Source organism: Citrobacter sp. S-77 (genome assembly GCF_963864895.1).
GTDB lineage: Bacteria > Pseudomonadota > Gammaproteobacteria > Enterobacterales > Enterobacteriaceae > Citrobacter > Citrobacter murliniae.
Genome location: NZ_CAWLWU010000002.1, coordinates 1,714,335 through 1,771,642 on the forward strand (window position 1 = coordinate 1,714,335; position 57,308 = coordinate 1,771,642).

Consider the following 57,308-nt stretch of genomic DNA (forward strand, 5'->3'; position numbering starts at 1 on the left):
TCAATTGCAGTTGTCCATCCCGGTTGGCGATATCGATGATAAAATCATTGGTTACCATCCTCCCCGGCTGACCAGTATTAATATTGGTCAGCAAGCCGCCGAGTATTTGTGACTGGATAGCCTGGGTAAAGTTATCCAGTGCTGAAGGGGTTTCAAACCCAAAATCATCACCACTCGGATCTTTATAAGAGTTTTGTGCCTGGGCGCTATTCAATAAAAAAGCACCGTTGTTAGGGTTGCCACCAAAGTTCGGGTTGCGGAACTGGAAAGTCATGTTTCCGGCCCAACTTAATGGTGAAATCAGCATGAGCAAAACGACTGCATGTTTGACACGCATGAAAGCCTCCGGACAAAATCATGTTTTAGAATTCATCGCGCGCTAAATCGCTCGTGCTTAATAGGGTCTGATCTATTTGCCGGCGACTTAATGCTTCCTCAGTTTGTGCCAATGCGAAGACCACTGTTTTTTCGAAGTCTCTTTTCGTTGGGAATAAAAAAGTCTGGAAGATAACGTCTTGATTAACCGTTATTGTGATCCAACTTCCCCAACGTGCACTGGGCCTTTCATTGATGGTTAAATTTCCTGTGTACTCGCTTTCCCACTTGTCACTAAATGCACGATAAAAATCATGCCCAATTGAGGAGACAGTGTGGTCAGTTAACAGTCCGGGTACCTCCACTTCTACAGCCGCGTGTAGATTCCCGGCAGCCAGGAATAAATTTGCTGCCACAATCCAGGTCAAATAGCGTTTCATGGCTTTATCGCCTGAGGTTATCATTGGCCCATGAGACCGCCTGCGTACGATTTTTGACAGCTATCTTTTTGAAAAGATTATAAAGATGCGTTTTTACCGTATTCTCACTGATAAACAGTGAGCGTGCGATCTCAATATTTGAGGCGCCGATACGCAGTTTATTAAGGATCTCTTTTTCACGATGAGTGAGTAGTGCCGACTCCGTGCTGTTATAACGGTAGTTTCCAGAATGAGTGATTAAGTAACTGGCCAATTTCTGCGAAAAGTAGCATTCGCCTCGCAAGACACCTTGCAACCCGCTAACGACACGCTGTTCATCTTCTGCTGCGTAAAACACACCATTGATATGCGGCCAGTTTTCGATATCCCGGTAAGGATAATCATCGGGTGTATTCAACAATAACGTCTTTATATTGTTGTTTTTACGGCTTAAATTATCTTGCCAGTAATGGATCAGTTTTTTATCTGCCTCCATCATATCCAGTAAAACAATGCAGCTAGCGGATATATCATCCAGAGAACGTTGAATATTATGTAGTTTTCCAGATAACGCCAACGATTGTTTTAAATGCTGTAATAATGCAGTTGCCTGCAGAGAGGGTTTAGTGATCAACAATAATGTATGACCATGAATACTATGGACTTCATTAAACATGATGAAACTCCACTTTTTAGTCGCACACCCGACAGCTGTCTCTACTAAAATAGAGGCACCAGAAGTACTGACAGATGTTGCACTGCTGTGTAGAAATAAAATATCGACCCACAGGGGTGAAAATATTAAAACAAATGGACTTCAACTGATTTCAATCTAGCTATTACAAATCTTAAAGCAAGTGTTAAACTTGTTACAGAATGTAAAATTATATATTAAAATGTGATTTTATGGTTTTTATTGAGTTTAGATTTGATAGTAAAGTTGTACATTTCACTGTTATTGCACAGATTTAAAAAATCATACAAATTATATTAATTGATTGATTTATATAGTTTTAATTTATACTTAGTAAGTTTTATCATTCTAATGAATTTCGATTATTTTGCCTCGCTTTACGTTGAACAATTTTAGATAGAAAAAAATGATGTTTGTCACGACTTGTACCTGCAGCTATCGCGAGGCCGCGCTGCGAGGCCCTGAAATCGTTGAATGCAGCTTTTTTCTACCATTGCATAGAAATGCATAACCAGCGATTGTCCAAAAATAAAGTCGATACATATAACAGCGTTGTTGGCTCTTAATTAGTACTTTGGTGTGAATCTAAATATAAAAATACCACTCGCGGGTGAGTTATTTAAAATGTTTCAACGGACATACTCTTCATCGTAACGTGGCGTTAACAAAACAAAGTCATGTTAACAACAAAATTGAGTGGTAAATAATTTAACTTCATGTACGACCAGGTCCAGGGTGACAACATGAAAAACAAGTTGTTATTTATGATGTTTACAATGCTGGGTGTGCCTGGGATTGCATCCGCAACAAGTTATGATCTGGCTAATTCAGAATATAACTTTGCGGTAAATGAATTAAGCAAGTCTTCATTTAATCAGGCAGCCATTATTGGTCAAGTTGGCACTGCGAACAGTGCAAATACTCGACAGGGGGGCTCAAAGTTATTGTCGGTCATTTCTCAAGACGGTTCAGGTAACCGGGCTAAAATAGACCAGACAGGATCATATAATCTTTCTTATATTGATCAGGCGGGTAGTTCTAATGATGCGAGTATAAAACAAGGTTCTTACGGTAATACGGCTGTTATTATCCAGAAAGGTTCTGGTAATAAAGCAAATATTACCCAGTACGGTACACAAAAAACAGCAGTTGTGGTGCAGAGACAGTCGCAAATGGCCATTCGCGTGACTCAACGCTAATCCATTAACGACGTTTAAATCAATCCGATGGGGGTTTACCATGAAATTTTTAAAAGTGGCAGCATTCGCAGCAATCGTTGTTTCTGGTAGTGCTCTGGCTGGTGTTGTTCCGCAATGGGGCGGTAGTGGTCATCATAACGGTGGTAATAACAATGGTCCGGACTCATCAATGAGTATTTACCAGTATGGTTCTGGCAACATTGCGAATGCGCTGCAAAGTGATGCACGTAAGTCCGATGTGACCATCACCCAGCATGGTCGTGGTAACGGGGCAACCGTTGGACAAGGTGCTGATGACAGTACCATTAGTCTGAAACAAACAGGCTTCAGTAACAGCGCTGACATCAATCAGTGGAATGCTAAGCATGCTGATATCAGCGTGACCCAATACGGTGGCCGCAACGGTGCAGTGGTTAATCAGACAGCGTCTGACTCCAATGTTCTGGTTCGCCAGGTTGGTTACGGCAACAACGCCACCGCAAACCAACATTAATTCAGTCTTCTGACTGAGAATAAACAGGGCGAAAGCCCTGTTTTTTTTCGGGAGAATATTATGCATACGCTATTACTTATTGCCGCGCTCTCAAATCAAATTACGTTCAATACAACCCAGCAAGGCGAAATGTACACCGTCGTTCCTCAGGTAACGCTATCGCAGCCGTGTGTGTGCCAGGTACAAGTTCTCGCTTTACGGGAAGGGAAAAGTGGACAAAGTCAAACTCAGCAGAAAACAACCCTTTCTATACCCGCTAATCAACCGATCGATTTAACAAAACTTAGTTTAAATATATCAACTGAGGATTCGGTTAAAATCGTTGTTACCGTTTCGGACGGACAATCTCTGCATCTCTCGCAACAGTGGCCTGACTCAACCAGTCACTCATGATTTTTGATGTATTTGCATAATGGGTGTGGCTGGTAATGCGCTGCTGTTCTATGAATATAGAAACGTTAATACGTTTTTATTTGTCCGTTAACCGCAGCGGTGAAGGACCACACCGATACCTCAAGGATGGTTAATCATTGAGGAACCCATATGCATACATTAGCAAAAAGTATTTTAGGTACCAGCTTGTGTGTTTTTTCTCTTTATACGGTCTCCGCAATCGCCCAGCAAATCACATCTGGCGGGGTTATTCACTTCCGTGGTGAAATAGTTGAACCGCCTTGTGAGGTAAACACCCATCAACAGCAGATTGAATTGTCATGCATACGTGACGGCGAAATGTACAATAGTCGCTTTAGCGGACAGCAGGTGACGATGGCTCCTCAGAGTTTTAAGCAACTAGCCTCGGTGAAAATGCATTACCTCAATACGCAGAAAAGCCTGGCTATTCTTAGCATTGAATATAAATGAACCGTTCTGGCGTAGATATGCAGCCGTTTCGTTAAAAAGTAAGATTTCATGGAAAACCCTGCTGTACACTTAGTAGAGAGTGTTTTGTCAGGGGAATCTTATGCAATCGCGTGTTCATGTGTTACATGGCGACATTACGACTATAGCTGTTGATGTGATCGTCAATGCCGCCAACTCTTCTCTGCTGGGTGGTGGAGGCGTGGATGGGGCAATTCATCGCGCAGCCGGGCCTGCATTGTTGGAAGCCTGCAAACAAGTAATACAGCAACAGGGAGAATGTCCAACCGGACATGCAGTGATTACCCTGGCCGGATCTCTGCCCGCAAAGGCGGTGATCCATACTGTGGGACCTGTCTGGCAAGGGGGCGGTCATCACGAAGCCGAACGCCTTGAAGAGGCCTATTTAAATACCCTGCAACTGGCATTGGCCAATGGGTATCAGTCCATTGCTTTTCCGGCAATCAGCACGGGCGCGTATGGTTATCCGCGCGCAGCAGCGGCGGAGATAGCGGTGAATACGGTACTGAAATTTATCACTCGTCGGGCGTTACCTGAGCAAATTTACTTTGTTTGCTTTGACGATGAAAACACCCGGCTTTATAACAGATTACTCACCCAACAAGGCGATGATCACACGGCCTGATATGACGCGACTCGAGCGTGCCATTACCCCTCTTTGTGCAAGCCATCCTGAACGATGCGGTATTCTTACGCTGGATGATAGCCTGGATGCTTTCGCGGCTCGCTATCGGTTAACTGAAATGGCGGAACGCTCACTGGATGTACAGTATTACATCTGGGAAAACGACATGTCCGGGCTATTGCTGTTTTCGGTTCTGTTAGCTGCGGCGAAAAGAGGTGTGCGCGTTCGTTTGCTGCTGGATGACAACAACACGCCGGGTCTGGATGATACGCTGCGCCTGCTTGATAACCATCCTAATATTGAAGTTCGCCTGTTTAATCCCTTTTCGTTTCGGATACTGCGCGCTCTGGGGTATTTAACCGACTTTGCCCGACTTAATCGCCGCATGCACAATAAAAGCTATACCGCTGACGGTGTTGTGACTCTCGTCGGGGGGCGCAATATTGGTGATGCTTATTTTGGCGCAGGCGAACAACCGCTGTTTTCCGATCTCGACGTGATGGCCATCGGCCCCGTAGTTAAAGAGGTCGCGGATGATTTTGAGCGTTACTGGCAGTGCCGTTCTGTTTCAACGTTACAGAAAGTACTGGAGCTGTCTGAACCTGAGCCGACCCAGCGTATTGAATTGCCTGAATCCTGGTACAATGATGATATTACTCGTCGCTACCTGCATAAGCTGGAAACCAGCCAGTTTATGACCAGTCTGGACCAGGGGGCCTTGCCGCTGATTTGGGCAAAAACGCGCCTGCTCAGTGATGACCCGGTAAAAGGTGAAGGGAAGGCGCCGCGTCATTCGTTGTTGCCCCAGCGTTTATTTGATGTCATGGGATCGCCTACTGAGCGCATTGATATTATTTCCGCCTATTTTGTGCCGACCCGGGCTGGCGTGGCGCAGCTTCTGCGTCTGGTCAGGAAAGGGGTCAGGATTGCTATTTTAACGAATTCACTGGCGGCGAATGATGTTGCTGTCGTCCATGCTGGTTATGCGCGCTGGCGAAAGAAACTGTTGCGCTATGGTGTGGAGTTGTACGAACTTAAACCAACCCGCGATCGGGCCACTGTGTTACACGATCGCGGGTTAACTGGTAACTCAGGCTCAAGCCTGCATGCGAAAACCTTCAGTATTGATGGTCGAAAAGTCTTTATCGGCTCGCTAAATTTTGATCCACGTTCAACGTTACTCAATACCGAAATGGGGTTTGTCATTGAGAGCGAAGTGCTGGCCGCACTGATTCATAAGCGTTTTATGCAAAGCCAGCGTGATGTCGCCTGGCAATTGCGCCTTGATCGCTGGGGCCGGATTAACTGGGTCGATCGCCAGCACGACACGGAAGTGGTGCTAAAAAAAGAACCCGCCACAGGATTCTGGAAGCGGGTTCTGGTGAGACTTGCGTCACTGCTACCTATTGAGTGGTTACTTTGAACCACGCAATGTCAGCTAACCGGCAACGGCTTTGCTTTTATCCTGCTTAACAGGCGGTTTACCCGAGAAGAGAAATTTCAGAACCGGAATACGTAAATGGATTTCGTACAGTATCAGCGCAATTCCGACCACAAATAGCAGCCCACACAAAAAGCCCAGAATATTCGATGAGATATGCGGCGTGATATAGGCGCCGAAAAACAGCGTTAACGGATGGTGTACCAGGTAGATAAACAACGACGCGTTTACGAAATAGGTGACGCGGGCTGACTGGAAATTCAACAAGCGGTAGCCGAGTGAAAAGACAACGTTAACCATCCACAGGCCCATGACCATGGTTATCACATATTCGGTTTCGTACATCCAGGCATCGCCATTTCCGTAACGCTGATTAAGCAGATAGGCGACGAACGCGGATCCTGCGGCTAACGTGCAGCCACGCGATGGCGTAGTAAACAGCGCTTTTAACCTGGGATTGATAAACGCCAGGGCGCCAAGCATAAAGAAAGGCACATAAAACAGCGTTTGCATGAAGATGAAATTAAACATGCCGTCACTGAGAATAGAAGGATAGAGGATAAAAATTGTCCGTCTGATAACGGCATATCCCACGCCAAGCAACAAAAAAACTAGTGTTAGCTTAGTCATTGAAGCAGGTGCTGAGCTCGAGTCATCTGCGCTTGTCAGCCGTTTTTTCATTTGGCTGAATACCCACATGCTTACGGTCGTTAAAACGACAAGGACCAGTAAAAACCACAGATGTGAAATAAGCTCCCACGCAAGCGCGTTGTATTTATCGTACCCGCTGAGAGTATGCCAGCTGTCTGCTTTTCCCTTCACAAATTGCAGCATGATAAATTGCGGCAGCGTAAGCAACGGAATCGCGGTTAACATAGGGATCCCCACACGTTCAACACGTACTTTCCACCAGCGTTTTAATGGGTAACGCAAAAAAAGCATGTATGAAAAATAACCCGAAATAACGAAGAAAACCTGCATGCGAAACGCATGGATGAAGTCGTTAAAAAGGGTCAGCCACCACGATGGCTCTGCACTGTTCACATGCCAGGTATGTGTGGAGTAGATCAATGAGATATGAAAGGGGATACCCAACAACATCAGCCAGGCGCGGATGGAGTCAAGAAAGTATTCACGCGGTGGAGATACAGAGCTCATAGACAGTTACGTATTCTCAGACTTTTCGTCTTATCCCTAAGGCGAATAATGGTTACATTCGAGGCCAACCCTACACGAAGTCTTACAACCTGTCTCCAGGATAAGCACGCAAAGTGAAAACAGGCATACGAACCTGATTAAACCATGAGCCAGCGCGCGAACAATACAGGGATTCAGTTGTCGGATTACCCGATTATCCATTAAAATGGATCGGATCAATATAAGCACACAAAGGGGGAAGTGCTTACTAATTATGAAACATAAACTACAAATGATGAAAATGCGTTGGTTGGGTGCAGCAGTCATGTTAACGCTGTACACATCATCGAGCTGGGCATTCAGCATTGATGATGTTGCTAAACAAGCTCAATCCTTAGCCGATAAAGGCTATGAGGCGCCAAAAAGTAACTTGCCCTCCGTTTTCCGCGATATGAAATATGCGGATTATCAGCAGATCCAGTTTAATCGCGATAAAGCCTACTGGAGTAACCTTAAGACCCCATTTAAGCTCGAATTCTACCACCAGGGTATGTATTTCGACACGCCGGTCAGAATCAATGAAGTTACCGCCACAGCGGTAAAAAAAATCAAATACAGCCCGGATTATTTTAATTTTGGCGATGTCCAGCATGATAAAGACACGGTAAAAGATCTCGGTTTCGCCGGGTTCAAAGTGCTGTATCCGATCAACAGCAAAGATAAAAACGATGAAATCGTCAGCATGCTCGGTGCCAGCTATTTCCGCGTCCTGGGTGCAGGTCAGGTTTATGGCCTGTCTGCGCGAGGTCTCGCTATTGATACCGCTCTGCCTTCGGGCGAAGAGTTTCCCCGCTTTCGTGAGTTTTGGATCGAACGTCCAAAACCAACTGATAAACGTTTAACCATTTATGCCTTGCTGGACTCCCCGCGTGCGACCGGAGCGTATCGCTTTGTGATTATTCCTGGGCGTGACACGGTTGTGGATGTTCAGTCCAAAGTTTACCTGCGCGATAAAGTGGGCAAGCTGGGCGTAGCACCGCTAACCAGTATGTTCCTGTTCGGGCCGAACCAGCCGTCTCCGACGACTAACTATCGTCCGGAACTGCATGACTCTAACGGTTTGTCTATCCATGCTGGCAATGGCGAGTGGATTTGGCGTCCGCTGAATAACCCGAAACACCTCGCAGTGAGTAGCTTTGCGATGGAAAATCCGCAAGGATTCGGTCTGCTGCAGCGTGGTCGTCAGTTCTCCCGTTTTGAAGATATCGACGACCGCTACGACTTGCGTCCGAGCGCCTGGATCACACCAAAAGGCGACTGGGGTAAGGGTAAAATTGAGTTAGTTGAAATTCCAACCAACGATGAAACGAACGATAACATCGTTGCCTACTGGACGCCGGATCAACTGCCTGAAGCAGGCAAAGAGATGAACTTCAAGTACACCCTGACGTTCACTCGCGATGAAGATAAGCTTCATGCCCCGGAAAGTGCCTGGGTACAGCAGACTCGCCGCTCAACAGGTGATGTCAAACAGTCAAATCTTATTCGCCAGCCTGACGGCACCATTGCATTTGTGGTGGATTTCGCCGGTGCAGATATGAAAAAACTGCCGCAGGACACCCCTGTCACCGCGCAAACCAGCATTGGCGACAACGGTGAGATCGTTGAAAGCACAGTGCGTTATAACCCGGTCACTAAGGGTTGGCGTTTGATGCTGCGCGTGAAAGTGAAAGATGCGAAGAAACCCACTGAAATGCGTGCTGCGTTGGCCAATGCCGATCAGACGTTGAGTGAAACCTGGAGCTACCAGTTACCTGCCAATGAATAAGACAACTGAGTATATTGACGCAATGCCGCTTTCGGATACCGAGAAAGCGGCACTGCCGAAAACTGACATCCGCGCCGTTCATCAGGCGCTGGATGCCGAGCACCGTACTTACGCGCGCGAAGATGATTCACCGCAGGGGTCTGTTAAAGCTCGCCTTGAGCAAGCCTGGCCGGACTCTCTGGCCAAAGAGCAGTTGATTAAGGACGATGAAGGGCGTGACCAGTTGCAGGCCATGCCAAAGGCAACACGCACTTCGATGTTTCCCGACCCCTGGCGTACTAACCCGGTAGGCCGTTTTTGGGATCGTCTGCGTGGACGGGATGTGACACCGCGTTATCTTTCACGTCTGACGAAAGAAGAACAAGAGAATGAACAGAAATGGCGTACCGTTGGGACGATCCGCCGTTACATTCTGCTGATCTTAACATTGGCGCAAACGGTCGTTGCGACCTGGTATATGAAGACAATTCTTCCGTATCAGGGCTGGGCGTTCATTAATCCTGCAGACATGATGGGGCAGAATCTGTGGGTTTCCTTTATGCAGTTGCTACCCTATGTGCTCCAGAGCGGGATACTTATTCTGTTTGCCGTCCTTTTCTGCTGGGTATCTGCGGGGTTCTGGACTGCTTTGATGGGCTTCCTGCAACTGTTGATTGGGCGTGATAAGTACAGTATTTCAGCCTCAACGGTAGGGGATGAACCTCTTAATCCTGAGCATCGTACTGCGCTGATTATGCCTATCTGTAACGAGGACGTTGACCGTGTATTTGCGGGTCTGCGTGCCACGTGGGAGTCGGTTAAAGCCACGGGCAATGCCGAGCATTTCGATGTCTACATTCTGAGTGACAGCTATAACCCTGATATCTGCGTAGCGGAACAAAAAGCGTGGATGGAGTTGATTGCTGAAGTGCAGGGTGAAGGGCAGATTTTCTATCGCCGTCGTCGGCGTCGTGTGAAGCGTAAAAGCGGTAACATTGATGATTTCTGTCGTCGTTGGGGGAATCAGTACAGCTACATGGTGGTGCTGGATGCGGACTCGGTGATGAGTGGCGACTGCCTGACCGGCCTGGTGCGTCTGATGGAGGCGAATCCAAACGCCGGGATTATCCAGTCTTCACCAAAAGCATCCGGGATGGACACGCTGTATGCGCGCTGCCAACAGTTTGCTACTCGCGTGTATGGCCCGCTGTTTACCGCCGGACTTCACTTCTGGCAGTTGGGTGAGTCGCACTACTGGGGTCACAACGCGATTATTCGCGTGAAGCCGTTTATCGAGCACTGTGCGCTTGCACCGTTACCGGGTGAAGGCTCGTTTGCAGGATCGATCCTCTCCCATGACTTCGTGGAAGCTGCATTGATGCGTCGTGCAGGGTGGGGCGTGTGGATTGCTTACGATCTGCCGGGTTCTTATGAAGAGCTGCCACCGAACCTGCTGGATGAACTCAAGCGTGACCGACGCTGGTGTCACGGTAACCTGATGAACTTCCGTTTGTTCCTGGTTAAAGGGATGCATCCGGTTCACCGTGCGGTATTCCTGACCGGCGTTATGTCCTATCTGTCGGCTCCGCTGTGGTTTATGTTCCTCGCGCTCTCAACTGCACTGCAGGTGGTTCATGCGCTGACGGAACCACAATACTTCCTGCAACCGCGCCAACTGTTCCCGGTCTGGCCGCAGTGGCGTCCGGAGCTGGCGATCGCGCTGTTTGCCTCAACGATGGTGCTGTTATTCCTGCCGAAGCTGCTGAGTATTTTACTCATCTGGTGTAAAGGGACGAAAGAGTACGGCGGATTTATCCGTGTAACACTGTCATTGCTGCTGGAGGTTCTGTTCTCCGTGCTGCTGGCGCCGGTGCGTATGCTGTTCCACACGGTCTTCGTAGTGAGCGCATTTCTTGGCTGGGAAGTGGTCTGGAACTCACCGCAGCGCGATGACGACTCCACCCCGTGGGGCGAAGCGTTTATGCGTCACGGATCTCAATTGTTGCTGGGTCTGGTATGGGCTGTGGGTATGGCGTGGCTGGATCTGCGCTTCCTGTTCTGGCTGGCACCGATTGTCTTTTCGCTGATCCTGTCGCCGTTTGTTTCCGTGATATCCAGCCGTTCAACGGTGGGGTTACGAACTAAACGCTGGAAGCTTTTCCTGATCCCGGAAGAGTATTCTCCGCCTAAAGTGTTGGTGGATACTGACAATTATCTGGTGATGAATCGTAATCGTTCGCTGGATGACGGCTTTATGCATGCAGTGTTTAACCCGTCATTTAACGCGCTGGCAACGGCGATGGCCACCGCACGCCATCGTGCCAGTAATGTGCTTGAAATTGCACGAGACCGTCACGTGGAGCAAGCGCTGAACGAAACGCCGGAGAAACTGAATCGCGATCGCCGCCTTGTGCTGTTGAGCGATCCGGTGACCATGGCACGTTTGCATTATCGTGTCTGGAACTCACCGGACAGGTATTCTTCGTGGGTCAATTATTACCAGGGGATCACCCTGAACCCGCTGGCGCTCAGGAAAAAATAAACGTTCTGACGTGAAAATACCGGCCCTGGGCCGGTATTTTTTTATACTGAATACAAAAGGTCATGAGGTATCAGGTGCGAATACTGGTTGTTGGAATAATGGTCTTACTCCTGAGCGGATGTGGCAGCATTATTAGCCGGACGATCCCGGGGCAGGGGCACGGCAATCAATACTATCCTGGCGTCCAGTGGGATGTCCGGGACTCGGCATGGCGTTACGTCACCATCCTCGACCTGCCATTTTCGCTGGTGTTTGATACGCTGCTGCTGCCACTCGATATCCACCATGGGCCTTATGAGTAATTATCGCTCATCCCATTCATCTGCTGCTGTCTGACCTTCTTCTGTATCAAGGGGCGGTTCAAGCTGGAATTCCCCCTCATCCCATTCGTGGAGGGTGTTTTCTTCCTGCCATTCTTGGCGAATTTCAATCTCATCATAATCGCCATCAAAAACGCTTTGCGCCGCTTCGCCGCTCAGCATTGGCAGACATTCGCCACCTTCGTCATCTTCGTCGGCGAAAAATTCGGCCTGCCACATGATGTCGCCATCCTGTAGTACGTATTTTTGTATGTTCAGTTGCTGAACACTGGCTTCGTCAGGTTCAAGATCGGGGTTATCAGCCAGAAACTCTTCACGGGCTGCATCAATTGCTTCTTCCAGCGTGGCATACATAGTCATCAGAGTCTCCCTTTGATTTAATGAGGTATTCAGGGAAATAATAGTTGATTCTCTGATATAGCAAGTATTAATGCGTAAAAATCATCCTGGGACCTGAGCATCTCGGCGGCGGCGCAGACTGTTCCACGAATAGATAGCGTTGAATAATACGATGCCCGCAGTCACACAGAAAACGGCACGGAAACCATAGTTTGCCGATATGGCGGCCCCCATCAGTGGCCCTGTCACGTTGCCAATATCCCGAAATGACTGGTTATAGCTGAATATTCGCCCGGCTATCTGGTTAGTTGAGTTATAGACCAGCAGGGTTTGTACGGCAGGTAGCAGAGCACCGTCGGCAGCGCCGAGTAAAAAGCGCAGAACGCCAAGCTGCCACGGCGTCTGTACTAATGACATTGGGATCAGTAGCAGCACTGAAATAACCAATGCGACAATCAGGATTTTCTCCGGGCCAATTCTGTCGCCTAACTTGCCGAGCCTGGGTGCACTAAGCAGGGCCGCCACCCCAGGAACTGAGGCAATCATCCCGCTGATAAAGGCGATGTTGCTGACGTTACCGGCAAGTTCGCGTACATACAACGTCAGAATAGGTGCAATAGAGCCAGTCGCTACCTGAATGATCAACGTCGTGACAAACAGGCTCAATACCAGCTTAGGATTCTTTAATGAAGCGACGACCTCCCGCATATGCAGCATTTCTTTCTTACTCACCGGCCGGAAATTCTCACGGATAAAAAATAACGTCAGAATAAAACAAAGCAGTAGTACGCTGGCGGTAATGAAGAAAACTGGACGCAGCCCAAAATGGTCGGCGAGTAACCCGCCAGCCAGTGGGCCAAGCAGGGCGCCACTGACGCCCCCGGTGGAAAGTGTACCCAGCGCCCAGCCGCTTTTATTGCGCGGAACCTGCGTGGCGATCAGGGCATTGGCGTTGGGAATGAATCCCCCCAGAAGTCCGAGCAGGGCGCGCAGGACCAGGAACTGCCAGATATTTTGCGCCAGCCCCATTAACAGCATCACGATCGCCATGCCCAGCGCTGAACGCAATAGCATTATTTTTCTGCCCTTTCTGTCAGCAAGCCCCCCCCAGAAAGGTGAGGCGATAGCAGAAAAGAGAAAAGTAATGCTAAAGACCAGGCCTGACCACATATTTAAGGCGCTATGACCCGTCACGCCCAGATTTTCGACATAGAGCGGTAAGAAGGGCATGACCAGGCTAAATGCCGCGCCGGTCAGGAAACAACCCAGCCAGGCAACAGTGAGATTGCGTTTCCAGTTTATGGGGACATCAGAGGGTGACATAGCGATCCGCAGTGTGGCGCGCTGTTTGCGCTATTGTTTGAATATTAAGTAAGCAGGCTAATTATGCGCCTGGTTTATAGGCGCTGCAATGCGGATAGCAGTTAAACCTAAAGAGGTTATCTGAGGTGTTGCAGCCCGGCGGGCTGCAAGGCGTTTCAGTAAAGGGAAGGGGCACCTTCAGGACGTGTTTTAAAGCGACGGTGTAGCCACATATATTGCTCCGGTGCCATCATGATGCACTTCTCAACAATTGTATTCATCCAGGCAGCAGTGGTCTCTGCGTCGTCCAGAGGTGGGGAACATTCCGGAGGCAGCATAATCAGTTGGTACCCTTTGCCGTCGGGTTTACGGCGGGGAACAAACGGTACCAGACATGCATTGGACAGACGTGAAAGCATCCAGGTCCCGGAGGTCGTTGCGGCTTGTTCAACGGCAAACAGAGGAACAAATACGCTGGATCGCGGACCGTAGTCATGATCTGGCGCATACCAGACCACTTCACCTTTTTTCAGCGCTTTGATCATCCCTTTCAGGTCTTTGCGATCGAGCATTGATTTATTGGAGCGCATACGCCCCCAGGTTTGTAGCCAGTCGAGAAGTGGGTTGTCATTGGGGCGATAAACGCCGATCCCGGGTTCCTGTAAGCCAAACTGACGAGCACCCAGCTCAAGCGTCAGAAAGTGCAGCCCGACAAGCAGGATCCCTCGCTTCTGCGCCTGAACGTCACGGATATGTTCCATTCCGATAACTTCAGTCCAGCGTGAAATTCGGCGATCGGACCAAAACCAGGCCATTCCGGTTTCTATCACGCCCATACCTACAGATTCGAAGTTTTTTACCACCATCTGCTGGCGTTCCTGTTCACTCATCTGCGGGAAGCACAGCTCGAGATTCCGGGAAACAATCTTTGCCCGACGCTTCATTACACGTAATGCCAGGTGACCTAATGCACAGCCTAACTTATAGAGGAGCGGATAGGGTAACTGCACGATCAACCAAAGGATGCCAATACCTGCCCAGGTTAACCAATAACGTGGATGCAATAATGCAGTCGAGAACTTGGGTAAATTCGTCATGTCTATCCTGTCTTTAAACGACCAATTCCCTGTATTGTCGCATTTTTTCGCGCGTATCAAAAATTTGTGACGCAGGAACGGTCATTAAATCATCATTTGTTGTTGTGTTTTTATCGTGAAGTATGAAATGTAGCGTAAAATGTGTGGATGTAAATTGGCGATGTTTGCTTTATGATGCCGGCCGATTTTCAATTTTTACTTCCTGCAGGATACGTACACCATGCCAGTGTTACACAACCGCATTTCGAATGACGCGCTCAAAGCCAGGATGCTGGCAGAGTCTGAGCCGCGAACGACAATCTCGTTCTATAAATACTTCAACATCGTCGAGCCTCAGCACACGCGTGATGCGCTGTACCAGATGTTCACCGCGTTAAATGTCTTCGGACGGGTTTATCTTGCGCATGAAGGGATTAACGCACAAATCAGCGTGCCGCAAAGTAATGTTGAGAGATTCCGCGATCAACTTTACGCTTTTGATCCTGCATTTGCCGGACTTCGTCTGAATATTGCACTGGATGATGACGGAAAATCATTCTGGGTACTGCGCATGAAGGTCCGTGATCGAATTGTGGCTGATGGTATCGATGATCCTGGCTTTGACGCCAGCAATGTTGGTGATTACCTGAAAGCTGCAGAAGTGAACGCCATGCTCGACGATCCAGACGCGGTATTTATTGATATGCGCAACCACTATGAATACGAGGTTGGCCACTTCGATAATGCGCTGGAAATTCCTGCAGACACTTTCCGCGATCAACTGCCGAAAGCCGTCGAAATGATGCAGGAACATAAAGATAAAAAAATAGTGATGTACTGCACAGGTGGAATTCGTTGTGAGAAGGCCAGTGCCTGGATGAAACACAACGGATTCAGCAAAGTATGGCACATTGAGGGGGGCATTATTGAATATGCGCGTAAAGCGCGTGAGCAGGGGCTACCCGTGCGTTTTATCGGCAAAAATTTTGTATTTGATGAACGTATGGGAGAGCGAATCTCTGAAGATGTGATCGCGCATTGTCATCAATGTGGTGTGGCATGCGACAGCCATACTAATTGTAAAAATGATGGCTGCCATTTGCTGTTTATTCAGTGCCCGGCATGTGCAGGCAAGTATAAAGGCTGTTGCAGCGAACTGTGCTGTGAAGAAAGTGAATTGCCAGAAGAAGAACAACGCCGCCGTCGTGCTGGTCGCGAAAATGGCAATAAAATCTTCAATAAATCTCGTGGTCGCCTGAATACGAAACTGGGTATTCCGGATCCAGCGTCATAACATTGTGCCGCATGGGACATAAAGTCTTATCCGGCATGCAAAACTCACTTTGCAGGCCGGATAAGACGCGCGAACAATTACTTCTGCTGTACGCCTTCCACCGAAATGATTAAATCGACTTCCTGCGAAGCAGGGCCGAGATCGGTGGTGATGTTGAAATCTTTCAGCTTAATTTTTCCTTGTGCTTCAAAACCTGCGCGCGTACCACCCCACGGATCGCCACCTTGTCCTATCAGCTTTGCATCCAGCGTTACCGGTTTGGTCACGCCGTTAAGGGTCAGATTCCCGGTGATATCAAGCTCGTTACCCTCTTTCTTCACGCTGGTAGAGGTGAAGGTCGCCTGTGGAAATTTAGCGACATTGAGGAAATCTGCGCTTCGCAGGTGTTTATCACGTTCAGCGTGATTGGTGTCAACGCTGTTGGTGTTAATGGTGACATTTACTTTATCGGCGGCAGGATTTTTCTCGTCGAAGGTAAACGAGCCATCGAAGTCTTTAAATGTGCCGTACAGCCAGCTGTATCCCAGATGCTGAATACGGAAATTAACAAAGGCATGTTGTCCCTCTTTGTCGATTTTGTAATCTGCCGCGATTGCAGAACCGGTGGTGAATAACAGAGAGGTGAGGGCGAGCCCCAGCAGGCTTTTCTTCATTTTATGCTCCAGAGTCAGATGACGATCTTCCCAACATGCGATTAAGGGTATCGTCGTTATCGATAAAGTGATGTTTCAGGGCCATCAGGCCATGCAGAAGGGATAAAACCACTACGCTCCAGGCCAGCCAAAGATGCAGACTACCGGCAAGATCGGCCTGTGCTCCCGCGTCAGCGAGCGTGGCGGGAATTTCAAACCAGCCAAAAACACTGATAGCTTTACCGTCAGCGGTAGAAATCAGATAACCGCTGATCACAATAGAAAACAGCAGGATATATAACGCGAGGTGGCCCAGTGCCGCAGCGAGGCGAGTTAAACGGGAATAGCTTTTCAGCGCCGGGGGCGGAGGGGAGAAAATCCGCCAGGCAATGCGGATGACCAACCCCATCATGAGGAGTACACCGATGCTTTTATGCAGTTCCGGGGCCTGGTGGTACCAGCCATCGTAATAGCTGAGTGTTACCATCCATAAACCCAAACCAAACATGCCATACACGGCAATAGCAATCACCCAGTGTAATGTCGCAGATACGACGCCATAGCGCTGTGGACTATTATTGAATTGCATAAACACACCGATAGATATTACAGGAGTGAATGAAAATGGCGTGAAAAAGACATTAATGCAACTAATAAATAACAATGGTGATGATATTTATTTTTAATTCAATAAATTTGATTTATTTACAAGGTAAACATCAGCGGATTAGTGTGAGTGGGCAGATTATGGCTTAATTTAAGGATGTTTGTTGGTTTGTTTGTTATTCAGTTTATTGCAATGAAAATTAAGAAATTCTAAATTTTTGTCAATTACTGTCAGTATTCTTTGGTCAGAAAAACATAATATATATAACGTCCATAATGGCCAGCAGTGACCATAAAATAATGTAGAGCATAAAATGCTCGCGAATATTATTAACCAGGTAATGAAAGATGCGACGCATCAAAAGTATTCCTTAAATAGAAATGGCCTCACAGAGAGGCCATTTAGTGATTATTGTTTAAAACGGGTAAGTTTGAAAGGGGACAGGTCAAAGGCTGACGGTTTGTCCTGGGCGAAATCCGCAGCGATCTCCCCCAACACGGAGGCAAATTTGAAGCCATGACCGCTCAACCCGGTAATGATTAGCGTATTGTCATGCTCTGGCAGCGTATCGATAATAAAGTCTTCGTCCGGAGAGTTATCGTAAGTGCAGGACGCACCATGCAGGCAACATCCAACACCGGGCAGAATAGTACGCAGGAATGGGAAAGCTTCGGAACCATCGCTGGCAACTGCGGCAAACGGTTTACGCTCTTCGGCGGAATGGATGATCTGCCCGCCGTTATGTTTACCAATCTTCAGCTCGTCATTTTCAGCCGGGAAACCGTAATACTGATCGCCATTCGGCAACTCACCGGTAAATGCCGGGAATTTGTTTTTAATGCTGTAGCGCCCGTCTGCCTGGTACCATGCAAACACTTTGCGCACCGGTTGTATTGGCAGTTCGGGCACCAGTGCCTGAACCCAGGTTCCGGTGCTAATCAGCGCTTTTTTAGCATGGTAGTCTCCGTCCGCTGTTTCAACCGTGACGCCATCATCATGATGATGAATTGCGGTGACAGGACATTTAAATAGCTGTGCACAGCCTGCTTCCTCAGCCAGACGGATCCAGGTTTTAATGGCTAGCTCACTGCGTAAAAAACCTGACTCTGCTTCAAACAAGCCAATATAGTTTTCAGGTACACGGATTTCGGGCCAGCGCGCCATAATCGCGGCTGCGTCCAGTTGCTCAACGTTTAGCTGCCACTGTTTTGCGCTTTGCGCCACGTTAGATAAGAAGGTTGAATCTGCCGGGCCGAGGTTGATAACACCTGAACGGACAAACACGGGTTCTTCATTTTGCGTGGAGAGTTCATCCCACAATGTCTGCGCACGCAGTACCAGCGGAACGTATTTTTCGCCTTCGCCATACGCATGACGAATTAATCGTGTGTCGCCGTGGTGGCTGCCCTGTTGATGTGGTGGCATATGTGCATCGATCATCAGAACATTCAGACCGGCGCGAGTGGCATAGTATCCAGCTGCGGCACCCACGGAACCGCTGCCAATAATGATTAAGTCGTATTTCATCCGCTTCTCTCTGCAATCGCGATAGTTGCAGGGTAAATAACTGACCAGCATTATTCAACCAGGAAATAAGAAAGGCACCGTTAAGGTGCCTTTTGATGGTTGGGTGCATCAGATTTAATGACGCTGATACTCATTCACTTGGTAATCGCCTGATTCAATTTTGGCGATTCCTGCTTCTAATATCGAAATAAATTGCCTGGCAACATCAGTGGTTAACCAGAGCGTTTGACCAATTTCAGTCCCATCCGGGTCCGGACGATTCGGGGTCTGGTAGTGCAAACGCAGCATCAGCGCATCATAGCTATCAACGGTGCTGATGTCCCATCCTACAAGCGGATGAGTCTGAATGACTTCATTATTCTTTTCCATCATGCCCCCTAATTCGTGTTACTAGACAACGGTTTTCGAGGTTCAATGCGTTTTTTCTGAAGCAACTTCAGTATATCAATAAATATGGGTATTCACTGGAAATTTAAAGAGGGAGACGCATAAATTTTATGTTTTAAGTGTTATCCGAACAATAAATCGGCACCTTATTCATATTTTTTTGGCATGTTATGCAGTTATTTTGATGCTCAGGCTAAAAGATAATCAGTTGCGTAAATAAACGTTACCCGTTTTGGTAGCAGGATTACGCTATTGATTAAAAGGCAATGTGTGTAAAAAAGCCGGGGCGACCCGGCAAATAAACATCACTGCATATCATTTATTATTCATTGATGAACCAGTCATCTGCGCTTTCCCATGTTTCCTGCAGGATCTCGCTGATGCGTTCTTTGTCCTCTTTGGTCGCGCCAATGACCGACAGATTGTTTGCGGTGGCATAACGAACGGTGACATTACCTTCGTTATCCGGGAAATGATGGTTAATACGGCGGGAGAGTTCACCTGCCAGGGCGTCAATCGCACCGGCAGGCAAAGGTGAAGTTTTAGCAATAGTGACTTCAATACGCATAATAGCCCCCTGTTGAATATACTGGTTATTTATACAGTTAACTTCAGTAATTGACAACAGTTGGCTATATTTTTTTTAGCTTTTTACAGACCAGCGTACCGTTTCTCCGCCGAGGAAGGGGACCAGTGTGTCATCTTCAAGCGCGATGCTCTCCGGTACCTGCTGTTCAATTCTAACCAGTTCAATAAAGGTTTCGTTAACCGGCAGTCCGTAGAATCGAGGGCCATTAAGCGAGCAGAAGGCTTCAAAATGGGCCAGAGCATTCATCTCTTCGAATACGGTGGCATAACTGCCCAGCGCGGTCGGTGCGTTAAAACAACCCGCGCAGCCGCAACTGGACTCTTTGCGATGACGTGCATGTGGTGCCGAGTCAGTGCCAAGGAATGCGCGGGTAAAACCGCTGGCGACCAGTTCACGCAGCGCCTGCTGGTGGATGTTACGCTTGAGGATCGGTAAGCAATACAGATGCGGGCGAATTCCGCCTACCAGCATATGGTTGCGGTTAAACATTAAATGCTGTGGCGTTATCGTTGCTGCGAGGAATTCATTCCCGTCACGCACGTACTCTGCTGCATCTTTGGTGGTGATATGTTCAAACACGACTTTCAGCGCGGTCAGGCGCTGACGCAATGGCTCCATCACAGTTTCAATAAAGCGCGCTTCGCGATCAAAAATATCGATGTCCGCATGGGTCACTTCGCCATGTACCAGCAATGGCATGCCGAGTTTTTCCATCCGCTCCAGCACTGGCATGATGGCATCAATAGATGTCACGCCGTGTGTGGAGTTGGTGGTGGCATTCGCCGGATAGAGTTTGGCTGCAGTGAATACACCTTCTTTGAATCCGCGCTCCAGCTCATTGGGATCCAGCGTATCCGTTAAGTAGCAGGTCATTAATGGGGTGAAATCGTGACCAGCAGGCACCGCGTCAAGAATGCGCTGACGGTACGCGATAGCGGCGTCAACCGTAGTGACAGGCGGTGCCAGGTTGGGCATGACAATCGCGCGCCCATAAATTTCACTGGTATAGGGCACGACAGTTTTTAACATGTCGCCATCGCGAAAGTGAAGATGCCAGTCGTCTGGGCGGCGGATCTTTAAAACCTGGGATGGTGCAGTCATCAATATGCTCCGGCTGAGGATAGTCATTTTTGCCGGAAACAAAGGATAAGCGGAAACGTTTTCGTTTGCACGAAAAAAAGGGTGCTGATGCACCCTCATTTTTATTAATCAGTAAACGGAATGATTATTTCTCCCGGTTTCACCTCAATACCTTTGGCCAGCTTTTTCGCCAGCGCTTCGCCGTTACTGCTATCTTCTCGCAGGATATAAGCCGGTTGCTGATTGAAATAATTCCGCAGCGACTGGTTTAAATAAGGCATCAGGGTTTGCAGAACCGATTGCATTTTTTCCGGTGTGACGGTTGCATCAACAACTTCCATCTCTTGCAGATAGATAGCGCCTTTTTCTTTGTTGAAGACCGGCAATGCTTTTAACTTCAGCTTCATGGTCGCTTTCTGACTGCCAAACAGGGAGTTCATATCCAGATTGGCATCCCCGGTCAGGGTCACTTTATTCGGCTCTTCACGACCGATCTGACTGGCGAGATTGCTCAGAACAATATGGGCTTCAGCAACACCGGGCAAGCCAATGTCTTTAGAAAAGTTATTGTGTTTCGCCAGCGCTTGATTAATTTCTTGCTCGCTAACCGTGTATTGCGTGAGTTGATTACAACCAACCAACAGGCCGCCGACAATTAGTGCAGCGGCAAAAAAAAACTTTTTCATGGGGTTCCTCAACATGATGCTTGTGGCGTAATCGTGACACAAAGCAGCATCTAGTACCAGCACGCCGGACACCAGCAGAAAAAACTGAAAATGTGTCCATGCGGCTGGCTAAATATCAGGCACCTGGCTCCAGCATACCGCGTGATGTGCGTTTGTGGCTGAACTGCCAGCCCAGAGCCAGAAAAGTGATAAGGCCGATAACCCCGAGCATCATCCATGGCAGTTCGGGTTGCGACAACGCTTTGCCCATGTCAAACAACCAGCCGCCGCCGATGTAACCTATTGCGCCGCCGATAGCTAATCCCAGCCGACTAAAGCCCATGTAACTCCCCCGAGCCCGCGCATTCGCCAGCGATGCGCTGAGCGTTTCCCGCGCTGGTTCCGCAATAATGGAACCGATATAGAACGTACAGATCAGAGTGAAAAGCTGCTGTAAATTACCGACCAGACCAATGGGCATCATACTGAGAGACATCACCAACAAACCGGCCATCAGGCGGTGTTCCAGGCGAAAACGCTTTTCACTCCAGCGAGCAATCGGGTAGAGCAGCGTTAAGGAGAGGCATGCTTCAATGGCATACATCCATTTCACGGCGGACGGTGAACCCGCAATATCGTTAACCATAATCGGTAGCATCAGCATGACCTGCACCGCCAGCATGTAATAACCCGCTAATGTCAGGACATAGGTGACAAATCGCTTGTCATGCATCACGTGACTCATCCCTTCGCGTACCGGAATTTTCACCGTCGACAGTTTCCACGCGGGGAGAAGCCAGGCATTAAAGGCTGCGCACAGGACAAACAAAATCGCGCCCGTGGCGCATACCAGTCGGAAGTCGTACTGTAGCAGCCAGCTTCCGAGTAACGCACCAACGACCGCGCCGGCACTATCCTGCATCATCAGGATAGAGAAGAAACGCCCACGTTTTTCCGGGCGGATCAGTTTGACCACCAGCGCGGAGCGGGGAGGATCGAACAGTGTGCCGCCTAATCCGGAGAGAAAACAGGAAAACCACAGCAGCCAAGGTTCATGGGCAATACCCATAGTGGCGAATCCGGCGGCGCGCATCAGCATGCCGGTGACAATCATCGGTTTTGCACCAAAACGGTCTGCAATCGCTCCGCCAAAAATACCCAGCCCTTGCTGAATAAATTGGCGTAATCCAAGTGCAATACCAACCATTACGGCAGCCCAGCCCATTTGGTCGACGAAACGAATAGAGATCAACGGGAATACGACGAAGAAACCCAGTACGACCAACATATTATCGATGAGCAGGAAATATTTACCCAGGTTCCTCGCCTGCGAAACTTGCGACATTTCCCCTCCAGGGAAAAACTCGTCACTCTGATTAGAGTTTAAAAGATAAGCACCTCCTATTCTGCGGTGTCGTCTGATCTTTTCCCACCCCTGGGGAAACAATATTTTTTTATCAAAAGCCAGTCTTGATAGAGAGTTTTCATCAAAATGTGTGAATAATTCAAAAAATGATGTTTTGCTCTTTTCACAGGGTGTATTTGCACAGGTATAGTATCGCAAATAGCGTATTGAAGACGTTACGGGAAGGAGTAGGTATAGAATGTTTGGCTATCGCAGTAACGTGCCAAAAGTGCGCTTAACCACGGACCGCCTGGTCGTGCGTTTAGTGCATGAGCGTGATGCCTGGCGTCTGGCAGATTATTACGCAGAAAATCGTCATTTCTTAAAACCCTGGGAACCTGTTCGCGATGAAAGCCACTGTTATCCTTCTGGCTGGCAGGCGCGTCTGAGTATGATCTCTGAATTTCATAAACAAGGGTCTGCTTATTATTTTGCGTTGCTCGATCCAGAAGAGAAAGAGATCATCGGCGTCGCGAACTTCTCTAACGTCGTGCGTGGATCTTTTCATGCATGCTATCTCGGTTATTCCATTGCGCAGAAGTGGCAGGGACAGGGGCTGATGTATGAAGCCTTAACCGCGGCCATTCGTTATATGCAGCGCTCACAGCATATTCACCGCATTATGGCGAATTACATGCCACATAATAAACGTAGCGGCGATTTGCTGGCGCGGCTTGGTTTTGAAAAAGAAGGGTATGCCAAAGACTACCTGCTGATTGACGGGCAGTGGCGCGATCACGTGCTAACAGCGTTGACAACATCAGAATGGACCCCGGGTCGCTAAGTTTCAGCTGTATTGGCTGATTAATGGAGAAGACGATGAAATACGAATTAACCGCCACCGAAGCCCGCGTGATTGGCTGTCTGCTGGAAAAGCAGGTAACAACGCCAGAACAATATCCGCTCTCCGTGAATGGCGTTGTGACCGCCTGCAATCAAAAAACCAATCGTGAACCGGTGATGAACCTGTCGGAATCGGAAGTGCAGGACCAACTGGATAACCTGGTTAAACGGCATTTTCTGCGTACTGTAAGCGGGTTTGGTAATCGCGTAACCAAATACGAGCAACGCTTTTGTAACTCAGAGTTTGGCAACCTGAAGCTCAGTGCAGGAGAAGTGGCGTTAATTACGACGTTGTTATTGCGCGGCGCACAAACGCCCGGAGAGTTGCGTAGTCGAGCATCCCGTATGTATGAATTCAGTGACATGGCAGAAGTTGAATCGACTCTGGAGATACTGGCCACTCGTGAAGATGGTCCTTATGTTGTCCGTCTGGCACGTGAACCCGGTAAGCGCGAAAGCCGTTATATGCACCTGTTTTGCGGTGAAGTTGATGAGCCGATCGCAACGGCAGATGAATCTCCGGCTGCTTCTGGTGGTTTGCAGGCGCGCGTCGAGGCGCTGGAAACTGAAGTGGCAGAGCTAAAACAGCGGCTCGATTCGCTACTGGCGCATCTGGGAGACTAATGTGAAAAAATTACGTATCGGTGTTGTCGGGCTGGGCGGCATTGCGCAAAAAGCCTGGTTACCCGTCCTTGGCGCGGCTCCGGAGTGGACACTACAGGGAGCCTGGTCACCTTCGCGGGAAAAAGCAGAGCGTATTTGCGAAACCTGGCGGATGCCATACGTTGATTCACTGGCGAATCTGGCGGCAACCTGCGATGCCGTTTTTGTCCATTCCAGTACCGCAACACATTATGCTGTGGTGAGTGAATTGCTTAATGCCGGGATCCATGTTTGCGTGGATAAACCCCTGGCGGAAAATTTGCGCGATGCTGAACAACTGGTGGCACTCGCGGCGCGGAAAAAACTGACGCTGATGGTGGGTTTCAATCGCCGGTTTGCGCCGCTTTACCGGGATTTAAAAGCGCAGTTAGGTGATGCTGCCTCTGTCAGAATGGACAAGCATCGTACGGATAGTGTTGGGCCGCACGATCTGCGTTTTACGCTGTTGGATGATTATCTGCACGTCGTGGACACCGCGCTGTGGCTGTCCGGGGGAGAGGCTTTGATAAATAGCGGTACGCTGTTGACCAACGAATCCGGGGCGATGCTTTATGCCGAACACCATTTTTCTGCGGGTCAGGTGCAAGTAACCACCAGTATGCATCGTCGGGCGGGCAGCCAACGAGAAAGTGTACAGATGGTGATGAACGGAGGATTAATAGACGTTACTGATATGCGGGAATGGCGTGAGGAGCGTGGACAGGGCGTAGTACACAAGCCGGTTCCAGGCTGGCAAACAACCCTGGAACAACGTGGCTTTGCCGGATGCGCGCGTCACTTTATTGAATGCGTGCAAAATCAGACGGTTCCTGAGACGGCGGGTGAACAGGCGATTCTGGCTCAGCGCGTGGTCGAAAAGCTGTGGCGGGATGCCATGGCTGAATAACCCCCTGTAACATCTGGCGGTAGTAATTCATCGTAATCCAGGTACTATATGCCCACTCAAAATAACTCCTCTTTCTAACAGTGAATGATGGCAACCTGTGGGGTGAACTGTTTGCCTGATAAGACTTTTATGCGTCTCCATCGGGTGCGGTGATGTTGCTGGATGACCGCTTAAATGCGTTATCTGGTCTACGGTTTCGCCATGCGGGGTTTTGCTCCAGGGTCTGGAATATAAAATAGATGAATTTATTAAAGTCGCTGGCGGCCGTCAGCTCGATGACGATGTTTTCACGCGTGCTGGGTTTTGCGCGTGATGCGATTGTCGCCAGAATTTTTGGCGCAGGGATGGCGACAGATGCCTTTTTTGTGGCATTCAAACTTCCTAACCTGCTGCGTCGAATTTTTGCTGAAGGCGCGGTTTTCTCAGGCGTTCGTGCCAATTCTTGCAGAGTACAAAAGTAAGCAGGGTGAAGATGCCACCCGTGTGTTCGTCGCCTACGTTTCTGGGCTGTTGACGCTGGCGTTGGCGGTGGTTACGGTTGTCGGGATGCTCGCAGCGCCGTGGGTGATTATGGTCACCGCGCCTGGCTTTGCCGATACGGCCGACAAGTTTGCGCTTACCACTCAACTGCTGCGGATAACCTTTCCCTATATTCTGTTAATTTCGCTGGCCTCGCTGGTGGGCGCTATTCTTAACACCTGGAACCGTTTCTCCATTCCGGCGTTTGCACCGACGTTTCTGAACATCAGCATGATCGGTTTTGCGCTGTTTGCTGCACCTTATTTTAACCCGCCGGTACTGGCGCTGGCCTGGGCCGTCACCGTAGGTGGGGTATTACAACTGGTTTACCAGCTCCCGCATTTGAAAAAAATTGGTATGCTGGTGCTGCCGCGCGTGAACTTTCACGATGCCGGTGCGATGCGCGTCGTAAAGCAGATGGGCCCGGCAATCCTGGGCGTATCTGTCAGCCAGATTTCCCTGATCATCAACACAATTTTCGCCTCATTCCTGGCTTCAGGATCGGTTTCATGGATGTACTATGCTGACCGCCTGATGGAGTTCCCGTCAGGCGTCCTGGGCGTTGCTCTGGGGACCATTCTGCTGCCATCGCTGTCCAAGAGTTTTTCCAGCGGAAATCATGATGAATATTGCCGACTGATGGACTGGGGGCTGCGCCTGTGCTTTCTGTTGGCACTACCCAGTGCTGTGGCGTTGGGGATCCTGGCAAAGCCGCTGACGGTTTCCCTGTTCCAGTACGGTAAATTTACTGCATTTGATGCTTTGATGACCCAGCGCGCTCTGGTGGCGTACTCGGTTGGTCTCATTGGATTGATCGTAGTGAAAGTGCTTGCGCCTGGGTTTTACTCGCGTCAGGACATTAAAACTCCGGTGAAAATCGCCATTGTGACGCTGATTATGACTCAGGTGATGAACCTGGCGTTTATCGGCCCGTTAAAACATGCCGGACTGTCGCTCTCGATTGGTCTGGCGGCATGTCTGAACGCCTCACTGCTGTATTGGCAACTGCGTAAACAGAAAATTTTCACCCCTCAACCTGGCTGGGGCTGGTTCCTGGCGCGTCTGGTGATTTCTGTACTGGTCATGTCTGCGGCGCTCGTAGGCATGCTTTACATCATGCCGGAGTGGTCGCAGGGAACGATGCTGTGGCGTCTGCTGCGTCTGATGGCTGTTGTCGTTGTTGGTATTACAGCCTACTTTGCTGCGCTGGCCGTTCTGGGCTTTAAAGTGAAAGAGTTTGTACGCCGGACAGCGTAACAGAAAGGGGGAGTTGCCGTCAGGTGGCTCCCCTTATCGCAATATCAGATAGAGATTTTTTTCCCGCCGCGATGCGTCGCAGAGGTTTGGCCATTAGCGCCATACAGAGTCGGTTCCTGGTGCGGTTTCAGCACCTTGATCGCCTGTTGATTACGCTCGATCTGCCCTTCCAGGAGCCAACCATTATGTTGGTTGAGATCGCGTAAATGCTGTGTTTTGTTCGTGATGGTCTGCCAGCGCTCGGCTATCTCATCGTTGGCGCTGCGCGTCGAGTCGTGCTCGAGACGTCGCTGCTGTTCCAGATAATCCAGGGTCGCCAGTAAAGAGCTTTTTTCTTCTGTAATACGCTGTAGCTGGCTACCGTTGATATGGCCCGCGGAAAGCTGCTGCTGTTCAGCATCCATCACTGTTTTCAGGTCATTGAGGACGGTCGTCATCTGATCAAGTATTTCTGACAAGCGAGTCATACTTTATTTACTCTGTAGGTAGCTCTGTGCCTCGCGGATCAGCGAGTCTGCAATTTTCCCAGTGTCCATTTTCAGCTCACCGTTACGGATCGCGATTTTCAATGCTTCAACACGCTCCATATTGATGTCATTGGTACCGGGTTGCATCAGCTTGGCCTGAGCGTCGCTTAACATCACACTGGTGCTGTTGGTCGCTGATGTTTTTTCCTTCCGCGCTTTTTGTACCGGCGTGTCGCTGGTTTCGCGTGGTTGGACAGTGCTTACTGGCTTCAATGGTGAGGTACGATCAATGCTCATTTTTTTATCCTCATCGAGGGGTTACGCTATAGCGACCCGCTTTAATCATTGGTTGATTATCTATCGGCATCCGCTAAAAAATCTTTAACCTATTATAGGTTAATAAGAATATTCCCATCAGAATCGACGACTCCGCTCACCACCTGTCCTGAAAGCATCCGCACTCTCGCGTTTTGCGCGACGGCCGCATTATTAAGCGCTTTACCTTCTGCATTCACGCGAAAGCCCTCGCCGTTTGCGATAACCAGAACGCGCTGGCCGGCTTTTATCCGCCATGCCTGACGCAACATCGTCAGCTGTAGCGGCTGGCCAGAGACCAGGTCGCGTAGGCTTACGGCATCCTGGACCTGATTAATATCCAGAACGGTTCGTGGCGGAAGTTGGTCCAGCCGACCGCGTTTTAAGGTCACGCTGGATGCGTTAAGCGCGCTGCCTCGTGCAATGGGAGCGGCGGCGACAACGTAGTTGCCCGTGGCTTGTACATTCACCTGTAGGTAGCGTTTTTCATTGGGACACCTGGCCAGGACGTTCACATTGCCCCATAACTTCGCGCTTCCAGCTACGCTCAACGTCGGCTGCTCACAGCCCGGTCGCAGGTTAGGCGGTGTGCGAACAGTGACAACCACTTCATCACTGAACCCCGACAGCCGTTCTGAAAACCATGCCGTTAACTGCGAATTGAGGTCTTGCGCCAGCGTCAGGGGACTGAACAGCAGCGCTGCCACGGCTATTCCTCGTTTAAACGTTTGCATCAAAACCTCATGCTTTTTCAGGTAGTGACTGGATTTTACCTGTGTGACGCAGTCATCAACGCAACAAATAGCGACGCATTTTGCGTTTATTCCGACGATAACGCGCGCGTGATGGGATTTAAGCTGTCGGCTGAATTTTGTCATTTGCGGAGGAGATATGCTCGATAAGCTCGACGCCGCCTTACGTTTTCAACAAGAAGCGCTGAATCTGCGCGCCCAACGCCAGGAAGTATTAGCGGCCAACATTGCCAATGCCGACACGCCAGGGTACCAGGCGCGCGACCTGGATTTCGCCAGTGAGTTAAAAAAAGTCATGGTGCGAGGACGGGAAGAAACCGGCGGTGTCTCGTTGACGCTGACCTCTGCACAACATATTCCGGCCCAGACCACCTCGGCTCCCACCACGGAGTTGCTCTATCGCATCCCAGACCAACCGTCCCTGGATGGCAACACGGTTGATATGGATCGGGAACGCACACAGTTTGCGGACAACAGTCTCAAGTATCAGATGGGGCTTACCGCATTGGGTGGACAAATCAAAGGCATGATGAACGTGCTGCAAGGAGGGAACTAATTCGTGGCGCTGTTAAATATTTTTGATATCGCAGGCTCCGCGCTGACGGCGCAATCCCAGCGCCTGAACGTCGCGGCCAGCAACATGGCGAATGCGGACAGCGTGACCGGACCCGATGGCCAGCCGTATCGCGCGAAGCAGGTTGTTTTTCAGGTCGATGCAGCGCCGGGTGCGGCTACCGGCGGCGTAAAAGTCGCTGACGTCATTGAAAGTCAGGCGCCAGATAAGCTGGTTTATGAACCTGGCAATCCGCTGGCCGATGCAAATGGTTACGTAAAAATGCCGAATGTGGACGTGGTCGGGGAGATGGTCAACACCATGTCAGCCTCGCGTAGCTATCAGGCAAACGTTGAAGTGCTCAACACAGTGAAAAGCTTGATGCTTAAAACGCTGACGCTAGGCCAGTAAAGGAGGCGCACATGTCAATTGCTGTAAAAATGAATGACCCGAGCAGTACGGGCGTTAATGCTGCCAGTAGCAAAAGTTCGCTGACAGGCAGCAATGCTGCCGATCTGCAAAGCAGCTTTCTGACGCTCCTGGTTGCACAGCTGAAAAACCAGGATCCGACCAATCCTATGCAAAACAATGAGCTGACCACCCAGCTGGCGCAGATTAGCACCGTGAGCGGTATTGAGAAGCTGAACACCACGCTGGGCTCGATCTCCGGACAAATCGACAACAGTCAGTCGCTGCAGGCCAGTACCCTTATCGGCCACGGTGTCATGATCCCGGGGACCACTATCCTTACCGGCAAAGGAACGGAAGAGGGAGCAACGACCACCACTACGCCGTTTGGCGTTGAACTGCAGCAGCCAGCAGATAAGGTCACCGCGACCATTACCGATAAGGACGGTAAGGTCATTCGCACCATTGAGATCGGTGGGTTGAAGGCGGGTGTGCATACCTTTAGCTGGGACGGCACCATGACAGATGGCACGGCTGCGCCGAACGGCTCTTACAACGTAGCGATTTCCGCCAGCAATGGTGGTACGCAACTCGTGGCGCAGCCTCTTCAGTTTGCGCTGGTGCAGGGGGTTATTCGCAGTAATGGCGGTAATACGCTGGACCTGGGCACCTATGGAACCACCACCCTCGACGAAGTACGGCAAATAATCTAAGCCTTCACACTTATCAGGAGTAAGTCATGGCCTTTTCTCAAGCGGTCAGCGGTCTGAACGCTGCAGCGACCAACCTCGATGTCATTGGTAATAACATCGCCAACTCCGCCACCTATGGTTTTAAATCCGGTACGGCCTCATTTGCGGATATGTTTGCCGGCTCTAAAGTGGGTCTGGGTGTTAAAGTTGCGGGTATAACCCAGGACTTTACCGATGGCACTACGACTAACACCGGACGTGGTCTGGATGTTGCCATCAGCCAAAACGGTTTCTTCCGCATGGTCGACAGCAACGGTTCAGTGTTTTACAGCCGTAACGGCCAGTTCAAGCTCGATGAAAACCGCAATATCGTCAACATGCAGGGGCTGCAATTGACAGGTTATCCGGCCACCGGGACACCGCCAACGGTTCAACAGGGCGCTAACCCGGCACCGATCACCATCCCGAATACCCTGATGGCGGCAAAAGCCACGACCACTGCGTCAATGCAGATCAACCTGAACTCAACTGACAAGGTCCCGTCAAAAGCACCATTCAACCCGAGTGATGCGGATTCGTACAACAAAAAAGGCACCGTTACCGTTTTCGATAGCCAGGGTAATGCCCATGACATGAATATTTTTTATGTCAAAACTACGGATAACAAATGGGATGTCTATACCCAGGATGCCAGCGTTGCCGGGTCAGTCGCCACTAAAAATGCTGTGATGAATTTTAGTGCTAACGGCACGCTGGCCTCAGTGAATAACTATGTTGAAGAACCAGTAGATCCGCTAGATCCAACTGGACCTAAACACCTGGTTGAAGGTCCTGCTAACGCTCAACCGCAGATTCAGATCACTACCGGTGCCATCAATGGCGCGGTTCCGGCTGGTTTCTCTCTCAGCTTCCTGAACTCTATGCAGCAAAACACGGGTGCCAACAACATCGTTGCCACCAACCAGAATGGTTACAAACCGGGCGATCTGGTGAGCTATCAGATTAACAACGACGGTACCGTGGTGGGTAACTACTCCAACGAACAGAAACAGGTTCTGGGGCAGATCGTGCTGGCTAACTTTGCCAATAATGAAGGTCTGGCTTCTCAGGGCGATAACGTCTGGGCCGCGACACAGTCCTCTGGCGTGGCACTGCTCGGTACTGCAGGTACTGGTAACTTCGGCAAACTGACTAACGGTGCGCTGGAATCATCAAACGTAGATTTGAGTAAAGAACTGGTGAACATGATCGTCGCGCAGCGCAACTATCAGTCGAATGCGCAGACTATCAAAACCCAGGATCAGATCCTCAACACGCTGGTCAACCTGCGCTAAGCGCCTGACGGGATGGCTTAATGGATCACGCAATATATACCGCCATGGGCGCAGCCAGTCAGACGCTAAATCAGCAGGCGGTGACGGCCAGCAACCTGGCAAATGCCTCCACGCCGGGTTTCCGTGCGCAGCTTAACGCGCTGCGTGCGGTACCTGTTGAAGGACTCTCTTTGCCAACGCGTACGCTGGTGGTGGCTTCAACGCCGGGGGCCGATATGACGCCTGGCCAGATGGACTACACCTCTCGTCCACTGGACGTGGCGTTGCAACAGGATGGCTGGCTGGCGGTGCAGACCGCTGACGGTAGCGAAGGGTATACCCGCAATGGCGCAATTCAGGTGAGCCCGACCGGTGAACTGACGATTCAGGGACATCCGGTGATTGGCGAAGCCGGGCCAATAGCGGTTCCGGAAGGGTCGGAAGTGACCATCGCTGCTGACGGGACGATTTCCGCACTCAACCCAGGCGATCCGGCGAATACGGTAGCACCAGTGGGGCGTTTGAAGCTGGTGAAGGCAACAGGGAGTGAAGTGCAACGTGGTGATGACGGTATGTTTCGTCTGAACGCGGCTGCACAGGCGACCCGTGGACCGACGTTGCAGGCTGACCCAAGCATCCGCGTAATGTCGGGTGTGCTGGAAGGCAGTAACGTCAAACCGGTTGCCGCGATGAGCGACATGATTGCCAGCGCTCGCCGCTTCGAAATGCAGATGAAGATTATCAGTAGCGTGGATGATAACGCGGGTCGTGCCAACCAACTGCTGTCGATGAGTTAATACAGGACATTTTATGATCAGTTCATTATGGATCGCCAAAACCGGCCTGGATGCGCAGCAAACCAACATGGATGTGATTGCCAACAACCTGGCAAACGTCAGTACCAATGGTTTTAAACGTCAACGTGCGGTGTTTGAAGATCTGCTGTACCAGACGATTCGTCAACCTGGCGCGCAGTCTTCGGAACAGACCGTACTGCCTTCAGGCCTGCAAATCGGTACCGGTGTGCGTCCGGTTGCGACTGAGCGTTTACACAGCCAGGGCAACCTGTCACAGACCAACAACAGCAAAGACGTTGCTATTAAAGGTCAGGGATTTTTCCAGGTCATGCTGCCGGATGGTACCTCAGCTTATACCCGTGATGGTTCTTTCCAGGTAGATCAGAATGGTCAGCTGGTGACGGCGGGTGGTTTTCAGGTTCAGCCTGCTATCACCATCCCTGCAAACTCGCTGAGCATCACCATTGGGCGAGACGGCATCGTCAGCGTTACGCAGCAGGGGCAAGCTGCACCTGTTCAGGTAGGACAGCTCAACCTGACCACTTTTATGAACGATACCGGTCTGGAAAGCATTGGTGAGAATCTGTACACCGAAACGCAATCCTCCGGCGCGCCGAATGAGAGTACACCGGGGCTTAACGGCGCGGGGCTACTTTATCAGGGCTATGTTGAAACCTCTAACGTGAATGTGGCGGAAGAGCTGGTGAATATGATCCAGGTTCAGCGCGCTTATGAAATCAACAGTAAAGCGGTATCTACCACCGATCAGATGCTGCAGAAACTGACGCAACTCTAAAGTGTTGTCCGGCGGGGCGGGTGTCTCGCCGGCACACTGATTTTGAAGATGAAGGCAATGCGAAAATACGCGCTTCACCCTTACCCGATTTTAGCCCTGTTGGTGGTTTCGCTGACAGGATGCGCCTGGATCCCGGCCACTCCGCTCGTGCAAGGCGCGACGTCTGCCCAACCGATCCCTGGCCCGACGCCGGTCGCGAACGGCTCTATATTCCAGTCGGCACAGCCGATTAACTATGGCTATCAACCGCTATTTGAAGACCGCCGTCCACGTAATATTGGCGATACGCTGACCATCGTATTGCAGGAAAATGTCAGCGCGAGCAAAAGCTCTTCCGCTAACGCCAGCCGTGATGGCAAGACTAACTTCGGCTTTGACACGGTGCCACGTTATCTGCAGGGATTGTTTGGCAACGAGCGTGCCGACGTGGAAGCTTCTGGCGGCAATACCTTCAATGGTAAAGGTGGCGCGAACGCCAGTAACACCTTTAGCGGCACATTGACGGTGACCGTTGACCAGGTTCTGGTGAATGGCAATTTACACGTTGTGGGTGAAAAACAGATCGCCATCAATCAGGGCACTGAATTTATCCGTTTCTCCGGGGTCGTTAACCCGCGCACCATCAGTGGCAGCAACTCCGTTCCGTCAACTCAGGTTGCGGATGCGCGTATTGAATATGTCGGTAACGGCTATATCAACGAAGCGCAGAATATGGGCTGGTTGCAGCGTTTCTTCCTTAATTTGTCGCCGATGTAAGCGGGGTATCCAGTGATTAAAGCTCTTGTTGGAATGGTACTGGTGCTGTCAGCCACGTTTGCTCATGCCGATCGTATACGTGATCTGACCAGCGTTCAGGGTGTACGTGAAAACTCACTGATTGGCTATGGGCTGGTGGTGGGGCTGGACGGTACGGGTGACCAGACAACTCAGACGCCATTCACCACGCAAACGCTCAATAACATGCTCTCCCAATTGGGGATCACCGTTCCGACCGGAACTAACATGCAATTGAAAAACGTGGCGGCGGTGATGGTTACGGCATCATTCCCGGCATTTGGACGTCAGGGACAAACCATTGATGTAGTGGTCTCTTCAATGGGTAACGCCAAAAGCCTGCGCGGTGGCACGCTGCTGATGACCCCTTTGAAAGGAGTCGATAGTCAGGTCTATGCGCTGGCGCAGGGGAATATTCTGGTTGGTGGCGCGGGGGCTTCAGCAGGAGGCAGTAGCGTACAGGTTAACCAGCTTAATGGTGGGCGTATTACCAACGGGGCCATCATTGAACGTGAATTGCCCAGCCAGTTTGGTGGCGGCAACACCATTAATCTGCAGCTCAATAATGAAGATTTCACTATGGCGCAACAGATTACCGACACCATCAACCGCTCTCGTGGTTTTGGTAGCGCCACCGCGCTGGATGCGCGGACGATTCAGGTGCGTGTGCCCAGCGGTAATAGTTCACAGGTACGCTTCCTGGCCGACATTCAGAATATTGAGGTAAACGTTACGCCGCAGGATGCGAAAGTGATTATTAACTCGCGTACGGGCTCCGTGGTGATGAACCGCGAAGTCACGCTGGACAGCTGTGCTGTTGCGCAGGGTAATCTGTCGATTACAGTTAATCGCCAGGCTAACGTCAGCCAGCCAGATACGCCGTTTGGCGGTGGCCAAACCGTGGTGACGCCGCAAACCCAGATCGATCTGCGCCAGAGCAGTGGTTCGTTGCAAAGTGTGCGTTCCAGCGCCAATCTGAACAACGTTGTACGCGCGCTTAATGCCCTCGGCGCAACGCCAATGGATCTGATGTCCATTCTGCAGTCAATGCAGAGCGCAGGTTGCCTGCGTGCCAAACTGGAAATCATCTGATGATTGGCGATAGCAAACTGCTCACCAGTGCTGCCTGGGATGCACAGTCGCTGAACGAACTGAAAGCGAAAGCGGGCCAGGATCCGGCGGCGAATATCCGTCCGGTTGCTCGCCAGGTGGAAGGGATGTTCGTGCAGATGATGCTGAAAAGTATGCGTGAGGCGCTGCCGAAAGACGGTGTGTTTAGCAGCGACTCCACGCGTTTGTACACCAGCATGTATGACCAGCAAATTGCCCAGCAGATGACTGCAGGTAAAGGACTGGGGCTGGCGGAAATGATGGTTAAGCAAATGACAGAGGGTCAGGCGCAGCCTGCTGATGATGCGCCGCAGGTGCCAATGAAGTTCTCACTGGAAACGGTGACCAGCTATCAAAATCAGGCACTGACCCAACTGGTCCGTAAAGCGATCCCCAGAACGACAGAAAGCAACGATGAGCCGCTGTCGGGCGACAGCAAAGACTTCCTGGCCCAGCTTTCGCTACCGGCAAAACTGGCAAGTCAGCAGAGCGGTGTACCCCATCATCTGATTCTGGCGCAGGCCGCGCTGGAATCCGGATGGGGACAGCGACAAATTCGTCGTGAGAACGGTGAGCCAAGCTTTAACATTTTTGGCGTGAAGGCCTCGGGAAGCTGGAAAGGACCGACAACCGAAATCACCACTACCGAATATGAAAACGGTGAGGCGAAAAAGGTGAAAGCCAGATTCCGCGTCTATAGCTCTTATCTTGAGGCGTTGTCGGATTATGTCGGGTTAATCTCGCGTAATCCGCGCTACGCGGCGGTGACCGTTGCCGCAACCGCAGAGCAGGGGGCACAGGCGCTGCAGAACGCAGGTTACGCCACCGACCCTAATTATGCGCGTAAATTAACCAGTATGATCCAGCAGCTGAAATCAATGAGTGAGAAAGTGAGTAAAACCTACAGTACGAATCTCGACAATCTCTTTTAAATAGCTCAAGTCTACAAAACCGCTGCCGATAATAACGAGTATTGAAGGATTACAAGGAACCTCCATGTCCAGCTTGATCAATAACGCCATGAGTGGACTCAGCGCAGCGCAGGCCGCGTTGAACACGACCAGTAATAACATCAACAGCTATAACGTCGCCGGTTACACTCGGCAAACGACAATTATGGCGCAATTGAACAGCACGCTGGGGGCGGGGGGCTGGGTTGGCAATGGTGTTTATGTTTCTGGCGTGCAGCGTGAGTATGATTCATTCATCACTAATCAGTTACGTGCAGCGCAGAATCAGAGTAGCGGTCTGACGACACGTTATGAACAAATGTCGAAAATTGACAATCTGCTTTCCAGTAAAACCAGCTCAATTTCGACTTCAATGCAGGGTTTTTTCACCAGCCTGCAAACACTGGTCAGTAACGCAGAAGATCCGGCGGCACGCCAGGCGCTGATTGGCAAAGCCGATGGTTTAGTCAATCAGTTTAAAACGACTGACCAGTACCTGCGCGATCAGGATAAACAGGTAAATATCGCTATCAACGCCAGCGTTGACCAGATCAATAACTATTCGAAGCAAATCGCCAGTCTAAACGATCAAATCTCCCGTTTGACCGGCGTTGGCGCAGGTGCATCACCTAACGACCTGCTTGATCAGCGTGATCAGCTCGTGAGCGAGTTGAACAAGATTGTGGGTGTGGAAGTCAGCGTTCAGGACGGTGGCACTTACAACGTGAACATGGCGAATGGTTATTCGCTGGTGCAGGGCAGCAATGCCCGTCAGCTCGCGGCGGTACCTTCCAGTGCCGATCCTTCTCGTACCACTGTGGCGTATGTTGACAGCGTTGCCGGAAATATTGAAATTCCAGAGAAACTATTGAATATCGGTTCGCTGGGTGGACTGTTGACGTTTCGCTCTGAGGAGCTGGACCAGACGCGTAATACCCTGGGCCAACTGGCACTCGCCTTTGCAGATGCGTTTAATACGCAGCACAAAGAGGGATTTGATGCCAACGGTGATGCGGGCAAAGATTTCTTTGCCATCGGCAGCCCGTCTACATACAGTAATGCCAAAAATATCGGTACAGGCTCGTTAACGGCAAAAATTACTGACAGCTCCGCTGTTCAGGCTACTGATTATAAAATCGTTTTTGATGGTACAGACTGGCAGGTCACCCGTCTGGCAGACAATACCAGCTTTAAAGCTACTGTTACCGGCGGGAAAATGTCCTTTGACGGGATGGAGATAACGGTAGGTGCTGGCGCGAAAGCGAACGATAGCTTTACTCTGAAACCTGTGAGCAATGCCATCGTTGATATGAAAGTTATGGTGACCGATGAGTCGAAAATCGCCATGGCCGAAGTCTCCAAAAATGACCTGGATCCAGATAAGGACAAGGGAAAAAGCGATAACCGCAACGGTCAGAAACTGTTGGATCTGCAAACTAAATCCACCGTTGGGAATAAAACCTTTAACGACGCGTACGCTACGCTGGTGAGCGATGTTGGCAACAAAACTGCCACGCTTAAAACCAGCAGCACCACACAGAACAATGTGGTTACGCAGCTCTCTAATCAGCAGCAGTCTATTTCCGGGGTTAACCTCGACGAAGAGTACGGTAACTTGCAGCGCTTTCAGCAGTATTATCTGGCTAACGCCCAGGTCCTGCAAACTGCGAACTCACTCTTTGATGCACTTCTGAATATTCGCTAAGGGAGAGGGACTCAATGCGTATCAGTACCCAGATGATGTACCAGCAGAACATGCGTGGCATCACTAACTCTCAGGCCGAATGGATGAAGTTCGGCGAGCAGATGTCGACAGGCAAACGCGTAATTAATCCGTCTGACGATCCAATTGCTGCGTCACAGGCTATCGTGTTGTCTCAGGCACAAGCGCAGAACAGCCAGTATACGCTGGCGCGTACTTTCGCGACGCAGAAAGTATCGCTGGAAGAGAACGTGTTAAGCCGGGCGACGACGGCGATTACTGCTGCGCAGGAAAAAATTGTTAACGCCGGGAATGGCACATTAAGTGACGATAACCGGGCATCACTCGCCAAAGATTTGCAGGGGCTTCGCGATCAGCTGATGAACCTGGCAAACAGCACAGATGGCAATGGTCGCTATATTTTCGGTGGATACAAAACGGAAGCAGCACCATTTACTCAGACTAACGGCACCTATACTGGTGGAACGGAAAACATCACTCAACAGGTCGATGCTTCCCGAACGATGGTAATTGGTCACACTGGGGACAAAATATTTAACTCTGTGACTAGTAACGCTGTTCCGGAGCCTGATGGAAGCAAGCCGGAAACGAATTTATTCGTCATGCTGGATACGGCTATCGCCGCGTTGAACACGCCGATAGAAGGCGATGATGTAGCCAAAGCCAAGGCTGCTGAAGCGATTGATAAAACCAACCGTGGCCTGAAAAACTCGCTCAATAACGTCCTGTCCGTTCGCGCAGAATTAGGAACCCAACTCAGTGAACTGAGTTCACTGGATTCGCTGGGAGCAGATCGTGCATTAGGGCAAACCCAGCAGATGAGTAATCTGGTAGATGTTGACTGGAATGCGGCAATCTCTTCCTATGTAATGCAGCAGGCGGCATTACAGGCTTCTTACAAAGCGTTTACTGATATGCAGGGCATGTCGCTGTTCCAGATAAATCGGTAACAACCATTTTTGAAACATATCATGAAACTGGATATGTTTGTCTGCCCGCTCCATTCACACCCCGGTGCGGGCATTTTTTTAGGCTGTTTCCGTCCGACTAACCGGCACTTTACCAGTCATTCTTATCACCAGCGCAATAGCGCTACTGAGGGTCGCTAGCCCCACCACGCCTTGCCAGTTCGCCAGCGCGTAGACTTGACTTCCGAGAACTGAGCCCAGCGCCATACCGATAAACACTATAGTAAACAGCAGAGCATTCAGGCGACCCCGGGCCTGTGGTTCCAGGCTATAAACCAGATTCTGATGGGCCACCAGACTTGACTGTAATCCGAGATCAAAGCCTACCGCAGCAAAGGCAATCAGCAACCACTGACCTGGCACAGGTAAGACAGGTAAAAAGAACATAAGCGCAAAAGATAACATAACTAACAAAGCACCAAGTTGAGTGACTTTTTCGGCGCCGACTTTATCTGCGAGGTGACCGGCCACTGGTGCTGCAAGCGCACCAGCGGCGCCAGCGACGCCAAAAGCCCCTGCTACTGCACTGCCCATTTGGTAATGTTCGGATAACATGACCGCCAGTGTCGACCAGAAAGCGCTGAAGGCTATCGACAGGAAACCTTGTGCCAGCGCAGCACGGCGCAGTGCGGGGTAACGTTGCCAGAGCTGTGCCATTGAAAACATTAATGATGGATAGTTCAGTGTGGAATGCACCGTAAAGCGGGGCAGCATTCTCCACATGATTGCGGTAATTACTGCAATACTGACGGCTGAAAGTTGATACATTTCTCTCCAGCCAAATGCCTCGCCCACCAGGCCACTGACGGTACGCGAAAGCAGAATACCCAACAGAAGACCGGTCATAACGGTACCCACTGTTTTGCCCTGTTTTCCTTCAGACGCAAGGATAGCCGCGGCGGGAACAATATCCTGGGCCATTGTGGCTGCCATCCCCATCAGCAGACTGATCGGTAGCAGCGAATGAAGCTGTCCGGCAAAGCTGCATGCCAAAAGAAGTACGGCCAGAGAGACACTTTTCAGCAGGATTAATGTCCGCCGGTCATAGCGATCGCCCAGTGGTAATAAAAATAGAATGCCGAGTGCATATCCCGCCTGGGTCAGCGTCGGAATCAGTCCCATCCCGGTGATACTCAAGGCCAGATCCTGGCCCATCAATGGCAATAGAGGCTGGGCATAGTAGATAGCAGCAACGCTGAACCCAGCGCCCAATGCCATAACAAAAATGATCCAACGGGAGAGTGCGGTATGTGTGTTCACGAATGATTCCTCAATCACAAGATGTACGGCTATTTTTATCTTTCAGTGGGTGGTTCGGTAGCGAGTGTGGTGGTAAAACAGTTATACGTTTGGCGTATGGTGACTGCGGGAATGATTAAAACAGAACGTATAGACAGGGTTGAGCTGATGCGGACGTTTGTACGTATCGTTGAAGCGGGATCGCTCTCTTCGGCGGCAAAACAGATGGGTACAACCCAGGCAACTATAAGCCGGAGGCTGCAGTCTCTTGAAACATTGCTGGGCGTTAAACTGATTTTACGCACCACTCATGCGATGAAATTAACTGATGACGGTGAGCGTGGATATCATCACGCCAGGCATATTATTGATGCATGGCTGGCGCTGGAAGATGGTCTCAATGTTAAGGAAGACGACCCGGTAGGTACGCTTCGGGTACGGGCACCACATGCGTTCGGCCAGCAGCAGCTCCTTGAGCCGCTATTACAGTTTCTTTCACGCTACCCGCAGCTCTCGGTGGAGTGGATGCTCAATGACAAAACGGTTGATTTTCTCAGCGATAACATAGATTGCGCCATCAGAGTCGGGGCCGAGGTCGATCCGGCAACGGTCTCGGTATTACTGGCTGAAGTTCCCCGTAGCATGGTGATCAGTCCGAAACTGCTGATGCAGTATCACGAGATTACGCATCCTGAGCAGTTATCATCGCTGCCCTGGATCGCGCTAAGCACATTTTATCAACGTAGCGTGTCGTTGCTTCACCAACAGAACAATGAACCCTTTACGGTAAATATTTCTCCCAGGTTAAGCACGGACAGTATTTATGTTGCAAGAAATGCAGCCCTTGCAGGGCTGGGAGTGGCGATTGTTTCAAGCTGGATGGTAGAAGAGGATATTGTTCATGGGCGCCTGGTAGAGCTGTTACCAGACTGGCATGCAGCGCCACTGCCGGTTCATTTGGTGTACCCCTGGGCGCGCTATTATCCTACCCGATTGCGTAAATTTTTGGCGCTGATGAAGGATGTAATGCCACGACTGGCGGGAATGAAGCGCGTAGACGAGATATAAAAAAGCCGACCCGAAGGTCGGCTTTTGTGACGATTATGTCTTACTCAACAGGCTGTGGGCGCGTTGCTGGCGCTGTGGCCTGATGTGTGGCGCTATGCCCGCCTGCTGCACCTTTACCATCAAAGGCGAAAGCAGGGCGCTGCCAGTCGCTTTGACGCGGCGCTTCCGGCACATATTCCGGCGCAGGTGCGCGGGTCATTGGTGCGGTTGCATGGCTGTGGGCCGCCAGGATTTCCACAGTAGCAGGAGCGCTTGCTGTAGTGGTTTCTTCAGCCACCACGACGGGGGCAATAACGTCAACGTCATCTTTTGGTGCTTGAGCAACCGGTGTTTCATCAACAGTCTCTTCAACCACTTCTGGCTGGGAGACCGCGACTTCAACAGGCTCTTCGACAACTGGCGTTTCAGCCACTTCAGCGACTTCTGTAACAGGTTCGGCTTCTGAAGCAATTTTTTCAGCAACAGGTTCGTCGGATTCAGCGATGATCTGCGGTTGTTCCTCGACCGGCGCAGCAATAACTTCAGGATGCGTAGTTTCAACAACGGTAGCCTGAGGTTCAGCAACAATGGCTTCAGTCACAACCGATGCTTCCGCTACTGCTTCAACCACAGGTTCAGCTACGGTTTCAACGACAGCAGCAATGGCTTGCTGTTCAGCGACAACCGGTTGGACAGGTGTAACTTCCTGCTCGCGCTGCTCTTCAACATGCATATCCTGAGGACGCGCGACAGGGTAGCTGATCCACACTTTACCGGACGCTAATTCCGGAGAAGCACATGCAACAGTTAACGGCATCGGTGACTGAACCGGATAACGCTCGTCACGATAACGACGGCGACGTTGTCCGCTTACACGCAGATGGCGAGGAGAACGGCGGGAACGACGCGGCATACCGTTGGAATCGCGTGCTTCGCTGTTGTCTTCCTGCTCCGGTGCAACGACAGCTGGCAAATCAACTTTCGCCAGTTCGGTACGTTGGGCTGGTACAACTGGCGCAACCTGCTGAACAACTGGGGCTTCAGCAGCTATCGCTGCGGCAACCACTTCAGCTTCGACCGGCGCACTATCAGTGAAACGGACTTTCTGGTTTAACTGACGCTGTTTACGGCGGGTCTGAGGCTGGCGTACACGCTCTTCCTGTTCCGTATCCTGTGCCGGTTGTTCAGCCAGATTCAGTTCTTTAACTTCCTGCTGTGCCTGACGTTTATCATCGTTACGACGGCGATTGCGTTCACGGCGCGGAGCCTGCTGCTCGTCACCTGATTTCGCTTTGTCAGCGGCATCGTTAGACTGCTGGCGGTTATCACGTGTTTCAGCATTTTGCTGCTGCGCCTGGCGACGGTTACGGCGATTTTCATCGCGGTTCTCGCTGCTTTCAGCGCGCTCATTGCGGTTATCACGATCGCCACGGTTATCGCGATTATCACGGCGATCGTTACGGTCGCGACGATTGTTTTGACGTGGTTTGCGACGATCCTGCTGGCGTTCGGATTTCTCTTCAGCTTTCGGAGCTGGTTGCTCAACAGGTTTCACTTCGTCATTGCCACCGAAGATAGACTTCAGCGCGCCGAGGAAACGGCTAAACAAACCAGGCTGTGCGGCTTCAGTTGCGGTTGCCGTGGCTTTTGGTGCGGTAGCCGCTTTAACGGCCGGCTCCTGCAGAGCAGGCGCAGGCGGAACATCTGGCATTGCGAAGGTCGCAAGTGCCGGTTGTTCAGGCTGTTTACGCTCGACATATTCTTCTTCTGTCGGCAATGCCATCGCTTCTTCGTGCAGTTTCGGCAGCAGGTAACTCAGGGTTGGAGTCTCTTCCCCTTTACGCACGCGCAGTACGGAATAGTGCGGGGTTTCCATCTGATCGTTTGGCACGATCACACAGCGCACGCCGTTCTGGCGGGTTTCAATGGCATTGACCGCAGTACGTTTTTCGTTGAGCAGGTAAGACGCAATTGGCACAGGAACAATTGCGTGAACTTCCTGAGTATTCTCTTTCAGCGCTTCTTCTTCAATCAGACGCAAAATAGAGAGTGACAGCGATTCGTTATCACGCACGGTGCCAGTGCCGCTACAGCGCGGGCATACGTGATGACTGGATTCACCCAGTGACGGACTCAGACGCTGGCGAGACATCTCCAGCAGGCCGAAACGGGAAATATGGCTGATCTGAATACGAGCTCTATCCTGACGTACGGCTTCACGCAGACGGTTTTCTACCGCACGCTGGTGACGAACCGGAGTCATATCGATGAAGTCGATGACGATCAGACCGCCCAGGTCGCGCAGACGTAACTGACGAGCAATCTCATCGGCGGCTTCGAGGTTGGTGTTAAATGCGGTCTCTTCGATATCGCCACCGCGTGTTGCGCGTGCGGAGTTGATGTCGATGGCGGTCAGTGCTTCGGTGCTATCAATAACGATAGAACCACCGGAAGGCAGGCGGACTTCACGCTGGAATGCAGATTCAATCTGAGACTCGATTTGATAATGGCTGAACAGCGGAATTTCACCGGTGTAGAGCTTAATCTTGCTGCTGAAATCCGGACGACCTAACGCAGCGATATGCTGACGTGCCATCTCCATCACTTTCGGGTTATCGATGAGAATTTCACCAATATCCTGACGTAAATAGTCGCGGAATGCGCGAACAATTACGTTGCTTTCCTGGTGGATCAGGAACGGAGCAGGGCGGCTTTCAGCGGCTTTTTGAATCGCTTCCCAGTGTTTCAGGCGGAAACTCAGGTCCCACTGCAGCGCTTCGGCGGATTTGCCGACGCCTGCGGTACGCACGATAAGCCCCATACCATCAGGTAGTTCCAGGCTTGCCAGCGCTTCTTTTAATTCGGTACGGTCATCGCCTTCAATGCGACGAGAGATACCACCCGCGCGTGGGTTATTCGGCATCAGAACCAGATAGCTGCCAGCCAGACTGATAAAAGTGGTCAGCGCAGCACCTTTATTGCCGCGTTCTTCTTTATCAATCTGAACAATTACTTCCTGGCCTTCGCGCAACACATCTTTAATGTTTGGACGACCATGGGAGTTGTAGTTTGCGGGAAAGTATTCGCGGGCAATTTCTTTTAACGGGAGGAAACCGTGACGTTCAGCGCCGTAATCAACAAAAGCAGCTTCCAGGCTCGGTTCAATACGGGTAATTTTGCCTTTATAGATGTTTGCTTTTTTCTGCTCGTGTCCAGGACTTTCGATATCCAGATCGTACAGACGCTGCCCATCTACAAGGGCGACACGCAACTCTTCCTGCTGAGTTGCGTTAATTAACATTCTTTTCATCGTAACTTACTCATTATTCTTACATTGACGACTAAGCTGCGGGCAGAGTAATGCCTTTCCGGGTGTGAACCGATGGCCTCGTGTCTATTCGCGTCGCCAACCTCACGGTTATCGTCAGCTCAAAGAGGCGCAGAGTGTCGGTTGCCTGTATTTCATACGGAAACACAGCGCAATTATCAGGGGAACAGTCTGGGAAAACTCTCCAGAGAAGCTTCCTTTTACCGGTAAGGACTGCAACCCGCAGCCCGCTAACTGCCTGAAAGATCAATACGTCTTACGCCATTGCTGCGTTGATGATCGGTCGGGCAAAATTGGGTCATTCCGGAAAAGTTCTTGTTTTAACAAGATTCAACACGGAGACGACCACATTATTCCACTGCTAACCTTGTTATAGCAAGATGACTTTTGCCATTTATCACCCGGTTACTCACAGTTTTTGCACTTCCGCAGAGTGATTGGTTTAATAACCATCAAATTGGAACTGTCAAACTTAAGTAATAGGGTATAGCAGTTAATATAAGCATAGAAAAATGTGTGGCGCGAATCTTGATGGCTATTTAAAATCGGCCCCCATGAAAACAGAGACTCCAGCCGTAAAAATAGTTGCCATTACTGCCGATGAAGCAGGGCAACGCATCGACAACTTTTTACGCACCCAGCTCAAAGGTGTGCCGAAAAGTATGATTTATCGCATTTTGCGTAAAGGCGAAGTGCGGGTGAACAAAAAACGCATCAAACCCGAATATAAGCTCGAAGACGGGGATATTGTGCGTATACCACCTGTGCGCGTGGCTGAGCGTGAAGAAGAAGCTATTTCACCGCATCTGCAAAAAGTTGCGGCGCTTACTGATGTCATTTTATATGAAGATGACCATATTCTGGTGCTCAACAAGCCCTCAGGCACTGCTGTGCATGGCGGCAGTGGGTTAAGCTTTGGCGTGATTGAAGGCTTACGTGCGCTACGTCCCGAAGCGCGTTTCCTCGAGCTGGTGCATCGCCTCGACCGTGATACCTCAGGCGTGCTGTTAGTTGCCAAAAAGCGTTCAGCGTTGCGTTCGCTGCATGAGCAACTGCGGGAAAAAGGGATGCAGAAAGACTACCTGGCGCTGGTAAGAGGTCAGTGGCAGTCGCATGTCAAAGCCGTGCAGGCACCGCTGTTAAAGAATATTTTACAAAGCGGTGAGCGTATTGTGCGAGTTAATCAGGAAGGCAAGCCATCGGAAACGCGCTTTAAAGTAGAGGAGCGTTATGCGTTTGCCACTCTTGTACGCTGTAGCCCTGTGACCGGGCGTACGCACCAGATTCGTGTACATACACAGCATGCAGGGCATCCGATTGCGTTTGACGATCGCTATGGCGACCGTGAGTTCGATAAACAATTGGCTGGCACGGGGTTGTCCCGACTCTTTCTGCACGCTGCAGCATTGAAGTTTACCCATCCAGGCACTGGTGAAGTTATGAGAATTGAAGCGCCGATGGATAAACAGCTGAAACGCTGCCTTGAGGTGTTACGTAATAAAGCCTGATAGAGCTTTGCTTATCAGGCCTGTGGGGAGTGTTTCGTTGTGGGCCTGATAAGACGCTTTAGCGTCATCCGGCCCGTCAACTAGGCCTTCAGTGGGTTCATTTCTTCCCGGCGCAACATCTGGCACAGCGCTATCAGAGGCAGACCAATCAGCGTGTTAGGGTCGCGACCTTCCAGACGCTCGAAGAGAGCAATACCTAGCCCTTCACTTTTAAAACTTCCGGCACAATGTAGCGGACGCTCTTTGCGCACATAATCTTCTATTTCTGTTTCGCTTAAATGACGAAAGTGGACATCAAACGGTTCGACTTCGGTTTGTAAATGTCCGTTCGCGGAATTATAAAGTGCCAGCCCGGTATAAAAAGTGACAATATTGCCACTGGCTTTAGCTAATTGTAGTCTCGCTTTTTCTTCTGTTAACGGCTTTCCGGTTATTTCTCCATCAAGCACACAAATCTGATCTGAACCAATAATCAGGTGCGAAGAAAAACGGTGGGCAAGGGATTGCGCCTTCTCCTGTGCCAGGCGTAATACCAGATGTCGAGGTGTTTCGCCGGGTAACGGTGTTTCATCAACCTCAGGTGCTGCACATTCGAATGGGATAGCCAGTTTTTCGAGCAATGCGCGACGCCAGGGAGAGGTAGACGCAAGAATCAGTTGAGGCATATTTTTTCCCCCGCATATAGCGTAATGATGAGAGCCATTTTAAACTATGGACTTCGTCCTTCAAGCTGGCTGCGATGGCTTGTCTTGATCGATTTTAAGTCGATGACCCGCAATGTGTGCGAATTATTGGCAAAAGGCAACCTCAGGCTGCCTTTTTCTTTGACTATATGACGTTACAAAGTTAATATGCGCGCCCTATGCAAAAGGTAAAATTACCCCTGACTCTTGATCCGGTTCGTACGGCTCAAAAACGCCTCGATTATGAAGGTATCTATACTTCTGATCTGGTTGAGCGCGTCGCCGATTCTGTAGTCAGTGTGGACAGTGATGTGGAATGCTCCATGTCGTTCGCGATCGACAACCAACGCCTTGCGGTTATAACCGGCGATGCAAAGGTATCGGTTACGCTCGAATGTCAGCGTTGCGGGAAACCGTTCCCACTTCATGTTCACACAACATATTGTTTTAGTCCTGTCCGTTCAGACGAGCAGGCTGAAGCACTCCCGGAAGCGTATGAGCCGATTGAGGTTAACGAATTCGGTGAAATCGATCTGCTTGCAATGGTTGAAGATGAGATTATCCTCTCCTTGCCGGTAGTTCCGGTGCATGATTCTGAACACTGTGAAGTGTCCGAGGCGGACATGGTCTTTGGCGAATTGCCTGATGAAGCGCAAAAACCAAACCCATTTGCCGTATTAGCCAGCTTAAAGCGTAAGTAATTGAGGAGTAAGGTCCATGGCCGTACAACAGAATAAACCAACCCGTTCCAAACGTGGCATGCGTCGTTCTCATGACGCTCTGACCGCAGTCACCAGCCTGTCTGTAGACAAAACTTCTGGTGAACAACACCTGCGTCACCACATCACTGCCGACGGTTTCTACCGTGGCCGTAAGGTAATCGCTAAGTAATCACGCTATTGCTCGACGGACTTCGCACTTCTGTGAGAAAGATGAAGAGTACAAGCGTGATGAAGCTTAGTGAGGCTTTCCCCGGGTAACTGGGGAAACACCTAACCGGGCAGCGACGATACCTTGACACGTCTAACCCTGGCGTTAGATGTCATGGGGGGAGATTTTGGCCCTACCGTGACAGTGCCTGCAGCACTGCAGGCACTGAATTCTAATTCGCAACTCACACTTCTTTTAGTCGGGGATCCCGATACAATCACGCCATTACTTGCCAAAGCTGACTTCGAACAACGTTCACGTCTGCAGATGATTCCTGCTCAGTCAGTTATTGCCAGTGATGCCCGGCCCTCGCAGGCTATCCGCGCCAGTCGTGGAAGCTCAATGCGTGTTGCCCTGGAGCTCGTGAAAGAAGGTCGAGCACAAGCCTGTGTGAGCGCCGGTAATACGGGCGCACTTATGGGACTTGCGAAGTTATTACTCAAACCCCTTGAGGGGATTGAGCGTCCTGCGCTGGTGACGGTATTACCTCATCAGCAAAAGGGCAAAACGGTGGTACTGGATTTAGGTGCCAACGTGGATTGCGACAGTAATATGTTGGTGCAATTTGCCGTCATGGGTTCCGTGTTGGCAGAAGAGGTGGTTGGGATTGCCAATCCTCGGGTCGCATTGCTCAACATTGGCGAAGAAGAAACCAAGGGTCTCGATAGCATTCGGGACGCTTCTGCTGTGCTAAAAACAATCCCTTCTATCAACTATATCGGCTATCTTGAAGCCAATGAGTTGCTGACCGGCAAAACTGATGTGCTGGTTTGTGACGGCTTTACAGGTAATGTCACATTAAAGACGATGGAAGGTGTTGTAAGAATGTTCCTTTCACTGCTGAAGTCTCAGGGTGAGGGCAAAAAACGGTCGTGGTGGCTGCTGTTATTAAAACGTTGGTTACAAAAAAGCCTGACGAGGCGATTCAGTCACCTCAACCCCGACCAGTATAATGGCGCCTGTCTGTTAGGATTACGCGGCACGGTGATTAAAAGTCATGGTGCGGCCAATCAGCGAGCATTTGAAGTCGCGATAGAACAGGCAGTGCAGGCGGTGCAGCGACAAGTTCCTCAGCGAATTGCCGCTCGCCTGGAATCGGTATACCCAGCTGGATTCGAACTGCTGGACGGTGACGAAAGCACAAATTCGCGGGTGCACAGATAACAGTGTGGTCGTGAATGAAGTCAACGTACCAGTGATTTGCTCGTGGCGGTATATAACCAAAAAGTGACTGAGCGTACATGTATACGAAGATTATTGGTACCGGCAGCTATCTGCCTGAACAAGTGCGTACTAACGCCGATTTGGAAAAAATGGTCGAGACATCTGATGAGTGGATCGTCACTCGTACAGGTATCCGTGAACGCCATATTGCAGGGCCAAACGAAACAGTTGCGACGATGGGCTTTGCCGCCGCAAACCGCGCTATTGAAATGGCCGGCATCGATAAAGAACAAATTGGTTTGATCGTGGTAGCTACCACGTCATCAACGCACGCATTTCCAAGTGCAGCGTGCCAGATTCAAAGTATGCTGGGAATTAAAGGCTGCCCGGCGTTTGATGTCGCTGCGGCTTGCGCTGGCTTTACCTACGCGCTGAGCGTTGCCGATCAATATGTTAAGTCAGGCGCGGTGAAACACGCTCTGGTAGTCGGTTCTGATGTGCTGGCGCGTACTTGCGATCCAACCGATCGTGGGACGATCATCATTTTTGGTGATGGTGCGGGCGCAGTGGTACTGAGCGCCTCAGAAGAGCCAGGCATCCTCTCTACACATCTGCATGCTGATGGGCGTTACGGAGAATTGCTGACGCTGCCTAATGCCGATCGTGTGAACCCGGAAAACTCGATTCATCTGACGATGGCGGGTAACGAAGTATTTAAAGTCGCAGTTACCGAGCTTGCTCACATCGTTGATGAAACGCTGGAAGCAAATAATCTTGACCGTTCTGCGCTGGACTGGCTGGTACCACATCAGGCAAACCTCCGCATTATCAGCGCAACAGCGAAAAAGCTGGGTATGTCGATGGATAATGTCGTGGTAACGCTGGACAGACATGGCAATACGTCCGCCGCTTCCGTACCGTGCGCACTGGACGAAGCTGTCCGTGACGGGCGCATTAAAGCAGGGCAACTGATATTGCTTGAGGCCTTTGGTGGTGGATTCACCTGGGGCTCCGCGCTGGTTCGTTTCTAGTATAAGGATTTAATCATGACGCAATTTGCATTTGTGTTCCCGGGACAGGGTTCTCAAACCGTTGGGATGTTGTCTGAAATGGCAGCAGCTTACCCATGCGTAGAAGAAACTTTCGCTGAAGCTTCAGCAGCGCTGGGCTATGATTTATGGGCACTGACTCAACAGGGGCCGGCGGAAGAACTGAATAAAACCTGGCAGACACAGCCGGCACTGTTAACCGCCTCTGTCGCGCTGTATCGCGTTTGGCAGCAGCAGGGCGGTAAAACGCCTGCACTGATGGCAGGGCATAGCCTGGGTGAATACTCTGCACTGGTGTGTGCGGGTGTCATCAATTTTGCTGATGCCGTACGTCTGGTTGAACTGCGTGGTAAATTCATGCAGGAAGCTGTACCGGAAGGCACTGGGGGCATGTCTGCTATCATCGGTCTGGATGACGCATCCATTGCGAAAGCGTGTGAAGAGTCAGCCGACGGTCAGGTCGTTTCTCCGGTAAACTTTAACTCACCGGGTCAGGTGGTTATTGCCGGGCATAAAGAAGCTGTTGAACGTGCAGGTGCCGCCTGTAAAGCTGCTGGCGCTAAGCGTGCACTGCCGTTGCCGGTTAGCGTGCCATCTCACTGTGCGCTAATGAAGCCTGCGGCTGATAAACTGGCCGTTGAGCTGCAGAAAATCACTTTCAACGCACCGACTGTACCGGTTGTTAACAACGTTGACGTGAAATGCGAAACAACAGCAGATGCCATCCGCGACGCGCTTGTTCGTCAGTTATATAGCCCAGTTCAGTGGACCAAAACTGTTGAGTTTATGGCATCCCAGGGCGTAGAACACCTGTATGAAGTTGGCCCGGGTAAAGTCCTCACCGGCCTGACGAAACGTATTGTTGACACCCTGACGGCTTCGGCACTGAATGAGCCGGCGGCGCTGTCTGCGGCACTTTCGCAATAAAAGAGGAATATCATGAGTTTTGAAGGAAAAATCGCGCTGGTAACCGGTGCAAGCCGTGGCATTGGCCGCGCAATTGCTGAAACACTTGTTGCCCGTGGCGCGAAAGTTATCGGTACTGCAACCAGCGAAAGTGGTGCGCAGGCCATTAGCGATTACTTAGGTGCAAACGGTAAGGGTCTGATGTTGAATGTGACCGATCCTGCATCTATCGAATCTGTTCTGGGAAATATCCGCGCAGAATTTGGTGAAGTCGATATTCTGGTCAATAATGCCGGGATTACTCGTGATAACCTGTTAATGCGCATGAAAGATGACGAGTGGAACGATATCATCGAAACCAACCTGTCATCTGTTTTCCGTCTGTCAAAAGCGGTAATGCGCGCTATGATGAAAAAGCGTCATGGTCGTATTATCACTATCGGTTCTGTGGTTGGTACCATGGGAAATGCGGGTCAGGCTAACTACGCTGCGGCGAAAGCGGGTCTGATCGGCTTCAGTAAATCATTGGCGCGTGAAGTTGCGTCCCGTGGTATTACTGTAAACGTTGTTGCTCCGGGCTTTATTGAAACGGACATGACGCGTGCGCTGTCTGATGATCAGCGTGCGGGTATTCTGGCACAGGTTCCTGCGGGTCGCCTTGGTGGCGCTCAGGAAATTGCCAGTGCGGTTGCATTTTTAGCTTCTGACGAAGCAAGTTACATCACTGGTGAGACTTTGCACGTCAACGGCGGGATGTACATGGTTTAACCACGATGAAAAAGATTTGCGTTATTCTAGGGATTAGCCTCAAAATAACGTAAAATCGTGGTAAGAACTGCCGGGATTTAGTTGCAAATTTTTCAACATTTTATACACTACGAAAACCATCGCGAAAGCGAGTTTTGATAGGAAATTTAAGAGTATGAGCACTATCGAAGAACGCGTTAAGAAAATTATCGGCGAACAGCTGGGCGTTAAGCAGGAAGAAGTTACCAACAATGCTTCCTTCGTTGAAGACCTGGGCGCGGATTCTCTTGACACCGTTGAGCTGGTAATGGCCCTGGAAGAAGAGTTTGATACTGAGATTCCGGACGAAGAAGCTGAGAAAATCACTACCGTTCAGGCTGCCATTGATTACATCAACGGCCACCAGGCGTAAGTGAACATCTCCAGGCGGTCATTCGACCGCCTGAGTTTTATCTTTTTATCCCACTTGAATCATTTTTCCCTCCCTGGAGGACAACCGTGTCTAAGCGTCGTGTAGTTGTGACCGGACTGGGCATGTTGTCTCCTGTCGGCAATACCGTAGAGTCTACCTGGAAAGCTCTCCTTGCCGGTCAGAGTGGCATCAGCCTGATCGACCATTTCGATACTAGCGCCTATGCAACGAAATTTGCTGGCTTAGTAAAGGATTTTAACTGTGATGACATTATCTCGCGCAAAGAACAGCGCAAGATGGATGCCTTCATTCAATATGGAATTGTCGCTGGCGTTCAGGCCATGCAGGATTCTGGCCTCGAGATTACGGAAGAGAACGCTCACCGTATTGGCGCCGCTATCGGCTCCGGTATTGGCGGTCTCGGTCTTATCGAAGAAAACCATACCTCACTGGTAAACGGTGGACCGCGTAAGATTAGCCCGTTCTTCGTTCCGTCGACGATTGTTAACATGGTGGCTGGTCATCTGACCATCATGTATGGTCTGCAAGGACCAAGCATCTCTATCGCGACCGCCTGTACTTCAGGCGTGCATAACATCGGTCATGCTGCACGTATCATTGCATACGGCGACGCAGACGCGATGGTCGCGGGTGGTGCAGAAAAAGCCAGTACGCCGCTGGGTGTCGGTGGTTTTGGCGCAGCACGTGCGCTGTCTACGCGTAATGATAACCCGCAAGCGGCGAGCCGTCCGTGGGACAAAGAGCGTGACGGATTTGTGCTGGGTGACGGTGCGGGCATGGTTGTACTCGAAGAGTACGAGCATGCAAAAGCGCGCGGCGCAAAAATTTATGCTGAAGTGGTCGGCTTTGGGATGAGCAGCGATGCTTACCATATGACGTCACCACCGGAAAACGGTGCAGGTGCTGCACTGGCGATGGTTAACGCATTGCGTGATGCGGCTATTGAACCTGGTCAGATTGCCTATGTTAACGCACATGGCACATCCACACCGGCAGGCGATAAAGCTGAAACCCAGGCAGTAAAATCTGTCTTTGGCGATGCTGCACGTAGCGTAATGGTCAGTTCGACCAAATCCATGACCGGACACCTGTTAGGTGCGGCGGGTGCTGTAGAGTCAATTTTCTCTATTCTGGCGCTGCGCGATCAGGTTGTTCCACCAACCATCAACCTGGATAACCCGGATGAAGGTTGTGACCTGGACTTCGTGCCGCACGAAGCGCGTCAGGTTAGCGGTATGGAATATGCGCTGTGTAACTCCTTTGGTTTCGGTGGTACCAACGGTTCCTTGATCTTTAAAAAGATCTAAGTGCCTGCAGGTGATGCGTTAGCGTCCTTGCCAGATGAAAAAAAGGTCCGCTTGTCGGACCTTTTTTTATTCGATTTTCTGCCCTTGTCCTGGGTTACTCATCCTGCCAAACTAGCGGACCACGAATAAGGAGCCACCATGTTCTTAATTAATGGCTGTCAGCAGGATATGCTGGCTGCGAGCGATCGGGCGACGCAGTTTGGTGATGGCTGTTTCACCACGGCGCGAATTATCGACGGTAAAGTTAGCCTCCTTGCGGCGCATCTCCAGCGTTTACAAGACACCTGCCAAAAATTGCTGATCTCCTTCGAGAAATGGCCCGAACTGCAACGGGAAATGGAAATGTTAGCAGCAGCCCATGCCCGTGGTGTACTGAAGGTGATCATCAGTCGTGGCAGCGGAGGTCGAGGCTACAGTGGCGCCAACTGCCATAGTGCCAGCCGTATCCTCTCTGTTTCTGCCTGGCCTGCACATTATGATTGCTGGCGAGAGCAAGGAATCACCCTCGCGTTAAGCCCCGTCCGTCTGGGGCGCAATCCAATGCTTGCCGGACTGAAGCACCTAAACCGTCTGGAACAGGTGCTGATTAGGTCTCATCTTGAGCAGACAAACGCCGATGAGGCTCTGGTCCTTGACAGCGAGGGATGGGTTACGGAATGCTGTGCGGCTAATTTATTCTGGCGTAAAGATAATGTGGTTTACACTCCCCGCCTGGATCAGGCAGGTGTAGATGGCATTATGCGACAATTCTGTATGCGAGTGCTGGCACAATCTCCTTTCCAGATTGTCGAAGTAAATGCCCGGAAGGAGGAGGTTATGCAGGCTGATGAGATGATCATTTGCAATGCGTTAATGCCTGTTATTCCCGTGCGTGCATGTGGCGACATACAGTTGTCTTCACGTTTATTATTCGATTTTTTAGCCCCACTTTGTGAGCACCCAAATTAGTCATGAAAAAATTGTTACTCGTTGTCGTTTTATTGCTGGTTGTGCTGGGCATTGCCGCGGGAGTGGGAATGTGGAAAGTTCGCCATCTGGCGGATAGTAAATTATTGATCAAAGAAGAAACGATTTTTACGCTTAAAGCCGGCACTGGTCGACTGGCGTTAGGCGAACAGTTGTATGCAGACAAGGTTATCAATCGTCCGCGCGTGTTTCAGTGGTTGTTGCGTATTGAGCCGGATCTTTCGCATTTTAAAGCGGGAACCTATCGCTTTACACCTGACATGACCGTGCGGGATATGCTGAAACTGCTGGAAAGCGGTAAAGAAGCGCAGTTCCCGCTACGTCTGGTAGAGGGGATGCGCCTGAGCGATTACCTCAAACAACTGTGTGATGCGCCATTTATTAAACATACGCTCAGCGATGATAACTACGAGACCGTTGCTAAGGCGTTGAAACTGGAAAACCCTGAGTGGGTGGAAGGTTGGTTCTGGCCTGATACCTGGATGTATACCGCCAATACCACAGATGTCGCGCTGTTGAAACGCGCGTATCAAAAAATGGTTAAGGCTGTGGATACCGTCTGGGAAGGTCGTGCTGAAGGTCTGCCTTACAAAGATAAAAATCAACTGGTGACGATGGCCTCTATCATTGAAAAAGAAACGGCGGTTGCCAGTGAGCGCGACCAGGTAGCCTCGGTATTTATAAACCGGTTACGTATTGGCATGCGTCTGCAGACCGATCCAACCGTGATTTACGGGATGGGGACACGTTATAATGGCAAATTGTCGCGTGTGGATTTAGAAACCCCGACCGCCTATAACACCTATACCATTACGGGGCTGCCACCGGGTCCGATTGCCATGCCTGGAGAAGCCTCGTTGCAGGCTGCTGCACATCCGGCAAAAACGCCGTATCTCTATTTTGTGGCTGATGGAAAAGGTGGTCACACGTTTAACACTAATCTTGCCAGCCACAACCGGTCGGTACAGGATTATCTGAAAGTGCTTAAGGAAAAAAATGGGCAGTAATTACATCGTCATTGAGGGCCTGGAAGGCGCCGGAAAAACCACTGCGCGCGATGTGGTAGTGGAGACACTTGAGCAACTCGGTATTCGCGACATGGTTTTTACCCGCGAGCCTGGCGGCACCCAGCTCGCAGAGAAATTAAGAAGTCTGGTGCTGGACATCAAATCGGTCGGTGATGAGATTATTACCGATAAAGCGGAAGTCCTGATGTTTTACGCCGCACGCGTACAACTGGTGGAAACCGTTATTAAACCTGCGCTGGCAAAAGGCAGTTGGGTGATTGGCGATCGTCATGATCTGTCGACCCAGGCTTATCAGGGCGGCGGACGCGGAATTGACCAGACTATGCTGGCAACGTTGCGTGATGCGGTACTGGGGGATTTTCGCCCTGACCTGACAATTTATCTGGATGTGACACCCGAGGTAGGTTTAAAACGTGCCCGCGCTCGTGGCGAACTGGATCGCATTGAACAGGAATCGTTTGATTTCTTCAATCGCACGCGTGCCCGCTACCTTGAACTGGCCGCTAAAGATTCCAGTATTCGGACTATTGATGCGACGCAACCCCTTGAGGCTGTGATGAGTGATATCCGTAATACCATCACCCACTGGGTGCAGGAGCAGGGCGCATGAAATGGTATCCATGGTTACGACCGGATTTTGAAAAACTGGTAGCCAGTTATCAGGCGGGTCGTGGTCACCATGCGTTACTGATTCAGGCGTTACCAGGCATGGGGGATGACGCGCTGATTTACGCCCTCAGCCGCTATCTGATGTGCCAGCAACCTGAAGGTCATAAAAGCTGTGGACACTGTCGCGGATGCCAGTTGATGCAGGCGGGAACACATCCTGACTACTATTCGCTGCTCCCGGAAAAAGGCAAAAGTACACTGGGCGTTGATGCGGTTCGCGAAGTCAGTGAGAAACTGTATGAGCATTCTCGTTTGAGTGGTGCGAAGGTGGTGTGGATCCCTGATGCAGCCCAGTTGACCGATGCCGCTGCCAACGCTCTGTTGAAGACTCTGGAAGAGCCACCGGCACAGACCTGGTTTTTCCTCGCCAGTACGGAACCTGCACGTTTATTGGCTACATTACGTAGCCGTTGTCGCTTGCATCACCTTGCTCCCCCGGCAGAATCGTACGCAATTTCCTGGCTTGCCCGTGAGGTGACGGCCTCACAGGATGCACTTCTTAGCGCATTACGCTTGAGCGCAGGCTCGCCTGGTGCGGCATTAGCGCTGTTACAGGCAGAAAGCTGGACGCACCGTACTGATTTCTGTGCGGCACTGGCCAATACATTGCACTCTGGCGACTGGTATATGCTGATGGCCGTGCTAAATCATGAGCAGGCTGCTGTCCGCTTACACTGGCTGGCGACGCTGCTTACGGATGCTCTTAAACGTCCATATGGTGTTTCCCATCTGACTAATCCCGATGCTCTGGCATTGATATCATCAATCGCTGAACGCTTCACTGCCGCACAGATACAGGCAATACTTGGTGATGTTTGTCATTGCCGTCAGCAGTTGCTAAATGTGACGGGCGTAAACCGTGAGCTGGTATTAACCGATCTTATCCTCCGCATAGAGCATTATCTGCAACCAGGCACTGTGCTGCCTGTTCCCCATATTTGAGAGAGACATTATGTTTTTAGTCGACTCACACTGCCATCTTGATGGCCTGGATTATCAATCTTTGCATAAGAACGTGGATGACGTGCTGGAGAAAGCGGCCGCGCGTGATGTGAAGTTCTGTCTTGCCGTTGCGACCACGTTACCAGGATACCGCAGCATGCGTGAACTGGTTGGTGTGCGTGACAATGTGGTTTTTTCCTGTGGCGTGCATCCGTTAAATCAGGATGAGCCATATGATGTTGAAGAGCTGCGTCGTTTTGCCGCCGAGGAGGGCGTGGTGGCGATGGGCGAAACCGGGCTGGACTATTTTTATACGCCAGAAACGAAGGTTCGCCAGCAGGAATCATTCATTCACCACATCCAGATTGGTCGCGAGTTACAGAAACCGGTGATTGTTCATACCCGCGATGCGCGAGCGGATACGCTGTCGATTCTGCGCGAAGAAAAAGTGACGGATTGTGGCGGCGTACTACACTGTTTTACAGAGGACAGGGAAACTGCGGGCAAATTGCTGGATCTCGGATTCTATATTTCCTTCTCTGGCATCGTCACGTTCCGTAACGCCGAACAACTACGCGATGCTGCACGCTATGTACCTCTGGACCGTTTGTTAGTTGAGACCGATTCTCCCTACCTTGCGCCTGTGCCGCATCGTGGAAAAGAGAACCAACCGGCAATGGTTCGTGATGTTGCAGAGTACATGGCTGTCTTGAAAGGTGTTGCCGTTGAAGAACTGGCGCAGATCACCACCGATAACTTTGCCCGCCTGTTTCACATCGACGCATCTCGCCTGCAATCT

The 57,308-nt window shown here is 50.5% G+C and carries 61 protein-coding genes and 1 pseudogene (1 of these 62 only partly in view); 40 read left to right on the plus strand and 22 right to left on the minus strand.

Features of this window, described 5'->3' with window-relative positions; genetic code table 11:
* From csgF to csgD, 3 genes are all read right to left on the minus strand, one after another.
* The coding region (gene csgF / locus AACS05_RS08760; RefSeq protein ID WP_045441568.1) for a curli production assembly/transport protein CsgF at positions 1–337 on the minus strand (337 nt) is incomplete at its 3' end.
* Positions 338–362: 25 nt separating this feature from the next.
* A complete protein-coding gene (gene csgE, locus AACS05_RS08765) occupies positions 363–755 on the minus strand; it encodes a curli production assembly/transport protein CsgE (RefSeq protein WP_045441570.1) in 393 nt (130 codons plus the stop codon).
* A gap of 4 nt (positions 756–759) precedes the next feature.
* On the minus strand, positions 760–1,410 hold the full coding sequence (csgD, locus tag AACS05_RS08770; protein WP_045441572.1) for a biofilm master transcriptional regulator CsgD: 651 nt from the start codon (positions 1,408–1,410) through the stop codon (positions 760–762).
* A 761-nt stretch (positions 1,411–2,171) separates the two neighbouring features.
* Between csgD and csgB the strand changes: the two genes are divergently transcribed.
* From csgB to AACS05_RS08800, 6 genes are all read left to right on the plus strand, one after another.
* Positions 2,172–2,627: a curli minor subunit CsgB gene (csgB, locus tag AACS05_RS08775; RefSeq protein ID WP_045441574.1), complete on the plus strand. Its 456-nt coding sequence runs from the start codon at positions 2,172–2,174 to the stop codon at positions 2,625–2,627.
* Between the two features lie 40 nt (positions 2,628–2,667).
* Positions 2,668–3,120: a curli major subunit CsgA gene (csgA, locus tag AACS05_RS08780; protein WP_045441577.1), complete on the plus strand. Its 453-nt coding sequence runs from the start codon at positions 2,668–2,670 to the stop codon at positions 3,118–3,120.
* Between the two features lie 60 nt (positions 3,121–3,180).
* Positions 3,181–3,513 carry a curli assembly chaperone CsgC gene (gene csgC / locus AACS05_RS08785; RefSeq protein ID WP_071828915.1) on the plus strand — a complete coding sequence of 111 codons (333 nt, stop codon included), beginning with the start codon at positions 3,181–3,183 and terminating at the stop codon, positions 3,511–3,513.
* A 150-nt stretch (positions 3,514–3,663) separates the two neighbouring features.
* Positions 3,664–3,984, plus strand: coding sequence for a type 1 fimbrial protein (locus tag AACS05_RS08790; RefSeq protein ID WP_045441579.1), 321 nt, complete (start codon positions 3,664–3,666; stop codon positions 3,982–3,984).
* A gap of 100 nt (positions 3,985–4,084) precedes the next feature.
* On the plus strand, positions 4,085–4,627 hold the full coding sequence (ymdB, locus tag AACS05_RS08795) for an O-acetyl-ADP-ribose deacetylase (protein WP_045441582.1): 543 nt from the start codon (positions 4,085–4,087) through the stop codon (positions 4,625–4,627).
* Positions 4,560–6,050 carry a phospholipase D family protein gene (locus AACS05_RS08800; RefSeq protein ID WP_136345534.1) on the plus strand — a complete coding sequence of 497 codons (1,491 nt, stop codon included), beginning with the start codon at positions 4,560–4,562 and terminating at the stop codon, positions 6,048–6,050. The genes ymdB and AACS05_RS08800 overlap by 68 nt, the downstream gene beginning before the upstream one ends.
* A 15-nt stretch (positions 6,051–6,065) precedes the next feature.
* Here AACS05_RS08800 and mdoC read toward each other — a convergent pair whose 3' ends face one another.
* Complete coding sequence (gene mdoC, locus AACS05_RS08805) at positions 6,066–7,226, minus strand: glucans biosynthesis protein MdoC (RefSeq protein ID WP_045441588.1); 1,161 nt, start codon at positions 7,224–7,226, stop codon at positions 6,066–6,068.
* 271 nt (positions 7,227–7,497) lie between these two features.
* Between mdoC and mdoG the strand changes: the two genes are divergently transcribed.
* The 3 genes from mdoG to AACS05_RS08820 all read left to right on the plus strand — a co-directional run bounded on the left by mdoG (position 7,498) and on the right by AACS05_RS08820 (position 11,856).
* Complete coding sequence (gene mdoG, locus AACS05_RS08810) at positions 7,498–9,033, plus strand: glucans biosynthesis protein MdoG (protein ID WP_136345533.1); 1,536 nt, start codon at positions 7,498–7,500, stop codon at positions 9,031–9,033.
* On the plus strand, positions 9,026–11,554 hold the full coding sequence (gene mdoH / locus AACS05_RS08815) for a glucans biosynthesis glucosyltransferase MdoH (protein ID WP_045441593.1): 2,529 nt from the start codon (positions 9,026–9,028) through the stop codon (positions 11,552–11,554). Before mdoG ends, mdoH begins: the two co-directional genes overlap by 8 nt.
* Positions 11,555–11,628: 74 nt before the next feature.
* Positions 11,629–11,856 carry a YceK/YidQ family lipoprotein gene (locus AACS05_RS08820; RefSeq protein ID WP_045449561.1) on the plus strand — a complete coding sequence of 76 codons (228 nt, stop codon included), beginning with the start codon at positions 11,629–11,631 and terminating at the stop codon, positions 11,854–11,856.
* Here AACS05_RS08820 and AACS05_RS08825 read toward each other — a convergent pair whose 3' ends face one another.
* The 3 genes from AACS05_RS08825 to AACS05_RS08835 form a co-directional block, all read right to left on the minus strand.
* Positions 11,857–12,234 (minus strand): MysB family protein, encoded by a 378-nt coding sequence (locus tag AACS05_RS08825; protein WP_045441596.1) that lies wholly within the window; start codon positions 12,232–12,234, stop codon positions 11,857–11,859. It lies immediately after the preceding gene.
* 81 nt (positions 12,235–12,315) lie between these two features.
* Positions 12,316–13,536 (minus strand): multidrug efflux MFS transporter MdtG, encoded by a 1,221-nt coding sequence (gene mdtG / locus AACS05_RS08830; RefSeq protein WP_045441598.1) that lies wholly within the window; start codon positions 13,534–13,536, stop codon positions 12,316–12,318.
* Between the two features lie 155 nt (positions 13,537–13,691).
* A complete protein-coding gene (locus AACS05_RS08835; RefSeq protein ID WP_045441601.1) occupies positions 13,692–14,612 on the minus strand; it encodes a Kdo(2)-lipid IV(A) acyltransferase in 921 nt (306 codons plus the stop codon).
* Positions 14,613–14,832: 220 nt separating this feature from the next.
* Here AACS05_RS08835 and trhO point away from each other — a divergent pair, with 220 nt between their 5' ends.
* Positions 14,833–15,885, plus strand: a complete 1,053-nt coding sequence (trhO, locus tag AACS05_RS08840; RefSeq protein ID WP_045441604.1) for an oxygen-dependent tRNA uridine(34) hydroxylase TrhO — start codon at positions 14,833–14,835, stop codon at positions 15,883–15,885.
* Between the two features lie 77 nt (positions 15,886–15,962).
* Here the strand turns inward: trhO and AACS05_RS08845 are convergent, their stop codons facing one another.
* The 9 genes from AACS05_RS08845 to mdtH all read right to left on the minus strand — a co-directional run bounded on the left by AACS05_RS08845 (position 15,963) and on the right by mdtH (position 22,717).
* Positions 15,963–16,538, minus strand: a complete 576-nt coding sequence (locus tag AACS05_RS08845) for a YceI family protein (RefSeq protein ID WP_045441607.1) — start codon at positions 16,536–16,538, stop codon at positions 15,963–15,965.
* 1 nt (position 16,539) lies between these two features.
* Positions 16,540–17,106 (minus strand): cytochrome b, encoded by a 567-nt coding sequence (locus AACS05_RS08850; RefSeq protein WP_045441618.1) that lies wholly within the window; start codon positions 17,104–17,106, stop codon positions 16,540–16,542.
* A gap of 262 nt (positions 17,107–17,368) precedes the next feature.
* A complete protein-coding gene (locus AACS05_RS08855) occupies positions 17,369–17,482 on the minus strand; it encodes a YceO family protein (RefSeq protein WP_003846814.1) in 114 nt (37 codons plus the stop codon).
* 50 nt (positions 17,483–17,532) lie between these two features.
* Positions 17,533–18,651 (minus strand): N-methyl-L-tryptophan oxidase, encoded by a 1,119-nt coding sequence (solA, locus tag AACS05_RS08860; protein ID WP_045441622.1) that lies wholly within the window; start codon positions 18,649–18,651, stop codon positions 17,533–17,535.
* 114 nt (positions 18,652–18,765) lie between these two features.
* Positions 18,766–19,020: a biofilm formation regulator BssS gene (gene bssS, locus AACS05_RS08865; RefSeq protein ID WP_045441625.1), complete on the minus strand. Its 255-nt coding sequence runs from the start codon at positions 19,018–19,020 to the stop codon at positions 18,766–18,768.
* A gap of 340 nt (positions 19,021–19,360) precedes the next feature.
* The gene (dinI, locus tag AACS05_RS08870; RefSeq protein WP_045441628.1) at positions 19,361–19,606 is read right to left on the minus strand and encodes a DNA damage-inducible protein I; all 246 of its coding nucleotides are present in this window, start codon (positions 19,604–19,606) and stop codon (positions 19,361–19,363) included.
* A 75-nt stretch (positions 19,607–19,681) separates the two neighbouring features.
* Complete coding sequence (gene pyrC, locus AACS05_RS08875) at positions 19,682–20,728, minus strand: dihydroorotase (RefSeq protein ID WP_045441631.1); 1,047 nt, start codon at positions 20,726–20,728, stop codon at positions 19,682–19,684.
* Between the two features lie 104 nt (positions 20,729–20,832).
* Entirely contained in the window at positions 20,833–21,393 is a 561-nt protein-coding gene (locus AACS05_RS08880) for a lipoprotein (RefSeq protein ID WP_045441634.1), read from the minus strand.
* A 115-nt stretch (positions 21,394–21,508) separates the two neighbouring features.
* Positions 21,509–22,717, minus strand: a complete 1,209-nt coding sequence (mdtH, locus tag AACS05_RS08885; RefSeq protein ID WP_045441637.1) for a multidrug efflux MFS transporter MdtH — start codon at positions 22,715–22,717, stop codon at positions 21,509–21,511.
* Positions 22,718–22,976: 259 nt separating this feature from the next.
* Here mdtH and rimJ point away from each other — a divergent pair, with 259 nt between their 5' ends.
* The 4 genes and pseudogenes from rimJ to murJ all read left to right on the plus strand — a co-directional run bounded on the left by rimJ (position 22,977) and on the right by murJ (position 26,945).
* Positions 22,977–23,561: a ribosomal protein S5-alanine N-acetyltransferase gene (gene rimJ, locus AACS05_RS08890; RefSeq protein WP_045441640.1), complete on the plus strand. Its 585-nt coding sequence runs from the start codon at positions 22,977–22,979 to the stop codon at positions 23,559–23,561.
* Positions 23,562–23,596: 35 nt separating this feature from the next.
* Positions 23,597–24,244 (plus strand): YceH family protein, encoded by a 648-nt coding sequence (locus AACS05_RS08895; RefSeq protein WP_045441643.1) that lies wholly within the window; start codon positions 23,597–23,599, stop codon positions 24,242–24,244.
* A gap of 1 nt (position 24,245) precedes the next feature.
* On the plus strand, positions 24,246–25,169 hold the full coding sequence (locus tag AACS05_RS08900) for a Gfo/Idh/MocA family protein (protein ID WP_045441646.1): 924 nt from the start codon (positions 24,246–24,248) through the stop codon (positions 25,167–25,169).
* A gap of 239 nt (positions 25,170–25,408) precedes the next feature.
* Positions 25,409–26,945, plus strand: a pseudogene (gene murJ, locus AACS05_RS08905) (murein biosynthesis integral membrane protein MurJ).
* Between the two features lie 44 nt (positions 26,946–26,989).
* On the opposite strand, the gene flgN reads toward murJ, so the two are convergent.
* The 3 genes from flgN to flgA all read right to left on the minus strand — a co-directional run bounded on the left by flgN (position 26,990) and on the right by flgA (position 28,461).
* Complete coding sequence (gene flgN / locus AACS05_RS08910) at positions 26,990–27,412, minus strand: flagella biosynthesis chaperone FlgN (protein ID WP_045441649.1); 423 nt, start codon at positions 27,410–27,412, stop codon at positions 26,990–26,992.
* A 3-nt stretch (positions 27,413–27,415) separates the two neighbouring features.
* Positions 27,416–27,709, minus strand: a complete 294-nt coding sequence (gene flgM, locus AACS05_RS08915; RefSeq protein WP_045441651.1) for a flagellar biosynthesis anti-sigma factor FlgM — start codon at positions 27,707–27,709, stop codon at positions 27,416–27,418.
* A gap of 92 nt (positions 27,710–27,801) precedes the next feature.
* Positions 27,802–28,461, minus strand: coding sequence for a flagellar basal body P-ring formation chaperone FlgA (gene flgA, locus AACS05_RS08920; protein ID WP_045449563.1), 660 nt, complete (start codon positions 28,459–28,461; stop codon positions 27,802–27,804).
* Positions 28,462–28,618: 157 nt separating this feature from the next.
* Between flgA and flgB the strand changes: the two genes are divergently transcribed.
* From flgB to flgL, 11 genes are all read left to right on the plus strand, one after another.
* Positions 28,619–29,035 (plus strand): flagellar basal body rod protein FlgB, encoded by a 417-nt coding sequence (gene flgB, locus AACS05_RS08925; RefSeq protein ID WP_045441653.1) that lies wholly within the window; start codon positions 28,619–28,621, stop codon positions 29,033–29,035.
* Positions 29,036–29,038: 3 nt separating this feature from the next.
* The gene (gene flgC / locus AACS05_RS08930; RefSeq protein ID WP_045441655.1) at positions 29,039–29,443 is read left to right on the plus strand and encodes a flagellar basal body rod protein FlgC; all 405 of its coding nucleotides are present in this window, start codon (positions 29,039–29,041) and stop codon (positions 29,441–29,443) included.
* A gap of 11 nt (positions 29,444–29,454) precedes the next feature.
* A complete protein-coding gene (gene flgD, locus AACS05_RS08935) occupies positions 29,455–30,153 on the plus strand; it encodes a flagellar hook assembly protein FlgD (RefSeq protein ID WP_045441657.1) in 699 nt (232 codons plus the stop codon).
* Between the two features lie 26 nt (positions 30,154–30,179).
* A complete protein-coding gene (gene flgE / locus AACS05_RS08940; protein WP_045441659.1) occupies positions 30,180–31,466 on the plus strand; it encodes a flagellar hook protein FlgE in 1,287 nt (428 codons plus the stop codon).
* Between the two features lie 20 nt (positions 31,467–31,486).
* Complete coding sequence (locus AACS05_RS08945) at positions 31,487–32,242, plus strand: flagellar basal body rod protein FlgF (protein WP_045441661.1); 756 nt, start codon at positions 31,487–31,489, stop codon at positions 32,240–32,242.
* A 13-nt stretch (positions 32,243–32,255) separates the two neighbouring features.
* On the plus strand, positions 32,256–33,038 hold the full coding sequence (gene flgG / locus AACS05_RS08950; RefSeq protein WP_045441663.1) for a flagellar basal-body rod protein FlgG: 783 nt from the start codon (positions 32,256–32,258) through the stop codon (positions 33,036–33,038).
* 57 nt (positions 33,039–33,095) lie between these two features.
* Positions 33,096–33,794, plus strand: a complete 699-nt coding sequence (gene flgH / locus AACS05_RS08955; RefSeq protein ID WP_032939885.1) for a flagellar basal body L-ring protein FlgH — start codon at positions 33,096–33,098, stop codon at positions 33,792–33,794.
* 33 nt (positions 33,795–33,827) lie between these two features.
* Positions 33,828–34,904, plus strand: a complete 1,077-nt coding sequence (locus tag AACS05_RS08960) for a flagellar basal body P-ring protein FlgI (protein WP_233617170.1) — start codon at positions 33,828–33,830, stop codon at positions 34,902–34,904.
* The gene (gene flgJ / locus AACS05_RS08965; RefSeq protein ID WP_045441680.1) at positions 34,904–35,854 is read left to right on the plus strand and encodes a flagellar assembly peptidoglycan hydrolase FlgJ; all 951 of its coding nucleotides are present in this window, start codon (positions 34,904–34,906) and stop codon (positions 35,852–35,854) included. Before AACS05_RS08960 ends, flgJ begins: the two co-directional genes overlap by 1 nt.
* Positions 35,855–35,918: 64 nt before the next feature.
* Positions 35,919–37,577, plus strand: coding sequence for a flagellar hook-associated protein FlgK (gene flgK / locus AACS05_RS08970; RefSeq protein WP_045441683.1), 1,659 nt, complete (start codon positions 35,919–35,921; stop codon positions 37,575–37,577).
* Between the two features lie 14 nt (positions 37,578–37,591).
* Positions 37,592–38,545, plus strand: a complete 954-nt coding sequence (gene flgL / locus AACS05_RS08975) for a flagellar hook-associated protein FlgL (protein ID WP_045441687.1) — start codon at positions 37,592–37,594, stop codon at positions 38,543–38,545.
* 78 nt (positions 38,546–38,623) lie between these two features.
* Here flgL and AACS05_RS08980 read toward each other — a convergent pair whose 3' ends face one another.
* Positions 38,624–39,823: an MFS transporter gene (locus AACS05_RS08980; RefSeq protein ID WP_045441690.1), complete on the minus strand. Its 1,200-nt coding sequence runs from the start codon at positions 39,821–39,823 to the stop codon at positions 38,624–38,626.
* 21 nt (positions 39,824–39,844) lie between these two features.
* Here AACS05_RS08980 and AACS05_RS08985 point away from each other — a divergent pair, with 21 nt between their 5' ends.
* Positions 39,845–40,870, plus strand: a complete 1,026-nt coding sequence (locus tag AACS05_RS08985; protein WP_045441694.1) for a LysR family transcriptional regulator — start codon at positions 39,845–39,847, stop codon at positions 40,868–40,870.
* A gap of 40 nt (positions 40,871–40,910) precedes the next feature.
* Here the strand turns inward: AACS05_RS08985 and rne are convergent, their stop codons facing one another.
* Positions 40,911–44,159 (minus strand): ribonuclease E, encoded by a 3,249-nt coding sequence (gene rne, locus AACS05_RS08990; protein WP_045441697.1) that lies wholly within the window; start codon positions 44,157–44,159, stop codon positions 40,911–40,913.
* A 572-nt stretch (positions 44,160–44,731) separates the two neighbouring features.
* Between rne and rluC the strand changes: the two genes are divergently transcribed.
* Positions 44,732–45,685 (plus strand): 23S rRNA pseudouridine(955/2504/2580) synthase RluC, encoded by a 954-nt coding sequence (gene rluC, locus AACS05_RS08995; RefSeq protein ID WP_167493963.1) that lies wholly within the window; start codon positions 44,732–44,734, stop codon positions 45,683–45,685.
* 80 nt (positions 45,686–45,765) lie between these two features.
* Here the strand turns inward: rluC and AACS05_RS09000 are convergent, their stop codons facing one another.
* Complete coding sequence (locus AACS05_RS09000; protein ID WP_045441703.1) at positions 45,766–46,350, minus strand: Maf family protein; 585 nt, start codon at positions 46,348–46,350, stop codon at positions 45,766–45,768.
* Positions 46,351–46,547: 197 nt separating this feature from the next.
* On the opposite strand from AACS05_RS09000, the gene yceD reads away from it, so the two are divergent.
* From yceD to AACS05_RS09065, 13 genes are all read left to right on the plus strand, one after another.
* Positions 46,548–47,069 carry a 23S rRNA accumulation protein YceD gene (gene yceD / locus AACS05_RS09005; protein ID WP_003036239.1) on the plus strand — a complete coding sequence of 174 codons (522 nt, stop codon included), beginning with the start codon at positions 46,548–46,550 and terminating at the stop codon, positions 47,067–47,069.
* Positions 47,070–47,085: 16 nt separating this feature from the next.
* Positions 47,086–47,259, plus strand: coding sequence for a 50S ribosomal protein L32 (gene rpmF / locus AACS05_RS09010; protein WP_003036242.1), 174 nt, complete (start codon positions 47,086–47,088; stop codon positions 47,257–47,259).
* Positions 47,260–47,382: 123 nt separating this feature from the next.
* Positions 47,383–48,462, plus strand: coding sequence for a phosphate acyltransferase PlsX (plsX, locus tag AACS05_RS09015; RefSeq protein WP_071828916.1), 1,080 nt, complete (start codon positions 47,383–47,385; stop codon positions 48,460–48,462).
* 77 nt (positions 48,463–48,539) lie between these two features.
* Entirely contained in the window at positions 48,540–49,493 is a 954-nt protein-coding gene (fabH, locus tag AACS05_RS09020; RefSeq protein ID WP_045441710.1) for a beta-ketoacyl-ACP synthase III, read from the plus strand.
* A 15-nt stretch (positions 49,494–49,508) separates the two neighbouring features.
* Positions 49,509–50,438, plus strand: coding sequence for an ACP S-malonyltransferase (fabD, locus tag AACS05_RS09025; RefSeq protein ID WP_045441712.1), 930 nt, complete (start codon positions 49,509–49,511; stop codon positions 50,436–50,438).
* Positions 50,439–50,450: 12 nt separating this feature from the next.
* On the plus strand, positions 50,451–51,185 hold the full coding sequence (gene fabG, locus AACS05_RS09030) for a 3-oxoacyl-ACP reductase FabG (RefSeq protein WP_005129017.1): 735 nt from the start codon (positions 50,451–50,453) through the stop codon (positions 51,183–51,185).
* Positions 51,186–51,339: 154 nt separating this feature from the next.
* Positions 51,340–51,576 (plus strand): acyl carrier protein, encoded by a 237-nt coding sequence (acpP, locus tag AACS05_RS09035; protein ID WP_000103754.1) that lies wholly within the window; start codon positions 51,340–51,342, stop codon positions 51,574–51,576.
* Between the two features lie 86 nt (positions 51,577–51,662).
* Positions 51,663–52,904 (plus strand): beta-ketoacyl-ACP synthase II, encoded by a 1,242-nt coding sequence (fabF, locus tag AACS05_RS09040; RefSeq protein ID WP_045441718.1) that lies wholly within the window; start codon positions 51,663–51,665, stop codon positions 52,902–52,904.
* A 138-nt stretch (positions 52,905–53,042) separates the two neighbouring features.
* Positions 53,043–53,852 carry an aminodeoxychorismate lyase gene (gene pabC, locus AACS05_RS09045; protein ID WP_045441720.1) on the plus strand — a complete coding sequence of 270 codons (810 nt, stop codon included), beginning with the start codon at positions 53,043–53,045 and terminating at the stop codon, positions 53,850–53,852.
* Between the two features lie 2 nt (positions 53,853–53,854).
* Positions 53,855–54,877, plus strand: a complete 1,023-nt coding sequence (gene yceG / locus AACS05_RS09050; RefSeq protein ID WP_045441723.1) for a cell division protein YceG — start codon at positions 53,855–53,857, stop codon at positions 54,875–54,877.
* Positions 54,867–55,508 carry a dTMP kinase gene (gene tmk, locus AACS05_RS09055; protein ID WP_045441726.1) on the plus strand — a complete coding sequence of 214 codons (642 nt, stop codon included), beginning with the start codon at positions 54,867–54,869 and terminating at the stop codon, positions 55,506–55,508. The genes yceG and tmk overlap by 11 nt, the downstream gene beginning before the upstream one ends.
* On the plus strand, positions 55,505–56,509 hold the full coding sequence (gene holB, locus AACS05_RS09060; RefSeq protein WP_045441728.1) for a DNA polymerase III subunit delta': 1,005 nt from the start codon (positions 55,505–55,507) through the stop codon (positions 56,507–56,509). Before tmk ends, holB begins: the two co-directional genes overlap by 4 nt.
* Positions 56,510–56,519: 10 nt before the next feature.
* Positions 56,520–57,308, plus strand: partial view of a metal-dependent hydrolase gene (locus AACS05_RS09065; protein WP_045441730.1) — the 5' portion only. Its footprint extends 9 nt past the window's final position; the window shows 789 of its 798 coding nt (coding positions 1–789); it begins with the start codon at positions 56,520–56,522; its stop codon lies beyond the right edge, outside the window.

Coding starts and splice junctions, on each gene's coding strand:
- csgE (WP_045441570.1), bottom strand. CDS start 755: ATGAAACGCTATTTGACCTGGATTGTGGCAGCAAATTTATTCCTGGCT.
- csgD (WP_045441572.1), bottom strand. CDS start 1,410: ATGTTTAATGAAGTCCATAGTATTCATGGTCATACATTATTGTTGATC.
- csgB (WP_045441574.1), top strand. CDS start 2,172: ATGAAAAACAAGTTGTTATTTATGATGTTTACAATGCTGGGTGTGCCT.
- csgA (WP_045441577.1), top strand. CDS start 2,668: ATGAAATTTTTAAAAGTGGCAGCATTCGCAGCAATCGTTGTTTCTGGT.
- csgC (WP_071828915.1), top strand. CDS start 3,181: ATGCATACGCTATTACTTATTGCCGCGCTCTCAAATCAAATTACGTTC.
- AACS05_RS08790 (WP_045441579.1), top strand. CDS start 3,664: ATGCATACATTAGCAAAAAGTATTTTAGGTACCAGCTTGTGTGTTTTT.
- ymdB (WP_045441582.1), top strand. CDS start 4,085: ATGCAATCGCGTGTTCATGTGTTACATGGCGACATTACGACTATAGCT.
- mdoC (WP_045441588.1), bottom strand. CDS start 7,226: ATGAGCTCTGTATCTCCACCGCGTGAATACTTTCTTGACTCCATCCGC.
- mdoG (WP_136345533.1), top strand. CDS start 7,498: ATGATGAAAATGCGTTGGTTGGGTGCAGCAGTCATGTTAACGCTGTAC.
- mdoH (WP_045441593.1), top strand. CDS start 9,026: ATGAATAAGACAACTGAGTATATTGACGCAATGCCGCTTTCGGATACC.
- AACS05_RS08825 (WP_045441596.1), bottom strand. CDS start 12,234: ATGACTATGTATGCCACGCTGGAAGAAGCAATTGATGCAGCCCGTGAA.
- mdtG (WP_045441598.1), bottom strand. CDS start 13,536: ATGTCACCCTCTGATGTCCCCATAAACTGGAAACGCAATCTCACTGTT.
- AACS05_RS08835 (WP_045441601.1), bottom strand. CDS start 14,612: ATGACGAATTTACCCAAGTTCTCGACTGCATTATTGCATCCACGTTAT.
- trhO (WP_045441604.1), top strand. CDS start 14,833: ATGCCAGTGTTACACAACCGCATTTCGAATGACGCGCTCAAAGCCAGG.
- AACS05_RS08845 (WP_045441607.1), bottom strand. CDS start 16,538: ATGAAGAAAAGCCTGCTGGGGCTCGCCCTCACCTCTCTGTTATTCACC.
- AACS05_RS08850 (WP_045441618.1), bottom strand. CDS start 17,106: ATGCAATTCAATAATAGTCCACAGCGCTATGGCGTCGTATCTGCGACA.
- AACS05_RS08855 (WP_003846814.1), bottom strand. CDS start 17,482: ATGCGTCGCATCTTTCATTACCTGGTTAATAATATTCGCGAGCATTTT.
- solA (WP_045441622.1), bottom strand. CDS start 18,651: ATGAAATACGACTTAATCATTATTGGCAGCGGTTCCGTGGGTGCCGCA.
- bssS (WP_045441625.1), bottom strand. CDS start 19,020: ATGGAAAAGAATAATGAAGTCATTCAGACTCATCCGCTTGTAGGATGG.
- dinI (WP_045441628.1), bottom strand. CDS start 19,606: ATGCGTATTGAAGTCACTATTGCTAAAACTTCACCTTTGCCTGCCGGT.
- pyrC (WP_045441631.1), bottom strand. CDS start 20,728: ATGACTGCACCATCCCAGGTTTTAAAGATCCGCCGCCCAGACGACTGG.
- AACS05_RS08880 (WP_045441634.1), bottom strand. CDS start 21,393: ATGAAAAAGTTTTTTTTTGCCGCTGCACTAATTGTCGGCGGCCTGTTG.
- mdtH (WP_045441637.1), bottom strand. CDS start 22,717: ATGTCGCAAGTTTCGCAGGCGAGGAACCTGGGTAAATATTTCCTGCTC.
- rimJ (WP_045441640.1), top strand. CDS start 22,977: ATGTTTGGCTATCGCAGTAACGTGCCAAAAGTGCGCTTAACCACGGAC.
- AACS05_RS08895 (WP_045441643.1), top strand. CDS start 23,597: ATGAAATACGAATTAACCGCCACCGAAGCCCGCGTGATTGGCTGTCTG.
- flgN (WP_045441649.1), bottom strand. CDS start 27,412: ATGACTCGCTTGTCAGAAATACTTGATCAGATGACGACCGTCCTCAAT.
- flgM (WP_045441651.1), bottom strand. CDS start 27,709: ATGAGCATTGATCGTACCTCACCATTGAAGCCAGTAAGCACTGTCCAA.
- flgA (WP_045449563.1), bottom strand. CDS start 28,461: ATGCAAACGTTTAAACGAGGAATAGCCGTGGCAGCGCTGCTGTTCAGT.
- flgB (WP_045441653.1), top strand. CDS start 28,619: ATGCTCGATAAGCTCGACGCCGCCTTACGTTTTCAACAAGAAGCGCTG.
- flgD (WP_045441657.1), top strand. CDS start 29,455: ATGTCAATTGCTGTAAAAATGAATGACCCGAGCAGTACGGGCGTTAAT.
- flgE (WP_045441659.1), top strand. CDS start 30,180: ATGGCCTTTTCTCAAGCGGTCAGCGGTCTGAACGCTGCAGCGACCAAC.
- AACS05_RS08945 (WP_045441661.1), top strand. CDS start 31,487: ATGGATCACGCAATATATACCGCCATGGGCGCAGCCAGTCAGACGCTA.
- flgG (WP_045441663.1), top strand. CDS start 32,256: ATGATCAGTTCATTATGGATCGCCAAAACCGGCCTGGATGCGCAGCAA.
- flgH (WP_032939885.1), top strand. CDS start 33,096: ATGCGAAAATACGCGCTTCACCCTTACCCGATTTTAGCCCTGTTGGTG.
- AACS05_RS08960 (WP_233617170.1), top strand. CDS start 33,828: ATGGTACTGGTGCTGTCAGCCACGTTTGCTCATGCCGATCGTATACGT.
- flgJ (WP_045441680.1), top strand. CDS start 34,904: ATGATTGGCGATAGCAAACTGCTCACCAGTGCTGCCTGGGATGCACAG.
- flgK (WP_045441683.1), top strand. CDS start 35,919: ATGTCCAGCTTGATCAATAACGCCATGAGTGGACTCAGCGCAGCGCAG.
- flgL (WP_045441687.1), top strand. CDS start 37,592: ATGCGTATCAGTACCCAGATGATGTACCAGCAGAACATGCGTGGCATC.
- AACS05_RS08985 (WP_045441694.1), top strand. CDS start 39,845: ATGTACGGCTATTTTTATCTTTCAGTGGGTGGTTCGGTAGCGAGTGTG.
- rne (WP_045441697.1), bottom strand. CDS start 44,159: ATGAAAAGAATGTTAATTAACGCAACTCAGCAGGAAGAGTTGCGTGTC.
- rluC (WP_167493963.1), top strand. CDS start 44,732: ATGAAAACAGAGACTCCAGCCGTAAAAATAGTTGCCATTACTGCCGAT.
- AACS05_RS09000 (WP_045441703.1), bottom strand. CDS start 46,350: ATGCCTCAACTGATTCTTGCGTCTACCTCTCCCTGGCGTCGCGCATTG.
- yceD (WP_003036239.1), top strand. CDS start 46,548: ATGCAAAAGGTAAAATTACCCCTGACTCTTGATCCGGTTCGTACGGCT.
- rpmF (WP_003036242.1), top strand. CDS start 47,086: ATGGCCGTACAACAGAATAAACCAACCCGTTCCAAACGTGGCATGCGT.
- fabH (WP_045441710.1), top strand. CDS start 48,540: ATGTATACGAAGATTATTGGTACCGGCAGCTATCTGCCTGAACAAGTG.
- fabD (WP_045441712.1), top strand. CDS start 49,509: ATGACGCAATTTGCATTTGTGTTCCCGGGACAGGGTTCTCAAACCGTT.
- fabG (WP_005129017.1), top strand. CDS start 50,451: ATGAGTTTTGAAGGAAAAATCGCGCTGGTAACCGGTGCAAGCCGTGGC.
- acpP (WP_000103754.1), top strand. CDS start 51,340: ATGAGCACTATCGAAGAACGCGTTAAGAAAATTATCGGCGAACAGCTG.
- pabC (WP_045441720.1), top strand. CDS start 53,043: ATGTTCTTAATTAATGGCTGTCAGCAGGATATGCTGGCTGCGAGCGAT.
- yceG (WP_045441723.1), top strand. CDS start 53,855: ATGAAAAAATTGTTACTCGTTGTCGTTTTATTGCTGGTTGTGCTGGGC.
- tmk (WP_045441726.1), top strand. CDS start 54,867: ATGGGCAGTAATTACATCGTCATTGAGGGCCTGGAAGGCGCCGGAAAA.
- holB (WP_045441728.1), top strand. CDS start 55,505: ATGAAATGGTATCCATGGTTACGACCGGATTTTGAAAAACTGGTAGCC.